Below are 54,228 nucleotides of genomic sequence, written 5' to 3'. Positions count from 1 at the left end.
GTCCTCGTCGCGGACGGCCGCAGCGTGGTCCTCGGCGCAGCCGACACCTTCCGCGCGGCCGCCGCCGACCAGCTCCAGACCTGGGGCGAGCGGGTCGGGGCGCGCACCGTGCGCGGCCCCGAGGGCGGCGACCCGGCGTCGATCGCCTACGACGCGGTCAAGGAGGGCATCGCCGAGGGCGCCGACGTGGTGCTCATCGACACCGCCGGCCGGCTCCACACCAAGACCGGCCTCATGGACGAGCTCGGCAAGGTCAAGCGCGTCGTGGAGAAGCACGGCCCGCTGGACGAGATCCTGCTCGTCCTCGACGCCACCACCGGCCAGAACGGCCTGACGCAGGCCCGCGTCTTCGCCGAGGTCGTGGACATCACCGGCATCGTCCTGACCAAGCTCGACGGCACCGCCAAGGGCGGCATCGTCATCGCCGTCCAGCGCGCGCTGGGCGTCCCGGTCAAGCTCATCGGCCTCGGTGAGGGCCCGGACGACCTGGCGCCCTTCGAGCCCGAGGCGTTCGTCGACGCCCTGATCGGCGACTGAGAGCACGTCCCCGCACGCGATGGTGCCCCCCGGTCCGCTCGGACCGGGGGGCACTTCCGCGTACGGGGACGTCAGCGCCGGAAGCGGTGGCAGATGTAGGCCAGGGTGCCCAGCAGCAGCCGGGCCTGCGGCGGGCCGCCCGCACAGTCCAGCGCGGGCCGGCGCAGCCAGTCGGCCGGACCGAGGCCCGCGTGGTCGGAGGGCGGGGCGGTCAGGAAGGCGCCCGGGCCCAGGGCGCGCAGGTCCAGATCGGCGTCGTCCCAGCCCATCCGGTACAGCAGCTGCGGCAGCTCGGCGGCGGCGCCGGGGGCCACGAAGAACTGCGCGCGACCGTTCGGGGTGGCCGTGACCGGCCCCAGCGGCAGGCCCATCCGCTCCAGCCGGACCAGGGCCCGCCGGCCCGCTTCCGCGGCGACCTCGATGACGTCGAAGGCACGGCCGACCGGGAGCATGATCGCCGCGCCGGGGTACTCGCCCCACACCTTCGTGACCTCGTCCAGGGTGGCGCCCGCGGCGACGGTGGGAGCGAAGTCCAGCGGATGCGCCCCCGGCGCACCGCAGTTCGTATGACCGCAGGAGCAGTCGCGGGAGGGACCGGCGGCCCTGGCGCCGGGCCTCACGTCCCAGCCCCACAGTCCCGTGTACTCCGCCACCGTCGTGCACTCCGAGGTCCGGCCGCGGCGCCGGGCGCCGGTACGGAACTCCTTGGTGCCGCGGCTGCCGCCGATCGTGAAGCCCATGCCCATGCCCCCTCCAACGGGTCGGACGCGCCGGTGGTTACGACATCGGCGGCACCTTGCGGCGGTCGGGTGCGTCGCGTCCTCCGGTCGGACCCGCCCGGCGCACTCCTCGCCGCGCGCGCCCCGAGCGCACTCCCGACCAACCATTCCGTTCCGCCTTCGTGTCAAGTGAATCGCGCCTGGCCGGTGGCGAGTTCATTCGAAGGGGTGGCGAATGGTGGCGTTTCTGGAATCGACCTCGCGCTGGGGGTGATCGTAGGATTACTTTCGGTGCACGAACCCGAAGGCGGACCCGACCGTGGGTATGCCGGAGGCAATCCGTGGAGGACCTGTGAAGGTCCCCGGCGGTCCGGGCCGGGACGGCCAGGGTTCGTGTGGAGAAGCGATGCGGATGGGGGCGTTCCAGTGAGCGGCAACGGCGCGAGCGGAACGGTCGACGAGTCCGCTGACCGCAATGTGCAGCTGACCTCGTGGTTCGTCCGCAGCGGCTGGTCGAAGGGCGAACTCGCCCGCCAGGTCAACCGTCGGGCCCGCCAGATGGGCGCCCACCACATCAGCACGGACACCTCACGGGTCCGCCGCTGGCTGGACGGGGAGCAGCCGCGCGAACCCGTGCCGCGCATCCTCTCCGAGCTGTTCTCCGAACGTTTCGGGTCCGTCGTCGCCATCGAACAGCTCGGTCTGCGCACCGCCCACCAGACCCCGTCCGTCTCCGGCGTCGACCTGCCCTGGGCCGGACCGCAGACCGTGGAACTGCTCAGCGAGTTCTCCCGCAGCGACCTGATGCTGGCCCGGCGCGGCTTCCTCGGTACCTCGCTCGCGCTCTCGGCCGGCCCCGCCCTGATCGAGCCCATGCAGCGCTGGCTCGTCCCCGTTCCGGCCGCCGACCCCGCATCGCGCGACCTCGCCCCGCAGCCCGGCCACCGCCCGCCCCGGCTGTCCGAACCGGAACTCGACCTCCTCGAAGCCACCACCGTCATGTTCCGCCAGTGGGACGCCCAGTGCGGTGGCGGACTGCGCCGCAAGGCCGTCGTGGGCCAGCTGCACGAGGTCACCGACCTCCTCCAGGAGAACCACCCCGCCCCGATCATGAAGCGGCTATTCAAGGTGGCCGCCGAACTCGCCGAACTGGCCGGCTGGATGAGCTACGACATCGGCCTGCACCCCACCGCCCAGAAGTACTTCGTCCTCGCGCTGCACGCCGCCAAGGAGGGCGGGGACAAGCCGCTCGGCTCGTACATCCTGTCCAGCATGAGCCGCCAGATGATCCACCTCGGCCGGCCCGAGGACGCGCTGGAACTCATCCACCTCGCGCAGTACGGCAGCCGCGACTGCGCCGGCCCCCGTACCCAGGCCATGCTGTATGCGATGGAGGCCCGCGCCTACGCCAACATGGGCCAGCCCAGCCGCTGCAAGCGTGCCGTGCGGATGGCCGAGGACACCTTCGACGACGCCCGCTCCGGCGGGGAGCCCGAGCCCGACTGGATCCGCTTCTTCTCCGAGGCCGAACTCAACGGGGAGAACTCCCACTCGTACCGCGACCTGGCCTACGTCGCCGGCCGCAGCCCCGCCTACGCCTCCCTCGCCGAACCCATCATGGAACGCGCCGTCGAGATGTTCGCCAAGGACGAGGTGCACCAGCGCTCGTACGCCCTGAACCTCATCGGCATGGCCACCGTCCACCTGCTCCAGCGCGAGCCCGAGCAGGCCACCGTCCTCGTCGACCAGGCCCTCGACGTGGCGCGAAAGGTGCGCTCCGAACGGGTGAACACCCGGCTGCGCAAGACCGTGGACACGGCCGCCCGTGAGTACGGCGACGTCGCCGAGGTGGTCCGGCTGACCGACCTCCTCGCCTCCCGCCTCCCCGAAGCGGCCGAGGCCGTCTGACGGCCCTCCCGGCCGCTCCCCAAGGCCCCGGCCGCGGCAGTCACCCCGTGAAGCCCGATCAGGCTCCCCCAGCCAGGTCTCCCGGGTCACCGCCGCGGCCGGCCCCTCCCCATGATCCGTTCATCGAGGCGTAACACTCCCGACCTCTTCGTCATCGGGGCGAAACACCCAGCGGTGCCGCCGGAAACCGGCCTGCGCGAATCTCAGGGCCATTAACCGGCCAGTCCCCCAGCGGGCCGGACCCCTTAACGCCGCTCAGGTTTTCACGTTCGCCCGCACGCGAACGTACCGACGACGAGGAGACGCCGATGGCATCAGCCATCACGACCCTCGCGGCAGACGCCCCGACGCTGTCTGCCGCGAACACCGGGTTCATGCTCATCTGCTCCGCCCTGGTCATGCTGATGACCCCGGGACTCGCCTTCTTCTACGGAGGCATGGTCCGCGTCAAGAGCAGCCTCAACATGCTGATGATGAGCTTCATCAGCCTCGGGATCGTCACGATCCTGTGGGTCCTCTACGGCTTCAGCCTCGCCTTCGGCACCGACCACGGCTCCCTCATCGGCTGGAACTCCGACTACGTCGGCCTCAGCGGCATCGGGATCACCGAACTCTGGGACGGCTACACCATCCCCGTGTACGTCTTCGCCGTCTTCCAGCTGATGTTCGCCGTCATCACCCCGGCCCTCATCAGCGGCGCCCTCGCCGACCGCGTCAAGTTCAGCGCCTGGGTCCTGTTCACCGTCCTGTGGGTCACCGTCGTCTACTTCCCCGTCGCCCACTGGGTGTGGGGCGCCGGCGGCTGGCTCTTCGAACTCGGCGTCATCGACTTCGCGGGCGGCACCGCCGTCCACATCAACGCGGGCGCCGCCGCCCTCGGCGTCATCCTCGTCATCGGCAAGCGCGTCGGCTTCAAGAAGGACCCGATGCGCCCGCACAGCCTCCCCCTGGTGATGCTCGGCGCCGGCCTGCTGTGGTTCGGCTGGTTCGGCTTCAACGCCGGATCCTGGCTCGGCAACGACGACGGCGTCGGCGCCGTCATGTTCGTCAACACCCAGGTCGCCACCGCCGCCGCGATGCTCGCCTGGCTCGCCTACGAGAAGCTGCGCCACGGCTCCTTCACCACCCTCGGCGCCGCCTCCGGCGCGGTCGCCGGTCTCGTCGCCATCACCCCGGCGGGCGGCTCCGTCAGCCCCCTCGGAGCGATCGCCGTCGGCGCCATCGCCGGTGTCCTGTGCGCCATGGCCGTCGGCCTCAAGTACAAGTTCGGCTACGACGACTCCCTCGACGTGGTCGGCGTCCACCTCGTCGGCGGCATCGCCGGCTCCCTCCTCGTCGGCTTCTTCGCCACGGGCGGCGTGCAGTCCGACGCGGCGGGCCTCTTCTACGGCGGCGGCCTCGAACAACTCGGCAAGCAGGCCATCGGCGTCTTCGCCGTCCTCGCCTACTCTCTCGTCGCATCGGCGATCCTCGCCCTGCTCCTCGACAGGACGATGGGGATGCGGGTCAGCGAGGACGTCGAGGTCTCCGGCATCGACCAGGTCGAGCACGCCGAGACCGCCTACGACTTCAGTGGAGCCGGCGGCGGCACCGCCACGCGCACCGCCCCCGCACCCACCGCCGCAGCGAGCAAGAAGGTAGACGCATGAAGCTGATCACCGCGATCGTCAAGCCGTACAAGCTGGACGAGATCAAGGAAGCCCTCCAGGCGTTCGGCGTCCAGGGGCTCACCGTCTCGGAGGCCAGCGGATACGGACGCCAGCGCGGCCACACCGAGGTCTACCGGGGCGCCGAGTACACCGTGGACCTCGTACCGAAGATCCGCGTCGAGGTGCTCGTCGAGGACACCGACGCCGAGGAACTGATCGACCTCATCGTGCGGGTCGCCAGCACCGGCAAGATCGGTGACGGCAAGGTGTGGAGCGTCCCCGTGGACTCGGTCGTCCGGGTCCGCACCGGCGAGCGCGGCGCCGACGCGCTCTAGACGGCCCAGGTGACAGGAGCTTGCGGGTGACGAGCGTCGAACCGACCACGACCGGTCCGGACAACGATCCGGGCGACGCGGGACCCAGCGGCTACGCCGCGGCCCGGCTGCGACTCCTCCAGGAGGAGTCGCGGTCCGGGCCGTCCCGGCGTTCCGCGCTGTCCGCACTCACCGACCAATGGCTGACCGCCCTGTTCGCCACCGCCGTGCGCGAGACCGGCGTGCGCGGCGCCTCCCTCGTCGCCGTCGGCGGCTACGGACGGGGGGAGCTGTCCCCGCGCAGCGACCTCGACCTGCTGCTGCTCCACGACGGCAAGGCACAGCCCCGGGCCCTGGCCGCCCTCGCCGACCGGCTCTGGTACCCCGTGTGGGACCTCGGCCTGGCCCTGGACCACTCGGTGCGCACCCCGGCCGAGGCCCGCAGGACCGCCGCCGAGGACCTCAAGGTGCACCTCGGACTGCTCGACGCCCGGCCCGTCGCCGGGGACGCCGGGCCGCTCGCCGCCCTGCGCACCTCCGTCCTCGCCGACTGGCGCAACCAGGCCGCCAAACGGCTCCCGCAGCTGCACGCCCTGTGCCGCGAGCGGGCCGACCGGTCCGGGGAGCTGCGCTTCCTGCTGGAGCCCGACCTGAAGGAGGCGCGCGGGGGACTGCGCGACGCCACGGCGCTGCGGGCCGTCGCCGCGTCCTGGCTGGCCGACGCCCCGCGCGAGGGACTGGCCGAGGCCCGGCGCCGACTGCTGGACGCGCGGGACGCGCTGCACCTGGTGACGGGCCGGGCGACGGACCGGCTCGCCCTCCAGGAACAGGAGCAGGTCGCCGCCCGACTCGGCCTGATGGACTCCGACGCCCTGCTCCGCGAGGTGTACGAGGCCGCCCGGGTCATCGCCTACGCGGGCGACGTCACCTGGCGCGAGGTCGGCCGGGTCCTGCGGGCCCGGGCCGCCCGACCGCGACTGCGCGGGCTGCTGGGGACACGGGGGGTCCCGGCAGCCGAGCGCGCGCCCCTGGCCGAAGGGGTCGTGGAGTCCGACGGAGAGGCCGTACTGGCCCTGGCCGCCCGGCCCGACCGGGACCCCGTACTGCCCCTGCGGTTCGGGGCGGCGGCCGCGCAGGCCGGCCTGCCCGTCTCCCTGCACTCCGTACGCCGCCTCGCGGCCCAGGCCAAGCCGCTGCCCGTGCCCTGGCCGGCGGAGGCACGGGAACAGCTCGTGACCCTGCTCGGCGCGGGCGAGCCGATGGTGGGGGTGTGGGAGGCGCTGGAGGCCGAGGGGCTGATCACCCGGCTGCTCCCCGACTGGGAACGGGTGCGGTGCCGGCCGCAGCGCAACCCGGTGCACACCTGGACGGTGGACCGGCACCTGATCGAGACGGCGGTCCGGGCCTCCGCCCTGACCCGCCGGGTCGGCCGCCCCGACCTGCTGCTCATGGCCGCCCTGCTGCACGACATCGGCAAGGGCTGGCCCGGCGACCACTCGGTGGCCGGCGAGACCATCGCCCGGGACATGGCCGTCCGGGTGGGCTTCGACGCCGAGGACGCCGCCGTGCTGGCCGTCCTCGTACGCCACCACCTGCTGCTCATCGACACCGCGACCCGGCGCGACCTGGACGACCCGGCCACCGTCCGTTCCGTCGCGGCGGCCCTGGGCTCGCTCGGCACCCTGGAGGTCCTGCACGCCCTGACCGAGGCCGACGCCCTCGCGACGGGCCCCGCCGCCTGGAGCACCTGGCGGGGTTCCCTGGTGGCCGACCTCGTGGAGCGGGTCGCCGCCGTCCTGCGGGGCGTGCCGCCCGCCGCCGGCGAGCCGGAGATCCCGAGCACCGAACAGGAACGGCTGGCGGTGGAGGCGCTGCGCACCGGGGAACCGGTGCTGGCCCTGCGCGCCCGGGAGGAGGAGGACGAGGCGGTCGGGGTGGAACTCGTCCTCGCCCTTCCCGACCAGCCCGGGGTGCTCCCGGCCGCCGCCGGGGTCCTCGCCCTGCACCGGCTGACCGTCCGGGCGGCGGACCTGCGCTCGCTGGAACTCCCGGACCTGCCCGGCGAGGTCCTGGTGCTGCGCTGGCGGGTGGCCGCCGAGTACGGGGCGCTGCCCCAAACGGCCCGGCTGCGGACCGACCTGATCCGGGCGCTGGACGGCTCGCTCGACGTCCCGGCGAAGCTCGCGGACCGCGAGGCGGCCTACCCGCGCCGGCGGGGCGTCGTACCGCCGCCCCCGCGCGTGACGGTCGTGCCCGACGTCTCCTCGCTGGCCACCGTCCTGGAGGTGCGGGCCCCGGACGCGGTGGGGCTGCTGCACCGCATCGGCCGGGCCCTGGACGCGGCCGGCGTCCGGGTGCGCAGCGCGCACGTCTCCACCCTGGGCGCCAACGCCGTCGACACCGTCTACGTCGTCGACGCCGACGGCAAACCCCTGACCGGGGCGGGCGCCACCGCCCTGGCCGCGTCGGTCCAGGCCGCGCTGACGTAGCCCGGGGCGTCCGGGCGCCCCTTCCCGCGCCCGGGCCGCACGGTGAACGGGGAGGGACGGGGGAGGAAAGGGGCGAGGCGGGGAACGGAAAAGGCAATGGCGCCCGCAGGGCCGGGCAGGCGGCGCGGCCCGATACCCTGGGGGACGACCACCACGCCCCCGACCCGAGGAATCGCGACCACCGTGTTCGATACGCTTTCCGACCGCCTCAGCGCGACCTTCAAGTCCCTCCGGGGCAAAGGCCGCCTCTCCGAGCAGGACATCGACGCTGCGGCGCGGGAAATCCGTATCGCCCTCCTTGAGGCCGACGTCGCGCTCCCCGTGGTCCGCTCCTTCATCGCGAACGTCAAGGAAAGGGCCCGCGGCGAGGAGGTCAGCAAGGCGCTGAACCCCGGCCAGCAGGTCCTGAAGATCGTCAACGACGAGCTGGTGAGCATCCTCGGTGGCGAGACCCGCCGGCTGCGGTTCGCCAAGACCGCGCCCACCGTGATCATGCTCGCGGGCCTCCAGGGTGCCGGTAAGACCACCCTCGCCGGAAAGCTCGGCCTCTGGCTGAAGGGGCAGGGCCACTCCCCGCTCCTCGTGGCGTGCGACCTCCAGCGCCCCAACGCCGTCAACCAGCTGTCCGTCGTCGCCGAGCGCGCGGGCGTCGCGGTCTACGCGCCCCAGCCGGGCAACGGCGTCGGCGACCCGGTCCAGGTCGCGAAGGACTCCGTCGAATACGCGCGCACCAAGCAGTTCGACATCGTGATCGTCGACACCGCCGGTCGCCTCGGCATCGACGAGGAGCTGATGCGGCAGGCCGCGGACATCCGCGACGCCGTCAGCCCCGACGAGATCCTCTTCGTCGTCGACGCCATGATCGGTCAGGACGCGGTCAACACCGCCGAAGCCTTCCGCGACGGCGTCGGCTTCGACGGCGTCGTGCTCTCCAAGCTCGACGGCGACGCCCGCGGCGGCGCCGCGCTCTCCATCGCGCACGTCACCGGCAAGCAGATCATGTTCGCCTCGAACGGCGAGAAGCTCGACGAGTTCGACGCCTTCCACCCGGACCGCATGGCGGGCCGGATCCTCGACATGGGTGACATGCTCACCCTCATCGAGCAGGCCGAGAAGACCTTCTCGCAGGCCGAGGCCGAGAAGATGGCGGCCAAGCTCGCCAAGGGCCCCAAGGAGTTCACGCTCGACGACTTCCTGGCCCAGATGGAGCAGGTCCGCAAGATGGGCTCCATCTCCAAGCTCCTCGGCATGCTGCCGGGCATGGGCCAGATCAAGGACCAGATCAACAACATCGACGAGCGCGACGTCGACCGCACGGCCGCGATCATCAAGTCGATGACCCCGGCCGAGCGCCACGACCCGCACATCATCAACGGCTCCCGCCGCGCCCGCATCGCCAAGGGTTCCGGCGTCGAGGTCAGCGCCGTCAAGAGCCTCGTCGAGCGCTTCTTCGAGGCCCGCAAGATGATGTCCCGCATGGCCCAGGGCGGCGGCATGCCCGGAATGCCGGGCATCCCGGGCATGGGCGGCGGCCCCGGCCGGCAGAAGAAGCAGATCAAGCAGGCCAAGGGCAAGCGCAAGAGCGGCAACCCGATGAAGCGCAAGGAAGAGGAGGCCGCCGCCGCGGCCCGGCGCGAGCAGGGTCCCCAGGCGGACGAGCCGGCCGCGGCCGGCAACCCGTTCGGGCTCCCCGCCGGCGGCCAGGGCGGCCAGGACTTCGACCTGCCGGACGAGTTCAAGAAGTTCATGAAGTAGGGCGCAGGGGTGCGGGCGCACGCCGCGCACCTCGGGGAGGGCCCCGGCCGGTGGTGACCGAACAGGTCACCCGGTCGGGGCCCTCCCCTTTTCCGGGGGCTCCGCGCCGGGTGACCCTGCGGGGGCGATGATCACGTTTGTCCCTTATCGTCGGCCGGGAGGACGGCATAAGGAGGCCACGTGCCCAGCCCCACCCCCGTACCGCCGCGCGACCGGGCCGACACGCCTTGGCGATCGGAGGGCGCACCGCCCTCCCCGCCGCCACGCAAGAAGATGCCCGGCGGCTGGCGCGGACTGGTCCTGGCCGCCCTGATCGTCTACCTCATCACCAACCTCGTCCTGTCGTTCTTCAACGAGGGCGACGAACCGGTCATCTCCTACACCGAGTTCAGCAAGCAGGTCACCAACGGCAACGTCTCGAAGATCTACTCCAAGGGCGACGCCATCCAGGGCGAACTCAAGGCGAAACAGCCCCTGCCCGACGGGGACGAGGGCGACTACACCAAGTTCGTCACGCAGCGCCCCGCCTTCGCCGACGACGCCCTCTGGGCCGACCTCACCCGACAGAACGTCACCGTCACCGCCTCACCCGTCGTCGTCCAGCGCAGCTTCCTCGCCAACCTGCTGATCTCCCTCGCCCCGATGCTCCTGCTGGTCCTGCTGTGGGTGCTCATCGCCCGCAGGATGGGAGCGGCCATGGGCGGGGCGGGCCGACTCGGCCGCAAGGCCCCGCCCAAACCGGTGGAACTGGAAGGCACGCAGCGCACCACCTTCGAGGACGTGGCCGGCATCGACGAGGTCGAGGGCGAACTCAACGACGTCGTCGACTTCCTCAAGAACCCCCAGCAGTACCGCCGGATGGGCGCCCGGATGCCCGGCGGCGTCCTGCTCTCCGGCCCTCCCGGCACCGGCAAGACCCTGCTGGCCCGGGCGGTCGCGGGCGAGGCCGGCGTGCCCTTCTTCTCCGCCTCCGCCTCCGAGTTCATCGAGATGATCGTCGGGGTCGGCGCCTCCCGGGTCCGTGAACTCTTCGCCGAGGCCCGCAAGGTGGCCCCCGCGATCATCTTCATCGACGAGATCGACACCATCGGTCGGGCCCGGGGCGCGGGCACGGGCGGCCACGACGAGCGCGAGCAGACCCTGAACCAGATCCTCACCGAGATGGACGGCTTCTCCGGCTCCGAGGGCGTCGTCGTCCTCGCCGCCACCAACCGCGCCGACGTCCTCGACCCCGCCCTGACCCGCCCCGGCCGCTTCGACCGGACCGTGGTCGTCTCCCCGCCCGACCGCCGGGGCCGCGAGGCCATCCTGCGCATCCACACCCGGGACATCCCGCTCGCCCCGGACGTGGACCTCGACCGGGTGGCCCGCAGCACCCCGGGCATGACGGGCGCCGAACTGGCCAACCTCGCCAACGAGGGCGCCCTGCTCGCCGTCAAACGCGGACAGGACGCGGTGACCCGCGCCGACCTGTCCGACGCCCTGGAGAAGGTCCAGCTGGGCGCCGAGCGCTCCCTGGTCATGCCGGAGGAGGAACGCCGCCGCACGGCCTACCACGAGAGCGGGCACGCCCTGTTGGGCATGCTCCAGCCGGGCGCCGACCCCGTACGCAAGATCACCATCGTTCCCCGCGGCCGTGCGCTCGGCGTCACCCTCTCCACCCCGGACGCCGACCGCTACGCGTACACCGAGAAGTACCTGCGCGGCCGGATCATCGGCGCCCTCGGCGGCATGGCGGCCGAGCACGTCGTCTACGAGGTCATCACCACGGGCTCGGAGAGCGACCTCGAACAGGTCACCAACATCGCCCGCGGCATGGCCGGCCGCTGGGGCATGAGCGAGCGCGTCGGCCGACTCACCGCCATCCCCTCCGACGGCCAGAGCCCCTACGGACTCGCCGCCGCCCCGGCCACCCTCGACGCGGTCGACCACGAGATGCGGCGGATCGTCGACGAGTGCTACGCGGACGCCTGCCGGCTGCTGCGCGAGCACCGCCCGCAGCTCGACGACCTCGCCCGGGCCCTGCTGGCCGCCGAAACCCTCGACGAGGCGGCCGCGTACGCGGCCGCCGGCATCCCCCGCCTCACCAAGGACCACGACCCGGCCGACGCGGCGGACTGACCGGATCCGTCAGTCCGCCGCGCCGCCCGCGCCCGGTCCGCCCACCCCGCCGCGGGAGGCGGAACCGGGCCGGGCGCGTTAGGCCACCCGGGCCACGACGTACCGGAAGATGTTCGGCAGCCAGACGGCGCCGTCGCCCCGCTCGAAGGGGTGAAGCGCCTCCGACAGCTCCTTCTCCGCGAGCGCCGGATCGGCCGCGCCGTCGTAGAGCCCCGTGGACAGCAGGCCGCGCACGGCGCTGTCCACGTCCGCGTACCCGAAGGGGCAGAACACCCGCCCCGAACCGTCCGGAACCAGCCCGGCCCCCGCCGTCATCGTGTCCAGGTCCCGCCCCACCGGGCCGCCGCCCAGCACCGCCGGCACCGTGCACCGCTCCGGCGGACCCCAGTCGGCCAGCACCACGGCCCCGCCCCGCCGCACCCCGGGGAGGGCCGAGGCCAGCGCCCCCGGGGACGGCGAGAAGGCCAGCAGGACGTCCCACGGCCGTTCCTCGGGCGCCGGGGGATCCGCCACCACCTCCAGCCGTCGTTCCCGGGCCAGCGCCCGGCGGGCCGGATCCGCCTCCACGCCCGTGGCCGCGGCACCCCGCCCCGCGGCCAACAGCAGGGGCAGCCCCGCCCCACAGCCGAGGCCCAGCAGCCGGTCACCCGGCCCGACCTCCAGCCGGTCGTAGACCGCCTCGTAGAGCGGTACCAGCATCCGTTCCTGGATCTCGGCCCAGTCCCGGGCGACGAGCGTCGCCGTCGGCGTCGGTGTCATCGAAAGAGCGCTCCTGATTCCGTATCGCCCCCTTGCCCCCGTTGCCAGGGAACTCCCCATTCGCCCCCGCGTCCAGAGGAGCGCGCCACCCGATTCACGCTCGGCGCGCGCGGCGCCGTACCATTCGCGCCATGGCAAAGGCACCCGTTCTCACCCCGCAGGCGGAGGATTTCCCCCGCTGGTACCAGGATCTGATCAACAAGGCCGAGCTGGCCGACAACGGTCCGGTCCGCGGCACCATGGTCATCCGACCGTACGGCTACGGCCTGTGGGAGCGGATGCAGCAGGAGATGGACGCGCGGATCAAGGACGCGGGCGCCCAGAACGCGTACTTCCCGCTCTTCATCCCCCAGTCCTACCTGACGAGGGAAGCGGAGCACGTCGAGGGCTTCGCCCCCGAGCTCGCGGTCGTCACGCACGGCGGCGGCAAGGAGCTGGACGAGCCGGTCGTCGTCCGGCCCACCTCCGAGACGATCATCAACGACTACTTCTCCAAGTGGGTCCAGAGCTACCGCGACCTGCCCCTGCTGATCAACCAGTGGGCCAACGTGGTCCGCTGGGAGATGCGCCCCCGCGTGTTCCTCCGTACGAGCGAGTTCCTCTGGCAGGAGGGCCACACGGCCCACGCCACCTACGAGGACGCCCGCGACTACGCGGCGCGGATCCACACGGACGTCTACGGCGACTTCATGAAGAACGTCCTCGGCATCGACGTCGTCCTCGGCCGCAAGACCGCCAAGGAGCGCTTCGCCGGAGCCATCAACACCCTCACCCTCGAAGGCATGATGGGTGACGGCAAGGCCCTCCAGCTGGGCACCAGCCACGAGCTGGGCACCAACTTCGCCAAGGCCTTCAACACGCAGTACCTGTCGAAGGAAGGCAAGCAGGAGCTCGTCTGGCAGACCTCCTGGGGCGTGTCGACCCGCATGGTCGGCGGCCTGATCATGTCCCACGGCGACGACAACGGCCTGCGGGTCCCGCCGCGCCTCGCGCACGTCCAGGTCGTCGTCATGGCGATCAAGGGCGACGAGGCCGTGGCCAAGGTCCGCGAGCTGGGCGCCCAGCTCAAGGCCGCCGGACTGCGGGTGTTCGTCGACGACCGCGTCGACACCCCCTTCGGCCGCCGCGCCGTGGACTGGGAGCTCAAGGGCGTACCGGTCCGCATCGAGATCGGCCCCCGCGACCTGGAGGCCGGCACCGCGATGCTGGCCCGCCGCATCCCCGGCGGCAAGACCCCGGTGCAGATCGACGCCATCGCCGACCTGCTGCCCAAGGTGCTGGACGAGGACCAGGCGCAGCTGCTGCGCGAGTCCCGCGAGCGCCGCGAGTCCCGTACGTCGGACGTCGCGACCATCGAGGAGGCCGCCGAGGCCGCCATCGCCGGTGGCTGGGCGCGCATCCCGTGGGCAGACCTGGGCCCCGAGGGCGAGGCCAAGCTGGCCGAACAGGCCGTCTCCGTACGCTGCCTGATCGCCCCGGACGGGTCGGTTCCGGCGACGGACGACGCCCCGGGGACGCTCGCCATCGTCGCGCGCTCGTACTGAGTTCCCGGGCCACGCCCCCGGTGTGCGGCTACGGCCGCGCACCGGGGGCGTGGCCGTTGTCGGTACTCCTTACGTACCGACTCCTCCTGAGATCGGCGCACCCGTCCTCCTCCGGACGCATGAGGCTGAACTGACTGGTACGTGCAAAAAATTTGGAATGGCCCGGAATCGGAACACCGGGGCCCCCCGGCTCGTTGTCACGACGTGAGCACGACACCACCTGTTCTCGCCGCAGAGCTGGCGCAGGCGTGGGCCGACATTCAGCGGTACCACCCCGAGCTGCCTGACCTTGCCGCGCCCGAGTCCCTGATCGGAGAGTCCTCGTCCGCCTGCGGCGCCGAGCTCTCCTTCGAGCGACTGCTGCACGAGGCAGTCCACGGCATCGCAGCCGCCCGCGGAGTCCGGGACACCTCCCGGGCCGGCCGCTACCACAACCGCAGATTCCTCGCGATCGCCGAGGAGATGGGGCTGGACCACTCCGAGGAGCCGCACGCCAGCAGCGGCTTCTCCCTGGTCTCGCTCAATCCCGAGGCGAAGAAGCGCTACCGCCCCACCATCGAGCGGCTCCAGCGCGCCCTCAAGGCGCACACGGTCGCCACCGCGGCCGACACCAAGCGCAGCTTCCGCGGCCCTGCCGCCCGGCACGGCTCCTCCGGCGGCGGCGTCCGGGTCAAGGCGGTCTGCGACTGCGGGCGCAACGTGCGCGTGGTCCCTTCCGTACTGGCCCAGGCGCCGATCGTGTGCGGCGGCTGCATGAAGCCCTTCCGCATCCCGGACGTGGTCGTCACCGCGGCCGCCTCGTAGCGGCCCCGGGCCGTTCCGGGTGAGGTCGGCGCGCCTCTCGCGGGCGAGCGCGCCGCAGGCGTATGGCACAATGGCTAGCTGTACTCGACAGTCGCATAGGACCCCTCTCTCCTCCGGCTGACGCGTCCATCGGGCACCCGAGTACCGCAACCCCACGTGGCATCTCATGTGCCCAACCACGTCAAGTTCAGGAGACACCACTCCAGTGGCAGTCAAGATCAAGCTCAAGCGCCTCGGCAAGATTCGCCAGCCGCACTACCGCATCGTCGTCGCCGACGCCCGTACCCGTCGGGACGGTCGCGCGATCGAAGAGATCGGTATCTACCACCCGACGTACAACCCGTCGCGCATCGAGGTCAACGCCGAGCGTGCGCAGTACTGGCTGTCGGTCGGCGCCCAGCCCACCGAGGCTGTGCTCGCCATCCTGAAGCTGACCGGTGACTGGCAGGCGCACAAGGGCCTCCCGGCCCCCGCGCCGCTGCTGCAGCCGGAGACCAAGGAAAGCAAGCGTCGCACCTTCGACGAGTTCGCCAAGGCCCTCGAGGGCATCGGCGAGACCAAGGGCGAGGCCATCACGCAGAAGGCCAAGAAGGCCGACAAGAAGGCGGACGAGGCTGAGGCCGCCGCCGAGTCGACCGAGGCCTGATCATGCTCGAGGAGGCTCTTGAGCACCTCGTGAAGGGCATTGTGGACAACCCCGACGAAGTGCAGGTCGCCTCGCGCGACCTGCGTCGCGGGCAGGTGCTCGAGGTCCGGGTCCACCCGGATGACCTCGGAAAGGTGATCGGTCGCAACGGCCGCACCGCACGTGCCCTGCGTACTGTCGTGGGCGCCATCGGCGGACGGGGCATCCGCGTCGACCTCATCGACGTGGACCAGGTCCGCTGAGCAGTTGAACCACCGGCACGGGCCGGGGAGGGCGTTCGTCGCCCACCCCGGCCCGAGTCGTTTCCGCCCCCGGGTGGAGCCACCATTGACCCGAGAAGCCACGACGGAGAGGTACACCTCCGCGGGAGCGGCGGCGGGTCGGCCGCGCAAGGGAGAAGGACACACAGTGGAGCTGGTAGTCGCGCGGATCGGCCGCGCCCACGGGATCAAGGGTGAGGTCACCGTCGAGGTACGGACCGACGAGCCCGAACTGCGGCTCGGGCCGGGCGCCGTCCTGCGCACCGATCCGGCGTCGGCGGGTCCGCTGACCATCGAGACGGGCCGGGTGCACAGCGGCCGGCTGCTCCTGCGCTTCGCCGGCGTCAAGGACCGCACCGGCGCCGAGGCGCTGCGCAACATCCTCCTCATCGCCGAGGTCGACCCGGCGGAACTGCCGGAGGAGCCCGACGAGTACTACGACCACCAGCTGATGGACCTGGACGTGGTCCTCGCCGACGGCACCCCGATCGGCCGCATCACCGAGATCTCCCACCTGCCCTCGCAGGACCTCTTCATCGTCGAGCGCCCCGACGGCACCGAGGTGATGATCCCCTTCGTCGAGGAGATCGTCGCCGAGATCGACCTGGAGGAGCAGCGCTGTGTCATCACCCCGCCGCCCGGGCTGATCGACGACCGCGCCGAGGTCGCTTCCGCGCGCGACGCCGAGACGACCGGTGCCGAAGCCACCGACGCCACCGCCACCGCCACCGGCACCGACGCTGAGGGCGCTGCCTGATGCGGCTGGACGTCGTCACGATCTTCCCCGAGTACCTCGAACCGCTGAACGTCTCCCTCGTCGGCAAGGCGCGGGCCCGCGGGCAGCTCGACGTACACGTTCACGACCTGCGGGAATGGACGTACGACCGGCACAACACGGTCGACGACACCCCGTACGGCGGCGGACCCGGCATGGTCATGAAGACCGACCCGTGGGGTGAGGCCCTCGACGCGGCCCTCGCCGACGGCTACGAGTCCGGCGCGCACGGCCCGGTGCTGGTCGTCCCCACCCCCAGCGGCCGGCCCTTCACCCAGGAACTGGCCGTCGAGCTGTCCGAGCGCCCCTGGCTGATCTTCACACCGGCCCGGTACGAGGGCATCGACCGGCGCGTCATGGACGAGTACGCGACGCGCATGCCGGTCTACGAGGTCTCCATCGGCGACTACGTCCTGGCGGGCGGCGAGGCCGCCGTCCTGGTCGTGACCGAGGCCGTGGCCCGACTGCTGCCCGGAGTGCTGGGCAACGCCGAATCGCACCGCGACGACTCCTTCGCGCCCGGCGGGATGGCCAACCTGCTGGAAGGTCCGGTCTACACCAAGCCGCCGCGGTGGCGCGGCCGCGGCATCCCCGAGGTGCTGCTCAGCGGCCACCACGGGAAGATCGCCCGCTGGCGGCGGGACGAGGCGTTCCGCCGTACCGCGCGCAACCGCCCCGACCTGATCGAGCGCTGCGAGGCCTCCGCCTTCGACAAGAAGGACCGCGAGATCCTGAGCATCCTGGGCTGGAAGCCGACCGCCGACGGCCGATTTTGGCGCAGGCCCGCCGCCGTGGAAGAATAGGCGGCTGTTGTGTGCTCACGGGCGCCCCTGCCACAGGGGGACCGTCGTCCGGGACGCGACACGACTCCCGAATTCTCTACGGAAATCCGCACCGGCGACCTGTGGCGTCGTGCGAAGAAAGCAGACGAACTCCATGTCCCACCTGCTCGATGGCGTCAACTCCGCCTCGCTGCGCACCGACGTCCCGGCCTTCCGCCCCGGTGACACGATCAACGTGCACGTCCGCGTGATCGAGGGCAACCGCTCCCGTATCCAGCAGTTCAAGGGTGTGGTCATCCGCCGCCAGGGTTCTGGCGTCTCCGAGACCTTCACCGTCCGCAAGGTCTCCTTCAGCGTCGGCGTGGAGCGCACCTTCCCGGTCCACTCCCCGATCTTCGAGAAGATCGAGCTCGTCACCCGTGGTGACGTGCGTCGCGCCAAGCTGTACTTCCTCCGTGAGCTCCGCGGCAAGGCCGCGAAGATCAAGGAGAAGCGCGACCGCTGATCTCCTCTCCGGATCCAGTGGGCGGCCGGATAGGCTCGCCTGCGATGGACACCGAAGCAGAGCTCACACAGCGCGGCCGCTCCGCCCCCGAGAAGGGGGCGGAGCGGCCGCGTTCTGCGTTTTCCGCGCGGTCGGTGGGTTCCGTGTTCTCCGGCGCCCCGGGTTGGCGGCGGGGCGGGGCGCTCGGCGCGGTCTGCGCCGTCTTCCTGCTGCTGTTCGCGAACTTCGTCGTCCAGCCCTTCCTGATCCCGAGCCACTCGATGGAACCGACCCTGCGGGTCGGCGACCGCCTGCTGGTGAACAAGTTGGCGTACCGGTTCGGCGACGAGCCGCGGCGGGGGGACGTGGTGGTCTTCGACGGCACCGGGTCCTTCGTGCGGGAACGCGCCGCGGGCAACCCGGTCGGCGAGGCCCTGCGCGGCGCCGGATCGGCGCTCGGGCTGGCCCGGCCCCGCGACACCGACTTCGTGAAGCGGGTCGTGGGCACCGGCGGGGACGACGTGGTGTGCTGCGACGCGGGGGGCCGGATCCAGGTCAACGGGGTCGCGCTGGACGAGCCGTACCTCTTTCCCGGTGACACCCCCTCGAAGGTGCCCTTCCGGATCGTCGTTCCCCTGGGCACCCTGTGGGTGATGGGTGACCACCGGTCCCAGTCCCGGGACTCGCGCGACCACCTCGGTGAGCCGGGCGGGGGGATGGTGCCGGTGGAGAAGGTGATCGGGCGGGCCGACTGGATCGGCTGGCCGGTATCGCGCTGGGGTTCCGTGACGGGTGCGGACGGTGGCCCGCGTGGGTAGTCGAGGGCGCCCGAAGGGCGGGCGCACGCCGAGATCCGGATCGCAGGGCGGCTCCGGGAGCCCCTCCGGGCGGCCGGCCCGCAAGCGGAAGCCGCCGTCCGGGCGGATGGACTTCGGGGCGTGGCCCGGCATCGGCATGGACGCGGACGCCGCGGCCCGGCCGGGCGCGGATCCGGGTCGGAGCGGGGCGAAGGACAGGGGTTCGGCGGTCGGCTCCGGTCGGGAACCGGACTCCGGGCCCGCGGCGGGTGAGGGTGGCAGCAGGGCCGAGCGGCGTCGGGTGGCGCGCCGGGTCCGGCGGCGCCGGCGTACCCGGCGGGTGGGCGAGCTGCCGCTGCTGGTGGTGGTCGCGCTGTGCATCGCCCTGGTGCTCAAGACGTTCCTGGTGCAGGCCTTCTTCATCCCCTCCGGTTCGATGGAACAGACGATCCGGATCGGCGACCGCGTCCTCGTGGACAAGCTGACGCCCTGGTTCGGCTCCCAGGTCGAGCGCGGGGACGTCGTCGTCTTCGAGGACCCGGGCGGCTGGCTCAAGGGCGAGGCGGCCCGACCGGCCGAGGACCCGGCCGGGATCAAGCAGATCAAGGAGACCCTGACCTTCATCGGCCTGCTCCCCTCCGCCGACGAGCAGGACCTGATCAAGCGGGTCATCGGAGTCGGCGGCGACACCGTGAAGTGCTGCGACGACCGGGGTCGCGTGACCGTCAACGGAGCGCCGCTCGATGAGCCGTACGTGTCACCCGGCAACGCCCCCTCGGAGATCCGCTTCGACGTGGAGGTGCCGGCCGGGCGGCTGTTCGTGATGGGCGACCACCGGGCGAACTCGGCCGACTCCCGGTTCCACCTGGACGAGGCCTTCGAAGGCACCATCGACGAGGAGAAGGTGGTCGGGGAGGCCGTGGTGATCGCCTGGCCCTTCGACCACTGGCGCAGGCTGGAGCAGCCGGCGACCTTCCTGACCGTCCCCGACCAGGCCCGGCGGGGGCGTCGGCGCGGGCCGGGCGGGCGCCGTGGGGGCACCCCGTTCGCATAGTGTGTCCTTGGTCTCCCGCGCCTTAGGGAACTCCCGCTCGTTAAGGGAGGGGAGGGCCCGTTCTCCCTTGGGAGCGGGCTGCGATTCTCGATTGAGGAGTGGATGTGGGGGATGTGGCGGTAGGCGCACGATCCGGACGCGATGAGGGCGAGGAGCGGCCGGACGACGCCGTCGAGCGCGAGGCCGAGGAGGACGCCGCCGAGGAGAGCCCGCAGCGTTCCTTCTGGAAGGAGCTGCCGCTCCTGATCGGTATCGCCCTGCTGCTGGCCCTGTTGATCAAGACCTTCCTGGTGCAGGCGTTCTCGATCCCGTCCGACTCGATGCAGAACACGCTGCAGCGGGGCGACCGGGTGCTGGTCGACAAGTTGACCCCGTGGTTCGGCTCGGAGCCCGAGCGCGGCGAGGTCGTAGTCTTCCACGACCCCGCGGACTGGCTGTCCGACCAGCCGACCCCGGAGCCGAACATCGCGCAGAAGGCCCTCAGTTGGATCGGCCTCATGCCGTCCGCCGAGGAGAAGGACCTGATCAAGCGGACCATCGCCATCGGCGGGGACACGGTCTCGTGCAAGAAGGGGGGACCGGTCGTCGTCAACGGCAAGGAGCTCGACGAGCCGTACATCTTCCCCGGCAACACCCCGTGCGACGACGCCCCGTTCGGCCCGATCACCGTGCCCAAGGGCAAGATCTGGGTCATGGGTGACCACCGGCAGAACTCCCGGGACTCCCGCTACCACATGCAGGATTCCACCCAGGGCTTCGTGCCGGTCGACAAGGTCGTCGGGCGTGCCGTGGTCGTCGCGTGGCCGGTCACCCGCTGGTCCACGCTGCCGGTCCCGAAGACCTTCGACCAGCCGGGCATCGGCAACCAGGCCGCGGCGACCGCGCTCGGCCTCGGGGCCGCCGGACTGGCGCCCGTCGGGCTCGGCCCGGCCGCCCTCGGGCTCGCCGGCGCCGTACCGCTCGTCATGTGGCGCAGGCGGAGGCTGACCGACGGTCGTACCGCCCGGTAGGGTGCCGCCCAGGTCGACGATCTCCGAGGTGTGGGGGCGCTGCAATGGGCGGAACGCAGGCGAGCGGTACACGTATACGTGGTGGCAAGGATGGCCGCGGCGGTCTCGGCAGCACATTGTCGGGACTGGCCGTGGCCATCGGTTTTGTGCTCTTCCTCGGTGGTTTCGTCTGGGGCGCGCTCGTGTACCAGCCGTACACGGTGCCGACGGACTCGATGGTCCCGACGGTCAATCCCGGGAACCGGGTCCTCGCGCAGCGGATCGACGGCGCCGAGGTGCGGCGCGGGGACGTGGTCGTCTTCCGGGACGCCATGTGGAGCGACTCGCCCATGGTCAAGAGGGTCGTCGCGGTCGGCGGCGACACCGTCTCCTGCTGCGGCAAGGGCGGCCGGCTGACCGTGAACGGCAAGGAGCTGGACGAGACCTACCTGGCTCCCGTGCGGAACGACGCGGCGGCCGCGGCCGCCGGGGCGGCCTCCGGGACGCCGTTCGAGGTGAAGGTGCCCGAGGGCAACCTCTTCCTGCTGGGCGACCGGCGGGGGGCCTCGCTGGACTCCCGGGCCCACCTGACGGAGGCCGGGCAGGGCACCGTTCCCCGGTCGACGGTGACGGCCCGGGTCGACGCGCTGGCGTGGCCGTCGATGAAGATGCTGGACCCGGCCCGGACCTACGCCGACCTGCCCGGCGGCATCTCGCGGCCGGGGCCGCTGCTGCTCCAGGTGACGGCGGTGGCGGCCGGAGCGGCGCTGGTGCTGCTGGGAGCCGCGTACGGGCCGCTCGCGCGGCTCCTGGGGCGCGGCCGGCGGGAGCGTGCCGGTGGCCGCTGACGGCGCCGGCAGCGGGACGGAGCCGGTCGCGGGGGAGGGGCGGGAGCCCCGGAAGGTGTCGCGGGTGATCCTGCTGGATCCGGCGGACCGGATCCTGCTGCTCCACGGCTTCGAACCGACGGACCCCGCCGACGACTGGTGGTTCACCCCCGGCGGTGGCCTGGAGGGCGCCGAGACCCGGGAGGAGGCCGCGCTGCGGGAGCTGGCCGAGGAGACCGGGATCACCGAGGTGGACCTGGGCCCGGTGCTGTGGCGCCGCTACTGCGCCTTCCCCTTCGACGGGCGGCGCTGGGAGCAGGACGAGTGGTACTTCCTCGCCCGCACCACCCGGACCGAGACGGTGATGGCCGGCCTCACCGAACTGGAACGGCGCAGCGTCTCCGGAGCGCGGTGGTGGACCTCCGAGGAACTGCTGGCGGCGCGTGAGACGGTGTACCCGACCAGACTCGCCGAGCTGCTCCGCACACTGCTCGACGACGGCCCTCCGGACGCTCCGGTGGTCCTGACCCCGGAAATCGTTTAGGGGCGCGGGGCGCCGGCGCACAATAGGGGGACGCACGGCTGAAGGGGAACATGCCATGAGTGCCGAGGACCTCGAGAAGTACGAGACCGAGATGGAGCTGAAGCTCTATCGGGAGTACCGCGACGTCGTCGGGCTGTTCAAGTACGTGATCGAAACCGAACGTCGGTTCTACCTCACCAACGACTACGAGATGCAGGTGCACTCGGTCCAGGGCGAGGTCTTCTTCGAGGTGTCGATGGCGGACGCCTGGGTCTGGGACATGTACCGACCGGCCCGCTTCGTCAAGCAGGTCAGGGTGCTGACCTTCAAGGACGTGAACATCGAAGAGCTGAACAAGACCGACCTGGAACTGCCGGGGGGCTGATCCGGCGGCCGGCCGATCCGGGGGCCGACCGATCCGGGGGCTCCGTTACGGGGCCCCGGTTTTTTCTTGGGGCGGGGCCGGTTCACGCGGGAGAGTGAGGGGGTTTTCCACAATCGCCCGGCTGTCCACCAAGATCCACACGGTGGGCGGGAACGCGGGATCTTCGGTGCCGGAGGTGGTGCCGGATGAACGCGAAGGGCGTGGCACAGCAGGCATTGGGGCGGTACGGGGAGGACCTCGCCGCACGGGCGCTGACCCGGGCGGGGCTGATCGTGATCGCGCGGAACTGGCGCTGCCGGGGCGGCGAGGTCGACATCGTCGCGCGGGACGGGGACGCCCTCGTCGTGTGCGAGGTCAAGACGCGGCGCGTGGGGAACTTCGAACATCCCCTGGCCGCCGTTCGGGCGGCCAAGGCCGCCCGACTGCGCCGGCTCGCCGAGCGATGGCTGGCCGACCACGGGGGGCCGCCGCCCGGCGGAGTACGGATCGACCTGGTCGCCGTCCTGCTGCCACAGCGCGGTGCGCCCGTGGTGGAGCACGTGCGGGGGGTGGCCTGATGGGGTTCGCCCGGGCCTGCTCCGTGGCGCTCGTCGGGGTCGAGGGCGTGGTCGTGGAGGTCCAGGCCGACCTGGAGCCGGGGGTGGCGGCGTTCACGCTCGTGGGCCTCCCCGACAAGACGCTGGTGGAGAGCCGGGACCGGGTGCGGGCCGCCGTGGTCAACTCCGGCGCCCAGTGGCCGCAGAAGAAGCTCACCGTCGGGCTCAGCCCGGCGTCCGTGCCGAAGGCCGGCGCCCATTTCGACCTGGCCGTCGCGGTGGCCGTCCTGGGCGCCGCCGAGGTGATCGACCCCGCCGTGATCGCCGACCTCGTCCTCATCGGCGAGCTGGGCCTCGACGGTCGGGTCCGCCCCGTCCGCGGGATCCTGCCGGCGGTGCTCGCCGCCGCCGAGGCCGGGTACCGGCAAGTGGTGGTGCCGCAACAGTGCGCCGCCGAGGCCTGTCTCGTGCCGGACGTGTCGGTGCTGGGCGTGCGCAGCCTGCGGCAACTGATCGCGGTGCTGACCGACGGGGAAGTGCCCGACGAGGAGCCGCCCGAACGGGCGGGGCGACCCGACGCCATGCTCGCGGGCCTCGTCCTCCCGGGCGCCGGGCTCGGTACGGGCCTCTCCCGCACCGGCGGCGACACCGGGGACCACCCGGACCTCGCCGACGTCGCCGGGCAGCACGGAGCCCGCCGAGCCCTGGAAGTGGCGGCCGCCGGGGGCCACCACCTGTTCCTGAGCGGGCCCCCGGGCGCCGGGAAGACGATGCTGGCCGAGCGGATCCCCTGGGTCATCCCGCCCCTCACCCGGCAGGACTCGTTGGAGGTGACCGCCGTCCACTCGGTCGCGGGCATCCTGCCGCCCGGGGAACCCCTCGTCGGCAGGGCCCCGTACTGCGCGCCGCACCACTCCGCGACCATGCAGTCCCTCGTCGGCGGCGGGGCCGGGATCCCCCGGCCCGGGGCGGTGTCCCTGGCCCACCGGGGCGTGCTGTTCCTGGACAGGCCGTGTAAAACGAGTGGCTTGAGGAGGTGATCTCTATGTGCCCCTGGTAGCAAACAAGGGATGCCCCTAACTGCTAGGCCGTTCGCGGGCCTGTGCGCCCGTATGACGGTCTCCCAGACCGACGGCGGCCCCGACCCCCATGGAGGGGAATCGGGGCCGTCAGGCGCGCTCATGATCAGTAGCGGGGCCGCGCCGCGCGGGGGAGGAACGCGCGCGGCGTGGCCGTCAGCGGCCCGCTACCGCGTTGCGGCGAAATCAACGGATCACGGGCCCCCGTTGGGCTCGCCAGTCGGTCAGACGCTTGCGGATGCTGGGAACCATGGGCAGATCGTCGACGGCGTCCGGCGCGAACCATGCCACCTCAAACGACTCGTCCGAGGTGCGGAGTGTGCCGCCCGTCGGACGGGCAAGAAGGCAAATGGAGAACTCTTGCCGGACCTCGCCATCGTCGTAGGCGAACACGTGGCCGGGGTTGGTGTACGTCCCCACAATGCCCGTGATCTCTACGTCAATGCCGGTTTCCTCCAGCGTCTCGCGGACCGCACAGTCCCCGATGGACTCGCCGAGATCCATTTTTCCGCCAGGCAACGCCCACATGCCGTTATCGGTGCGCCGCTGCAACAGCACTCGGCCGGCATCGTCCACGACGACGGCTGATGCCGCTGGTACCAAGCTGTTCGCCTTCGGGGCGCTTGGGTCGTCTTCGTAGTCACGCCTGGGCATTTTCGGCAACCTCCCGGATATCGCGTCCGCGTCCCCACAGTTCTTCGACATGCGCGGCGAAGCGATCGAACATGCCGTCCGTCTGGCAGCGCCGTAGATGCATCATCGGAGAGTCGTGGCCGACCCTGCGGGCGAGGATTGGCGTAACGATCATGTCGTCGTCGAAGCGGAACACGCTCAGATTGACATGTCCGGTCTCGAAGCGGCCTTCGATGCCTGAGACGTCCCGGAGCTTTTCCAGCTCGGCCAGGGTGACGGCGATACGGGTGGAGAGGGTGAGGGGGACGTCTTCCTCAGCTTCCCGAGCCGCGGTGACGGAGCTGTTCGGATCGCCGATCAGGAAGCGAACTCGGCACCCCGTCTGTGCCTTCCGCCGCAGCGCGCCACTCAAGTTGGCTTGCTCCAGCCACAAGAAATAGTTGGTGTACCCGGCGAACATCAGCTCGCGTTGGGCCTTCGTGACCAGGGAACGCCACAGGCTTGCCGGTGCCGCCGAGCGGTACGGGTAGACCTGGACGAGCTCGCGGTTCGGTCCCGTTGTAAGCGCACGGATCGCAGTGGGCCACAAGTTTCGTTCCTCCTCACGTAACGCCTCGCAGGCTGCCCATCGGTGCCGGGCGTGAGGGATCCGGTTCGGCTCGGTAATCCACCGCGCCACCGTTTTGGCGTCGACCCCACACAGCGCTGCGAGCTGCGTTTCGGTCATGTTCGCATCGGCCAAGGCCCGACGTAGAGCGTCGTTCATTGTTCGCCTCCCAGGGACGTGCAGCCCGAGACGAACCGTAGCGAGAGAACGTCCCAAACGTCCTGCAAACGGGGTAGGAACGCCCCCTCCGGCGTCGCAACATCGACATGCATCAGCACAGAGAGTCATCAAGTGCTTGACAACCGGAAGGGGTACGGCGATGGCGAACGAGCTGCCGCGGCGCGTACGGCGCGTCAGTGACGTGGACGCCGCCATAGCCCGGAGGGACTTTCACCGGCTCGGCCGTGACGACTCCCCGATGCCTGCATGGGTGCCGGCCGCCGCCGCGCCGATCCGAGCGACCACACGACCGACCCCCGAGATCCTGCGCGCCCTGACGGCCGGGCTGGAAAGGCGGTTGAACGATGAGTAAGGCCAGCTCGCCCCCCGCGCTGTACTCCCCGGACCTTGAGCCCGTGCCGGTGTCCAGCTGCATGATCTGCGGGGCCGCAGGGCGGCACCGCGAAGCGGTCCGCCGGCTCGGCAACACAGTGGGGGTCCACGCCATGAACGTGATCATCGGCGAGCACCCGCACCGGGTGACCGACGGCGAGGACGTGGCGACGTGAGCGCCCACGAGGAGCGCGACGGCGCCGGTTGGGTGCCGCACATCGGCGACCTGGTCAAGGTCAAGTCCACGGGAACGCTCGGCCGGCTCATGGGCCGTGACTGGGGGCTCTGTCAGGTCCGTCCCGAAGGGGGCGGGGTCGAGGTGGACGTCGAGTTCAGCGACCTGGTGAAGCCGACCAACGAGGAGCGCGTCAGCGCCGGTGTTCGGCACGCCAACGCGCGCAGCTGGGGGCACCTGTGAGACCGGAAGAGGTCTTCGCCTTCACGGCGCAGGAGCGCGCCGAGTTGGAAGCGGGATGGGTCGACATGCTCGCCGACAAGGAAGCCGCGGTGGTGTCGGCCGCCATAAGGGAAGCCGCGCCGGTGCTGGTGCAGCGCGCCGTACGAGAGGCGCGCCGACGGAGGGGGCCGGCGCGACGGGCGTACGACTTCGCGGCCCGGTTCACGGGGCCGCTCATGGTCCTCATGATCTCCGGAGGTGTGGGGCTGTTCCTCGGGGCGGCTGCGGTGATGGAGCGGTGAATCAGTTCCGACCGCCGGGGCGGGTGTGCGGGTCCATGGCCTGGCTCAAGCCGGATCAGGTCGAGTGGGCGCGCCGCTGCCACCCGGAGACAGGCCCGTACCAGGGGCTCATCCCGGCCGTGGTGCTCTGCCGGAAGCCTGTGCACGCCCGGGACGTGTTCCACGTGGGGCAGATCCGGGGCCCGGACGAGGACGGCGGGAACGTCCTGCTCGCCTGGCGTAAGCGCGACGTCCTGATCTTCCACGACTCCAGACTCGCCGCGCTGCGGGTCTAAGGCTCCGCCCCCTGCCCGCTATCCGGTCCCCACTTTCCTCATGGCCGCGAGATACGCAGGGGGCGGGTTGGAACGCTTCGGCTGCCCCCGGCCGGAGTAATCGGGGCGCCCGTGCACTGGCGCCCCGCAGCGGCCCCGCCCGTTCTTCCTCCCTCGGGCGGGGCCCTACCCCCAACACTCCGTCCCTGCCGGACGGATCCGAGATCGAGGCTTCGTGCCGCGTATCGGCATCCCGGCAGGGCGGCGCCAACCCCCACCCCGTCCGGCATGTACGGCAATGGGAGCCGGGCGGGGTGGGTCGCAAGTGCACGACGGGCCAGGGATAGTCCCCGGGCCGGGATCTTGAGGAGGCACACAGTGACGCTCAAGGAAGCACTCAGGCGGATGGCCACCGTTCGCGGTGGCGACGAGGACAACAGCGGTGGTCACGACAACACCGACATCGAGGACGGCGACCAGCAGGGCGGCAGTGGTTCGCCCGGTCACTGACCTCAACTCGTAGGCGGCGCCCCGGTTGCAGCCCGGGGCGCCGCCCTCGTTGAAAGATAGGGTCAACTCATGCCACAGCGGATCACGGATACGTCCCGGCTGACGATCGGTCGGTTCCTGTACGACTGGGACAACGGCACGTATTGCCTGCTTGCCTACGCCCGACACGGCAATAGGGGCGTCGTCGCCACCGTCCCGGACGTCAATGGGGATGCTCCCGACCTGTGGTCGATCGCGACTCGGCACTCGCCGCCCAACGCGTCGCATGAGGACATCGGCCGGTGGTGCCTGTGCTCGGGCTGGGCGCTGAGCAGCGGGCGCCCCGACCACTGGTTCGCGGCGCCAGATCAGAAATGGAAGCTGGACGTCCGTAACACGCTGCACGAGATCAAGCCGCACCAGTACGGCATCACGGCGTACGGGTGGCACGGCGCCTACGTGGGGATCCTGACGCCGCAAGATCCGGATACGCGTGAGCGTGCGCACCGCCTACTCAAGGAAGCCGAGTAAGGGCGGCGCCCGGAAACACGAATGCGCCCCCCGTACGGCCCTGAGTGGCCGTACGGGGGGCGTTGTTGTTACCGGGCGGGCCCGGCCTGCCAGAGGGCGAGTAGGACGCCCACGACGGCCACCAGGGCCGCGAGGGACGGAAGGGGCCATCGGCCGCGTTCGAGGTTGTCGAGGCGCTGCTCGTGGTCGGCGATCTGCTTGTCGGTCTGATCGCTGCGCTGTACGAGCAGGGCGAGGGAGCCGTCGATACGGGTCATGCCCACCTCGACGACGGCGCGCAGCCGTTCGAGTTCGAGGGCTACGCCAGTGTCGTCCGGGTGCGGCGGGGTCACTCAGCGACCTCGTCGACCAGGCCCAGGCCCACGCGATCGAGCAGGGCCTCGACAGTCGGCAGGGCCATGACGCGGGCGAGGCCACCAGCGGCGGCCAGGGCGGCGGCGACCCACGGCAGGGTGTCGGGGATACCGGCCGCGCCGATGATGGCGGGCAGGGCGACGGCCAGGGCGACCGTGGTCTGAATGATCGTGCGGACGGTGCGCTTCGCGGCGTTGGTCATGTGGGGCTCCTTCGGGGTGGGGGTGGGGTTGGGGCGGGGTCAGACCTTGGGGACCTTGAGGGCCGCCCAGGTCTTCGGGCCCGGCCACCCGTCGGCGCCGATACCGGTGTGGCCCTGCTTGCGCTGGTAGGCGGCGTAGCTCTGGCGGTCGGCGTCGGTCCACTGCGGGCCGGGGCCGCTGCGGTACCGGCCGCAGCCTTCTGCGACCAAGCGCCGGCCCATGGCGGTCACGATCGGCGAGCGGGGCGCGCTCTTGAACCACGCGGCCCCGGGGAACGGCTCGAACTTCGGGCCCGGGGTCGGGACGGGCCCGGGGCCGGGGGTGCCGCCGGGGCGCGGTGCGCCGCGCTGGACCCACGCGTACAGCGGACCGCCGGGGCAGGCGGTCGGGTGCCCGTCCTTGTGGCCCTTGATCTCGTCTCCGGCGTCGCCGTCGGCGCGAAGCCATGCGACGGCGTCGAGGATGCCGTCGAGCTGGGCGGGGGTCGGCTCGGTCAGGCCGGAGTTTCCGACCATGGCGCACACGGCGTAGTGCTGCCGGTTCAGCGCGGACGTGCCGTTGGCGCCGGTCTGGTGGTGCGCTCCGCGGCCTTCGTAGACGTAGCCGTGCGGGCACACCATCGCCGAGTAAGCGATATCCGAATAGTCCTCGTCGTCGTCGGCGAGGTGCTGCGCCTGGATGGCGCGGACGCGTTCGGCGCACTGGGCGTGCGCGTCGGGGTTGGCGAGGCTCGGGGGGACGTACGAGCCTTCGTAGTGGACCTTCACGCCCCGGGTGTCGGGGATGCGGGTGAGCTTGTAGCGGGAGGCGCGGGCGCCCCACTGGGCGCGGCTGATGAACTTCACGCGGGGCCCTTTCTGGGCATGGCTGTGGCCCCCGGCGCGGTGCGCGGCGGGGGTGCGGCGGGGAGAGTGGGTTACGCGGGCAGCAGTTCGCGCAGGGCGGCGACGATGCGGCGCGAGAGGTAGAAGTGCCCGGCGTCCGTGGGGTGGACCAGGTCGGTGCCCACGTAGGTCGCGGCGTTGCCGGTGGTGATCCACGGGCCGTGCGTGGCGACGGCCTGCCCGGTCGCGGCGTAGATCGTGCCGGTGACCGGTGATACGAACGGGAGACCTGCGAGGGCGGCGGCGGCTCTCAGGGTCTCGTCGGTGGCGATCAGGCTGGGGGCGGGTGTCCCGGTGGGGGCCCAGCAGCCGAGCACGTACGTCTCACACGCGGGTAGGCCCTGTTTGATCTGGGCGTACAGGGCGTCGGCGGCGGCCCGGATGACGGCCTGGTCGTTGCCCGCGACGTCGTTGTACCCCCCGAAGATGATCAGCCGGTCGGGGGTCCATCCGATGATGTCAAGCGGGGCGCGGGTGCCGAAGGTGGCGAACGTTCCCGGGTTGACGTACCCGGTACCGCCGCGCCCCGACTCCCACACGTCGGTGGAACCGAGCAGGCGGGCGGCGCGCGCCACCCATGTGCCCTGTCCGCCTCCCGTGTTGTGGGCGCTTCCGTCGCTGATGCTGTCGCCCAGGACGGCCAGGCGCCCGCCCTGCAACGGGACGCGCCACATGCCGGCCGACGGGGGGAGGTAGACCCCTCCGAACGGCATCGTGGTGCAGTCGAGCCGGACCGTCCGGGGGACGGCGCTGCCAAGGTCGATGGTGATCAGGTGTCCGGATCCGGCGTTGGTGCCGCCCGCCGGTTGGGTGGTGTCGCTGACCTTGCGCCCGTCGATGGTCAGGCGGAACTGTGACGCGGTGCTGATGTGCTTGTACCGGACCTGTATGTACCGGCTGTCGGTGCCGAACTCGACGGACCACACGGCCTGACCGGACGTGTAGAGGTTGGGGTACCTCGACGTCGGTAGTACGTACTGGTTGTCGGGGGTGCCGGTGCCGGCCAGGAACCCGCCCGCCCCCGCGAACGTGAAGACGCCCCGGACCTCGCTGCCGGTGAGGGCGACGGGGGCGGGCACGTGCCGGATGTATCCGGCGGTCGGGGTGGTGCCGAGCGTGGTCGTGATGACGGGGGCCGGTCCCGCGTACGGGGAATCCGCGGTGAGGGGGTCGGGCAGGTCCCGGCGGCGCCACTTCGTATTCGACGGTCCGGGCGGGCCCTGGATGCCCTGGGGGCCGGTGGAGCCCTTCGGGCCGGTCGGACCGGGTACGGCTAGGTAGTTGGGCTTGGTGGGGTCCGTGGGCGCGATGTCGGCGAGGTCGACATCGTCTTTCGCGGCGGGGATCAGGATGTTGTACGAGCGGTTCGTACCGACCCCGGCAAGCTGCTCGGTGACGACGTACGACCAGCCGGTAGGCGTCATCCCGGCCGCGTCCGTCGCGGGCAGGGTGACCGATATTCGGCCCTGCGGGTCGAGCTGGGCGGTGACCGGGCCGCCGAGAATGACGTCGGCGGCGCCGAAGGTCAACATCGCCGGGGCCCGGAAGGACACGGACCCGGTGAGGGGCTGGCCGTTGGGGAACAGGAAGCGTCCCCGAACGGTGACGACGGGGATGGTTACGGGCAGAGTTATGGCGGGGCTCCTTCCTAAGGGGTGCGAATCGGGTCGCTGGGCTTCTCGGCCTCCGAGTAGGTGTTCCGGCCGGTAGCGCAATAGAGGCGGGTCTCGATGTTGGACCCGGAGGTTTTACAGCGGTGCTCGACTTTCCACGACACGTATTCCATGTATTCGACGCCGTGCATGGGGACGGTGATTACGCGGGTGGTCCAGTCGGTTGCCGGGCAGTCGTATTCGGCGACGACCTGGGACCCGGTGGCGGACTCCTTGGTGACCTTGACCTGTCCCCCACCTGCGGCGGCGTAGGTTACGAGCGTGATCTCGGCGACGGCGTTGATGGCCGGGCCCCCGCCCCACCACGCGATTTCGTAACCGGTCTGTCCGGTGTCCTGTCGCTCGGTGGGGTGGAGCTGTAGCGGAATCCACGGACGGCCCAAAAATCGGTCCGAGTAGAAGTCGTCCATAACGAGCTGACGGTTTTTCGCGCCCTCGTCCCGCGACTGAATGCGGATCATCTGACTCGTGGTGGACACGTCGTGTCCGACGGTCAGGGCCGGGGTGCCGTCCTCGCGGGCGAGCTTGATACCCCAGTCCCCTTGCGGAGTCTGTCCGGACTCGAACACGACCTTTCCGGTCGGGGCCTGGGCGATCAGCCGGCCACCCTCGCCGATCCGGATATCGCCGTGCATGATCTCGGTCAGGGCCGGACGCATCTGGGCGCGCCCGGCGAGTTCGCGCACGCGCCGTTCGAGGTCGCGGACGCGGTCGAGCAGGTCTTGCGGAACAGCGGCCATCAGGGCAACTCCAGAAAGAGACGGGCGACTTCGGGGCGTCCGCGCTCCGGCGCGGTGATGGCGACTCCGACGACCCGGTACCGGGCGTCGAGGCCGTCGGGCCACATCAGGTCGTTGATCCGCAGGCGGACGGTCGCGCCGAGCAGGGCGGGGGTAAGGGGGGTGCGGGCGAGGGCGACCGTGACCTCGGGGATCGTGCGCGGGGTGCGCGCGGCGGCCCAGTCGCCTGCGGCGTGCCGGTTGAGGGTGGCGAGCTGTTCCACGGTGGTGTGGTCGCTGGTGCCGTCCAGGCGCGGCCACCCGGCGGCGTGCGCGGCGGTGTCGACCAGCTCGGCCGACATGAGCGGCACGGAATCCGCGGCGGCGTTCGTGTTGATGGCGGCGCCCCGGGACTGCCACACGGTGGCCTGCTTAGTCGCGTCGACGGGCCACGTGTACGAGAGGACCGGGCCCGGCCGGGTGAGGACGATGTCGCTCCGGCCGGTGCGGATGACCGGGTGTCCCAGCTGCAACCGCTTGATCCGGCGCCCGCTTACGGGGTCGCGGTGCGCGGCGATCCGCCACTCGAACCCGTTCTCGACCCCGGCGAGGCCGTCGAGCATTTCGCGGATGGTCTTGAGGTCGTAGCGCGAGTAGGTGCGGTCCCTCAGCACCCCGGAGGTGCGGGCGTCGTACTCGATGCCGATGTCGCCGCCGGTGGTGTCCTGGGCGTACTCGACCATGTACCGGGCCAGGTCGAATTGGTCCATGCCCTCGGCGACGCCGGACGTCATCAAGAGCCGGTGGTCGAGGTAGCTCTCGAACGATCCGGCCTGGACGCCCATGGACAGCCGGCCGCGCTCGTCGCTTCGTATCTCGGTCGTCCATATCAGACCGCCCCACCAGATGTCGCCGCCGCGCTCCAGCCACAGGGCCGTGCGGCCGGGGACGACGGACTCACGGACGCGGGCAGCGATCCGGGCGTTCGGGATGGGGATGGTGCCGGTACAGCTGCCGATCTTGCCTATGAAGGTGTCGAGGGAGACGCCGTGCAGCGGCAGTACGTCGAGCAGTTGATCGGAGCGGAGATCACAGATCAGGGCGCGGTACGCGCTGGTTATGGGCGCGGCCATGAGATCCCGTTGAGGTAGATCGACCAGCACGAGGCGCTGGCAAGGTTGAGGGTGAACGTGGTCCGGCCGACCAGGGCGCCCGTCGGGGCGGTGCTTCCCGCGACGCCGCACGGCAGGTGCAGCCAGAACGGCGCGGGGATGGTGCCGGGCAGGAACAGCACGTTGGTGCCGTTGGCGATGTTGCCCCCGCCCGACTTGGCGATCTCCCCACGCAGCCATACGCGGTCGTTGTGGATGGCGTACTGCGTGGGCGAGTGCGCGGGCGCGACCAGGCCGGCGGGAAGGGAAAGGGCCTGCCACTGAATGGGCTTGATCACGGGCTCCCACGCGGTCCCGCTCCAGCGCTCCAGCTCGGCCCCGTTGTCGCGGTACTGCCCGGGATACCCGCCGTTGAAGGAGAGGGAGTAGCCGCGCGGCACGATCCCGCCGTACGCGGACGTGTACCGCCTGCGGTCCGTGAGCGCGGACGCCCAGCTGATCCCGCCCGTACCGGCGGACGTCCCGGCGGGTACAGCGATCTCCCACAGCCGCAGCGACGAGTTGGGCAGGCCCGGCGCGCTCGGCGTTGCGCTCGGCGTGCCGGTGACGATCTCCAGCTGTACGGCCGTCTGCTGGCTGGTGTCGTACAGCGCGTCGTACAGCCGGATCGCGACGGCGTCGATGCGGGGGTGCTGGGCGTGCCCGTCCGGCACGGTCAGGGTGACCGGCGCGGTCACGGCGACCGGGTAGGCGCCCTGGGCGGTGGTGCCCTGGATGATGGCGCGGCCGGTGTTGATCTGCACCTGCATGGCGCCTACGCCGGTGGCGGCCAGTCCGCTGCCTCCGGCGATCAGTCCGTCGCGGGTGGTCAGGGTGCCTTCGGGCGCCATGGTGCCCAGGGGGGCGAGGCGGGTGTCTTCGCGGGTCTGTCCGTTGGGCAGCAGCCATCCGGCGCGCACGGTCATAAGGGGGTCCTCCTACCAGTAGGCGGCGCGGTAGCGCACGGTGACGGAAGCGGCGGGGTCGTCGCTGCCGGGGGCGGCCCGGAAGATCAGCGCGGTGGGGCCGGGCGGCAGGGTGTACGCCTCTTCGGCGGCGCTGCGCGAGGTGGCGGTATAGAGGCGGCTGGCCGTGCCGTTCAGGACGACCGTGCCGTCTGCGGTGTCGATGGTGAGCCGGTCCTCGGCGGCGAGGTCGAGGTCGTATTCGAGGACGGCGCCGGTGGTGATGTTGGTCAGGGACGGCATGGACACGGGGCCCTGGAAGGTGACGACGGGGTGCGTGTCCGCGTCCCCGTCGTTCACGGCGATCAGGGTTCCGGTGGCCCCGGGCGTACCGAAGTCCAGCGGCTCGGCCAGGTGCTCCGGGCCGGGGTCGGTGTGCCAGTCGAGACCTTCCTCGGCCTGCGGCAGTCGGGCGGCGGCCTCCTGTTCGTGGATGCCGTAGCGGCGGGAGTCGGTCGCCTCCCACTGGAGTGCGGCCCCGGTGATGACGCCCTGCCGGTATCCGGTCGTGACGGGGATGTGCCGCCGCAGGATCCGCGCGTGGACGAGCAGGGGCCCGCGCTCGTCGAGCCACACGGCGAGGGGCTGCTCGTCGACGACGACGCCAGTAGCGGCGTTCAGCGCGCCTACGGCCTCACCGATCCGGTGGGACGGCGTCCGTATGAACAGCGGGTCAAGCGTGATGGTGCGGGCCTGGGCGAACAGACTGCCCGGGTAGGCGCCGTGCCCGCCGGCCCGCAGGACGGTGCCGGAGTCGAGCGGGGGAAGGGACTCCCACCCGGCGAGGGTCTTCCACCGGTACGGCGTCCCCGCGCCGAGCAGCAGGTCGCCGAACTGGACCTGCCCGGGGGAGGTGAGCTGATCACCAGCGGACATCAGCTCACCCCCGTGCCTTCGCGGCCCACGCGAGCGCGCGGGCGTTGTCGTCGGGTGTGCCGTTCTCGGCCGCGTGCCAGTGCTCGACGTGCACCATCGCGCCGCTTGCGCCCCCGGCCGTGCCGAACGGCGACGTCTGCCCGAACGGGCCCGCGCCCACGCTGGCGCCCGCGAACGCGAGGGCCGGCGCAGCGGGCGGGGTGACGAGCTGGCGCATGGTGCGGTCGACCGCGCCCTGTCCGGACTCGATGCCCTTGACCAGACCGGCCGGGATCCACCGGCCGACGTCCCGCGCCATGACGCGCGACGGGGAGTGGATCCCCAGAGCCTTGGCGATCGGCCCGGGGATCAGATCCTTTGCCCAACCCATCAGGGTGGAGCGGAGCCACGAGCCCATTGACTGAATGCCGTTCCACAGGCCGCGCACGACGTCGCGGCCCTTGTCGACCAGGAGCGAGCCCAGGTTCCCCAGGGCGGACGACAACATGCCGGGCAGGCCGCGCATCCACGCGACGGCCTCGTTCGCCTTGTTGACCACGCCGTTCTTGAAGTCCGACATGGCTTGCACCGCGCGGTCCCGCAGCTGGCCGACCATGGGAGCCACCGCGGAAGACGCGCGGCCGGGCAGGCCGCGCAGGAACTCAACCGCCTTGTCGAAGCCCGCGCTGATCCACTCGCCCAACTTCCCGGCGATCTGTCCGATCAGCTGACCCGCGTTGGACACGGCCTGCTTGGCGAGGTCCCACGCCTTCCCGAAATCGCCGTTCAGCAACGCCACGACGGCGCTGATGACGGGTACGACGACCTGCGAAATGACGGCGGCCAGGCCGTTCGCGAAGATGCCCGCGAGCTGTCCGATCAGCCCGATCAGTGGGGTGATCAGCGGCATCAGCGCATTCAGTGCGCCGATGAGCAGCTGACCGATGGCGGGCAGCAGCGGGGCCAGGGCGACGAGGACCTGACCGAAGGCCGCGCCGATCGTCGCGAGCGACGGAGCGAGGGCAGTGATCAGGTTCGCGAGGATCGGCAGGATCGTTTCTGCCAGTTCCCCGATGACGGCCGCGAACGGGGTGATCAGGCCCGGGAGTTGGGCCAGGATCGGGGACAGCGCACCGGCCAGTGCCTCGACCAGGATCCCGACGGTGGGACCGAGCTGTACGAGGATGTCGCCGAGCGCGTTGAGCAGGGGCGTTACGGCGGGCAGGACGGAGGCGACCAGCGCGCCGATGACCGGCAGGAGCGGCGAGACGGCGTCGATCAGCGTGCCGAAGGCGCCCGCGACCGCGCCGAGCACGGGCCCGAGCGCGTTGACGATCGGCGCGAGGCCGTCGCCCAGGGCCGTCATCAGCCGCGCGAGCGGCGGGCCCAGGGAAGCCAGTGCGGGGGCGAGCGCGTCGAGCAGGGTCTCGACGAGCGGCGCGAGCGCCCCCATGAGGGCCGACAGCACCGGTCCGCCGGCCTCGGCCAGCGTCCCGATGAACCCACCCAATGCGGGCAGGATGACGGACAGTCCCTCGAAAAAACCGGTCAGCCCCTCAGCCGCTCCGGCCGCGCCGGAACTGACCCCGTCGAAGAAGCCAGACAGACCGTCGCCGAGCAGGCCGAAGCCCCCGGACAGGGCCTCGACGACCGGCTGTGCCGCCTGGACGACGTTGACCAGGCCGGGCATGACGTTCTTGACCAGATCGCCGATGCCCGCGACGAGCGGCTGAACCATCGGGGCGACCCCGGCGAACAGCTCGCCCAGTCGGGGCGCGATGTCCTTGACGGTCTGGCCGATCTGCCCGGCCGCCTCGACGAACGGCTTGACCAGCGGCTGAGCGGCCTTCTGGACGGTGGCCTTGGCCGACTCGGCCATGTCCGAGAACGCGGTCTTAACCTGCTCGTTCTCAGCCAGGACTTTCGCGCCCAGCCCGATGATGGCGAGCGGGACGGCAGCGACCGCGCCGCCCGCCACCAGGGCGCTACCGGCGAGAAGCTTGGTCGAGGTGGCGGCGGCGCCCAGCAACGGGCCGATGCCGGCCAGGCTGCGCCCGGCCCGATCCGCGCCCGCCTCGAACCCTCCGGCGAGGCCCCCGCCCATCTCGGAACCGGCGGCGATGAACCGCCCGCGCATGTCCCTGAGACGGCCGTCAGCGTCGCGCTGGAGCCCTTCGAGAGCCGCCTCGGTGCGCTCGACACCGGCCTGTGCGCCGGAGTCGTCGAGGTCGATATATCCGGTCAGCTCACCGATGGTGAGTGCCAAGGGGAGATCACCCCCTTGGCCACCGGTCAGGCGGCTAACTCGCTATTTACATAGGCATGCCGGTAAGAGCTGCGATCTCGACCGGGTCGTTCACGGTGCGCGGTGTGCGCTGCCAGCGCTGCGCGAAACGGGACTCGGACGGCAGTCCGCCGAGCAGGACCAGGAAGCGGCGCACGGGCATCTGCGCGACCTGGTCCTCATCGAGGTGGTACTCGCGGGCGAGGTCCGCCTCGACGGACGCCCAGTTGGTCAGGACCGCTTGCCAGAACTCCGCGGCTTGCCCTTCTTCCCCTTCGGGCGGGGGCGCGGCCGGGCTTTTCCCGCCGAGTCCTTGGCGGCCTCGCGGGCGTCGTGCGCCTCGGCGGCCTCGGCCATGGTCATGGAGCCGGGCGAGGTCATGTTCGACGTCGACCACAGCAGGACGATGCCGAAGGAGCGGTCATCCATCCCGTTCTCGGCCCAGTGGTCGACGGCGTCCGGCCCGAACAGCGCGGCCAGAAGCCGGCGGATGTCGTCGGGGTGGGCGCTGTTGTGCACGCGGTGAAGCTGTAGCGCGAAGATCGTGGACAGCTTCGGCGGCAGCACGTAGTCACGGCCGTACAGGCGCAGCGGAACGCCCTGGGGCGCGGTCCGGGTCTGCTCGGCGAAGAACGCGTCGAAGTCGGCGACCTCGGCGGTCTGGTCGGTGTCGTCGTGGTTCTCGATCACGGGGCGACCGCCATGGTCGTGGCCGCGCCGCACCGGGTGAAGGTGGCCGACCAACTCGTCTTGTCGTTGTTGCCGCCGCCCTGCTCGCCGGGGGAAACCGTGGCCTCCCACACGCGCCACACGGTCTGTGTCTCGTGCCGGTACCGCAGGCGGTTGCGGGACTCGTAGCCGAGCCGTTCGGCCCAGTCGTTGTCGATGTACGCCTGCCCGACGTCGCGGGCCTTGGTGGCCTTGTTGATGCGGTACTTGCCCTCAAGGGACAGGGACGCGCCGCGCTGCATGACGTCCTGCTCGTACTGCCCGTCGGAGTCGAACGCGACCGTTTCGGTCGTCTCCTCGTTCTCGCTGGGGTTGTAGTTCCACGTGTCGATACCGGCGATCGGAAGCCAGACGTCCGGGTCCGAGTCGGTGTCCTCGACCTCGAAACGCCAGCCTCGGGCGTCGATGGGGCGGGTGTCCGCCATAGGGGGTGCTCCTTACAAGGTGGTGGGGGCGGCGAGGGCGAGGTCGAGGTTCACGACGTGCTCGTGCCTGCCGGATGAGTCGGGCCCCATGGGGGCGGGGAGGCCGCGCGCGGTCACGAGGGTGAGCCAGATACCGCCGGGCAGCTCGACCCCTGCGAGGCCGTGCAGCGCGTCGTGCAGGGCCTCGCACCGGTCGCGGGAGACGCGCGGGTCGGCGGTGCCGCGCACCCGGATCTGTAGGCGCCGGTCCTGGTCGTCGTCGCGGGAGGCGTGCGCGCCCGCGTCGTACAGGGCGAGGGACACGGCCCGGTCGGGGGCCGGCGGCATGGCCTCTACGAAGCAGTCGCCGGACACGCCCGCCGGGTCGTAGACGACCAGGGCCCGCGCGGCGAGGTACCGGGCGAGGGAGTCGAGCGGGCTAGCCACGTAGGGACCGGCGCAGCTGCGCGGCGATGATGGCGGCGGCCTGGTCGGCCTGCTCGGTCATCGGCCCCTCCAAATACTTGGCCGTTCGCCCGGCGTCGTGCCGGTAGTTCAGCTCCTCGTGCTGCCGGACCGCGTACGGGGTGTCGTACGAGATCGCGGCGGTGAGCGAGGACTCGTCGACGGTGGCCGTGCCGGACCGTTCGAGGGTGGCCTCCTCGATCGGGACGCGCTTACGGGATTCGGTGAGGACGTGCTCGGCGGCCAGGCGCAGGCCCCGCAGCGCCCCCGCGCGGGTGCCGCGTAGGACGGCGTCACCGTTGAGCCGTAGACGGCTGCGCTGCGGGCTCACTCGCACATCACCTCCATGCAGTCGGGGACGGGCAGGCCGGGGGCGCTGTGGTCGGCGACGGACAGGGCGGTCGTGATCCGGCCGGACGGGAGGGTGATGCGGGATCCGGGCGGGCAGTCGAGGCCCGGGGCGGTGATGACCTGGGCGGTCGACACGGTTTCGCGGCCGTCGCTGGCCCGTCGGACCTGCCGGACGGTCGGGGCGACCATGGCCCGGACGTCGGGGACGGGCGGCCCGTAGGCGGGCCCGTAAGCGGTATCCCCGAGGTACGGCTCGACCGTGACGCGCTGTGTCAGGAACGCGGCGGGGATGATCACCAGATCACCCCCGGCAGCAGACCGACCGAGCGCAGCGCCCGGTACGCACGCGGTGCGAGGTCGAGCCCGGACGCGTCCCCCGGGCCGTCCCGGCGCCCGGAGAGGGCAACCGGGCCGATGCTGACGGAGTCCCACCGGGCCCCGGCGCCGGTCCCGTCGTCACCCGACGCGAGCCAGAACTCGGCCTGCGCACACGCGGCGTTCGCCAGGGCGGCGACGATCTGCGGGTCGGTCGGGTCTCCGTCGTCGTCGACGTCGTACACGGCGGTGAGTAGCGCGTCGTCGACGTCCTCGGACGCGCGGGCGAGCAGGCGGGCCGCGTCGCCGTCCGGCGCGGGACGGCCCATCCACATCGCGAGCTGTTCGGGCGTGGCGTAGACGCGACCCACCGGCTACTCCTCCTTGCCCTTGGACGCAGAACGCCCCGCCGGCTTCTTCGCGGGCGGGGCGTCCGGGGAGTCATCCGACGGGCTGTCGGGCGGTGCGGGATGGTGACGGCGTAGCAGCATGGGGAATCGTTTCTCCGGGGTCAGGACGCGGCGAGGGTGCCGACGCACACGCCCCGGTCGGCGAGACGCTTCACGGCGTAGTGCATGGTCGTGGTCACGACGGTGGAGCGTCCGAGGATGTCGCGGTCCGACTCGACCAGGGGCCTGCGCTTGTAGAGCAGGCCCAGCGACCCGGTCTTGATGAGCAGGAACTTTCCGGCGCTGACGCGGTTGGTCACGAACACGGACACCCCGCCGATTCGGCCGATGCTGCCTGAGGCCGCCGCGGATTCGCCGCTGCCCAGCTTGGCCGCGTCGATGAACTGCGGGTCGGCCATGGCCTCGCCCAGCTGCACGGAGTTGAGGTAGATCCCCGAGAAGTCGGACGGCTCCCACTCGTCGCCGAACTGGCCGATCGCGGGCACCATGGCGTCCAGCCACGTGAACTTGGTCTTTCCGGCCGCCGTGGTGATCTTGAGCGGCTGGCCTCCGCCCTGCGCGGTCTCGTCGGCCTGAGCCTGGGCGATCAGCGCGGCGTCGATCTTCCGCGCGGCCAGGATGCCGAACTGTCGGCGGGCCTCCGCCTCCGGGTCGCCGAGCGACACGAGGCGCGCCCGGTCGGTGATCTCGACGGCCTTGCCGACTTCCTTGATCGTGGCCTCGGCGGAACTGGTGGACATCGGGGTCGGCGTCATGGGCGTGCCCTCGGACAGGTCGTCCAGCTCGCCGAGCGCGCCCCACTTCGGGAACTCGATCGTCTGGCCCGGTGCGCCCTCAAGGGTGTTGTCCTCGACAACGGCCGTGGATCCGGCGACGCGCACCTTTCCGAGGAACTGCGCCTGCGCCATGTCGCCCCAGACCTCGGGGACGATCATCTGTGCGCTGGTGGTCTGCGGCATTGCTGCTCACTTTCTCCGGCGCACGGGGGCGCCGGGCGGGGGCCCGGCGCGGTGCCGGGAGGTATCAACCGGCGAGGCGCCGGTACGTGGTGGGGTCGGTCTGGAACAGCTCGGCGCGCGCCGTGTAGTCCATGGCTGCGAACTGGTCGGCGGTGACGCCCTGCGGGGGCGCGCCGCCGAACTCGCGCCCTCCGACGGGCGGGCCGGTGATCTTGGCGCCGAGTCGGGGGTTCGCGAGGACGGCGGCCTTGATCGCGGCGGTGACGGCGTCGGTGTCGGCCGGGTCGACGTCGGCGAGGGCGGCGGCGAACTGGCGGGAGTCGAGCAGGGCGTCAGGGTCGGCCCCGGCCGCCGCTGCGGTGCGGTACACGGCGAGCTGTACGGCGGTCTGCCGGGCCTGGTCCTGCGCGCTGGTGAGCTGCTGGGCAAGCTCCTCCGGCGTCGCCTCCTGGCCCGCCTTGGACGGGTCGAGGATGCCGAGCAGCTGCGCGGTCAGCTCGGCGCGGGCGGTGTCGGCCGCTGCCTGCTTGGCGTTCACCCGGCCCTTGCCGGCCTCGGCGCGGGCGGCGGCGAGGTCGGCCTCAAGCCGGGCGATCGTCGCGGCCGGGTCCTGCTCGCCGGGGGCCGGCGCGGCCGGGGGTGCGGCGGGCGTGGGCGCGGTGTTCGGGTCCTGCCCGGGGGCCGGGCTCGGGGTGCCCTGCTCGCCGGTCGGGCCGGGGGTGGGGGTGCTCATGGTGGGTGCCCTCCTGGGGCTGGTGGGCCCGCTCCTGGCGGGCGTGTGGGCATGCAAAAAGGGCCCGCACCTGGCGGGCCCTTCGGGTGGTGCTCGGCACACTGGGTGCCCTGCCTCTTCGCCGGGCCCGCAATGGGGCAGGCTTGGGGCATGACTCATGGGGAGGAACCGTTCCGCGTGTCCGTCACGGAATCGGGCGGACGTGTGGCGGTAACCGTGGCCGGGGAACTGGACTACGACACCCGGCCGCCGCTGCGCGCGGCGCTACGGGCGGCGATCACGGGCGGCGCGCACCGCGTCGACGTCGACATGCGGGGCGTGACGTTCTGCGACTGCTCGGGGCTGAGCGTCCTTCTGGCGGCCCGTACGGACGCGCGGCGGGTTGGCTGCGCGTTCGGACTGCTGGGGCCGCTGACGTCCATCGTGGGGCACCTGTTCCGCCTGGTGGGCGCGGCCGGGACGCTGCCGGTCGGGCCGGCTACTCCGGGCGCGGCTGCCCCGACTGTCGGCGCCCCGCCGCGTAGCCCTTGATCCACGCGGTCCGCAGGATGTCGTCACGGCCGTACGGGCACACGGTCGGCGGTTCGCCTGCGCGCCCGGCCTCGGTGCCCTTCTGGTGCGCCTCGACGATCTGCGCGCGTGCCCCCACGGTTCACCTCTTGTTCTGCTGGTCGGCTTCGTTCTTCTCGGCGCTCTCGGCCCAGCGCTGGCGCTGCCCGGTCGCCTTCGTGATGAACTCGGCCTGCGTGAGCCTGCCGTGCTCCTTCCACCACTCTTTCAGCTCGTCGCTGGCGCGGCTGTAGGCGATCCGGGCCGGGCCTGAGAACAAGCCCCCCGGGTCGTGTCCGGCGGCGGCGGCCTTCCTGTTGAGCAGGTACCCATTGCAGTCCTGTTCGGCGGCGAGGTACTGCCGATAGACGTACTCGTCGTACATCTCGCGGGCCTGGCGGCGGGTAATCCGCGGGCCCTCCTCGTGCTCCCCTTCCTCGGGGGCGGCCGGTGCGGGTGCTCCGTCCCCGGCGGCGACGGCGGCCCACACGGCGTCGTCTGCCAGGGCGCCCCACCCGTCGGGGTCGGGCGCGGGCGCGAGGGCTTCGGCGAGGGCCTGGCGGTCGGCGAGCAGGTCGTCGACGGCGTCGCCGGTGCTGGCCGGATGCGGCATGTCGACGGCGTCGCGGCGGTCCATCTCCTCGGCGATCCGCAGTAGCTCGGAGGGGTCGGCGTAGGACATGGCCCACGCGAGGGTGTCGTCGTCGGCCTGGTCGAGGTCGGCGCGCAGCGTTCCGCCGGGGAAGGTGCGGGCGAGCAGGTCGCGGCGGGCGGCCTCGGCGGCGGTGGCCTCCTGATCGTGGGGCGCGTCGCGGTAGCGGGCGGCGAGCTGGTCATCGGAGAGGTGCACCAGGTCCGCGCGCACGCCCAGCAGAGTCCCGGCGCGGTTGCGGCGGTGGACCTCGGCCATGACGCGCACGGTGTCGGCGTCGTCGAGGTGCGGGAGGATCCGCGCGAGCTCGTCATCGGACAACGCGAGCAGGTCGTCGACCAGCCGGCCCCCGGGGCGCGCCTGGTCGAGCAGGGCGGCCAGGTCACGGCGGTCCGCCTCGACCTCGACCCGCGCGCGGGCGTGGTCGTCGAGCAGGGTGGAGCGCATCGCGGCGGCGAGCTGGTCGTCGCTCATCTCACGCGGGGTGCTCTCGTCGCCGGAGAACAGCCGGGCGGCCTCGACCTGCTCGGGCGTCGGCGCGGTGCGCGGCTCGGGCAGGTTCGACGCTCCGGGCTGCTCCCGCTGACGCAACCGGCGTAGGTCGGGGTGCGCGGCGAGGTGGGTGCGCATGGCGCCCTGCCACTGCCGGAGCCGGATCCCGGCGGCGCGCTTCGCCTCGGGGGTGACGGCGGCGGCCTGGCGGCGTTTGTACTGGCGGATCTTCCGCTCGATGGCGCGCTGTCTCTGCCCGGCCTCGTACCCGTCGGGGTCGCTGGTGGCCTTCTCGACGACCGTGAGACCCGGGGTGTACGTGCTCACACTGTGGCGACAGTTCGGGTGTTGCAGCCCTGCGAGGCGGGCCTCGTCCAGCGATCCGGCCACGCGGACGGGGATCATGACGTCGTCCTCGGTGGCGTGCTCGACCTCGACCGTACGGGCGCCGGCCGGGCCGCTGATCGACAACACCTTGCCTTCCCACGGGCGACAGAGCGGGCACTCGCGCGGGGAGTCGGAGACAACGACCAGGTCGACGCCGTGCTCGGCGAGCGTGCGCATGTGGGCTTCGGTCGCGGCGCGCCCGGTCGCGGTCCGTACAGCCATCTCCGCGTAACTCGTGAGCTGCCAGCGGCGGCCGGACTTGTCGCGGAAGGACGTCACTCCCTCGTCTGCCCATCGCCGCATGGCGTCCTGCGTGGCCTGGCGGCGGGTGCCGGTGCCGAGTGCCACGGTGGCCGTGACCTCCGAGACGACGGCCCGGAAGCGGTCGACGACGGCCCGCAGGATTCCGCGGTGGGTCGAGGTGACCACGTCGACGGTTTCCTGTGCGAGGCGGTCGACGGCCTGCGCCTGGGGTAGCCGGTCGTCGACCAGCCGGCGCCCGTCGTCGGACAGTGCGCCCAGCTCGGCGACGGCGGCGCGGTGGCCCCGGTTGTAGGACTCGGCGACCGCGTCGAACACGTCGAGGGTGACGGCCTGGTGCAGCTCGTTGACCACGGCCTGTGAGGCGCGGCGCATGGCCTGGACGGCGCCGAGCTTCTGCTCGGCCCAGCTGGGCGCGTCCAGACCTGCGGCGAGTTGGCGGGCGATGATGCCGAGTAGCCGGTCCTCGGCGGCGGCGTACAGGTCGCGGGTGCGCTCGGCCAGGGGCTCGACCATGCCCGGGTGAATCGGCACGCTCTCACCTCCTGCCGGTCACGCTGCGAGCGGGAAGTTCCCCACGGGGTCCGGCGCGGTGGCGCCGGTCTCGGCGAGGATCGCCTCGACCTCGGCCCGTACGGCCGTGTCGTCCCACTCGGGGTGCAGGATCCGGACCTTTGTACCGGTGGACACGGCCCCGGCGCGGGCGAGCAGGTCGAGGGTCGTAGCGGTCTGCTGCTCCGACTCCGCGACCCCGTCGCCGAACTCGACGCTCGGGCGCTCGGGCGCGAGGGAGCTGCCGAACTGGACGGCGTCGAGCCACAACATGACGTGCAGCATGTCGGCGAGGGCGTGCCGCCAGTACCCGGATTTCTTCTTCCGGGTCACCATCGACCGTTGGTCGCGGCTCTCGGACTCGGTCGCGGTGATCGCCTCGCCCTGGCCGTGCAGGCCGAACGACTGGGCGGAGTAGCCGGCCGACTGGGCGGCCTGCCTCATGATCGCCTCGGCGGTCTGCTGATGCTCCGCGACGCGTATGTCGAACTGGTTCAGCGTGATGCCGGTCCCCTCGTTGGGCGGCATGTTCAGCTGCTCGTACACCTCGCGGTCGGCGTCGAAGGCTGCTCCCCTGCCCGGTCCCTCGCTGCGGAGATACCCGGTCGGGACGATCAGGCGCGCACGGGCGAGGCGGATGTCGCGCATCCAACTCGTCCACACCTCGTCAAGGTTTTCGAACAGGTCATAGAGCGGGGCGGCGTAGTCGCTGCGGCCGATCGGGGATCCGCGGTGGCTTCTGTTGGGCCCGATGTTCGGCACGTAGGTGCAGGTGAGCAGGGGGATACCGGTGCTGATCGTCTGCCCGTCCCCGCCGGGGTCGAGGGAGTCGACCAGGTCGGCGGTCGCGGGGTGCTCGGCGAGCGGGACCGGGCGGCCCACGTTGTTGGACGTCCCCCGGTACAGCGCGTGGATGACACGGCCGGGCTCGTGCCGCTCGAAGTGCCGCCACACGGTGACGGTGTCCCCGCTGGGCAGCTCCTCCCAGAACGTGCAGGCGCGCAGCATGCCGAACCGGTGCTCGGGGATCGCGGCGTCGGGCTGCACCACGGTGAGCAGGGGACGGGCCGCAAGGGTCTTGTCCCACGTGACCCGGAGGTACACGCCGCTGAGAGCGGCGGCCTGCTCGGCCGCGCCCAACAGGGTCTGCTGTACGCGGCCCTCGTCGAGCAGCTGCTCGATACGGGCCTGAGTCAGCTTGTCCGGGGTCCGTACGGCGGGCATGTCCGCGAACAGCAAGTCGGCGGACACCGTCGCGATGTCGCCCGGCAGGGGGATGTGCAGGCGGTTGTCACGGCCCGCCGTCGGTTGGGAGCGGCGGCCCCACAACCGGCGGCGTCCGGGCTGCTCCTGGACGTCGCCGTGCAGGCGGGCCAGACGCTTCGAGTCGCCGGAGTACCACGCATCATCGATGCGGATCCGGTCGTAGATCGGGGCCCACTGCGGGGGTGGCCATGCGGCGCCGGTGTCAGGGAGTGCCACGGGTGGTCACCTCCTCGGACAGGGGTATGTGCACGGTGGCGGTGAGCGGCTGCTCGCCGTGGTGGATCCGCCGGCCCTCGCGGTCGAGGACGTACAGGCAGGCGTCGACCCCGTCGCGGGCGTGCATGCGGACGTCGTAGACCAGGGCCGGGGGCAGGCCCAGAGCGCGGCAGGCGGCGCGGCGCTGGTCGAGGGTGATCGTGGTGGGGATGGCGGTGGGGGCGCTCATGTGGGGGATTCCTAGGGCGGTGCGGTGAGTAGGTGCCGCCACTCATGGGCGGTCGAGTGGACGACGTAGCGCAGGGCGTCACAGGAGTGGTCGGCCTTCTTCACGGGCTTGTCCTCGCCCCGGGCGGCGGCGGCCTCGTCCCACACGTAGCCGGGCAGCTCGTCGAGCAGGCCGGCGCACGATCGGTGCACGCGCAGTAGGCCGGCGCCGAGCAGGGATGCCACGGACCGAATGCCGTCGGTGACCTCGTTCGAGGCGCGGGCGACACCCTCGTACGAGTCGGCCCACAGCTGCGTGATGAACGATGCGGCGGAGGGGTCGCAGAACGTCCATTCGGGCCGTACGCCCAGGTCCGCGATCCACTTACGCAGGGCGGCGGAGTATTGGGCGTCGGTCATCTGGCGGCGCGCCGTGCGGGAGTCGTAGCGCCACTCGGCGCACACGTACAGGACCCCGTCGACGCCTTCGCCCAGCAGGATCGCGCTGGTGGCGTTCACGGTGCCGTAGTCGATGCCTATCCAGTGGCGGCGCATCTGCGGCAGGGTGTCGACGACGTGCTCGTCTTCGTCCCACATGTCGTAGATGGCGCCCTCGGCCTGGACCCACAACCCGAGGACGTTGCGCTTGTAGAACAGGCCGCGGTGGGTCGACTTGATGCGCGCTTTGTACTCGTCGTCCAACCCGGGGTTGTCGTCAAGCTGGAAGTGCCACGACTTGAGGCGGGCCTCGCGCGGCCGGAGGAGGTACTCCTTCCTGAGCCAGTGCGCGGGGTTGTCGGGGTTGGTCGTCCCGAAGATCTTGGATCCGGGGACGGAGCACCGGGCGGTGAGCTGGTCGAAGAACGTCTTAGGGAGGGTGGTGGCCTCGTCGACGTACGCACCCGCGCACGTCAAGCCTCTGACCTTGGGTTCCGCCTGGGCGTCGTTGGCGCCCAAGGCGTGCACGGTGCGGCCCATGACGGTCGCGGTGGGGGCGCCGCTGGTGTAGTGAATGTCCTGCGCGACCTCGCCGAACACGTCGGGGTTCGTGAGCGGTCCGAAGATGTTCCGGGCGAGGCTGTCGCGGGTGCGGCCCACCATGATCAGTTCCCCGCCCGTGGGCGGGTCGGCGATGTACCCGAGCCATCGGAGAAGACTGGCGATCGTCTTGCCCGACCTGACCGACCCTTCCCACAGGTTCAGGAACGCCTCGGCCTCGACTATTGAGTCGATTTGCTTGGTGGACAGGGCGAGGTCAGTCGGCATCGGCGGCCTCGCTGGCGTGGCGCTCGGCGTAGTTCCGGGCGAGGCCTTCCATGAGCCGGCCGATGACCGAACGGGACTCCTCGCCGGCCTCTTCGCGCGGCGGCGCCAACTTGAGGGAGCGGTCAAGGGCTGTACCGGCGGTCGCCATCATCGTGCGGCGGTCGGCGGGGGTCGGCTCGGGCTGCACCCGCTCGGCGTAGGTGTGGTCCTTGCCGCCCCACTCGAAGTACAGCTGCGGTTGCGTCATCCGGCCGACCTCGCGTTCGGCGACGTCGTGCAGCGTGATGGCGAGGTCGGCGCGGCGCGCGGCGAGGTCGGCGCGGCGGACGCGGGTGGCGGTCTCGACCTCGGCGGCGCGGTCGAAGCTGAGCGGCGGGTCGAGGTTCGCGGCGATCTTCGACACGGTCGAGGGTGAGCGGCTGATCTTGCGGGCGATGTCGTTGCGGCTCATGCCCTGGGCGTGCAGGCGGCGAACTGCGGTGCGGTCCTTGTCGGTGATGGGGCGCGCCATGGGTTCACCTCCTGCCCGGCCAGGGGCCCGCAGGGGGGCATACAAAAGCGCCCCGCCGGGGAGGTGGCGGGGCGCTGGTGTGGAGCGACTGTTTCCGGGCATGCCGGGGTCGCCTCGAACTTTAGGTCACGGAAAGGTAACGGCGCAAGTCCTTGTCGGACGGGCGCGCGTACAAGGCCGCGACCGGTCGGACGGCGCGCCCCGCCTCTCGGACGACGGGGCGCACAAGTCAGGAGGCGACGTGCGCCCCGTAGGGCGGCGCGGGCAGATGCGGGCTCACCCCGGGGGCGGGCTGTCGGACGTCATACGCGCTGCTCACGGGCGCCGTGGCGGCCTGCCCGTACAGCTGGTAGGCGAGGATCCGCGGTGCCGTGTCCGACGGGCAGACGCCGTGATGCCACGCGGTCCGGTAGACGTTGGCGAGCTGTCCGACGGCGGCCCGGATCGCGTCGGACGCGTTGACGCCGGGACGCATAAGTACGGCGAGGTCGTCGGACAGAGCTTGGTCAACGCGCACAGACGTGCGGGTGCCGATGGCCGGCGCGGCCGTTCGCGGGGCGCCGGTAGGGTTGGGCGTAGCCATGGGGTGTCTCCCTTGGTGAGTCGGGCCCGGGACGGTTGTGGAAGATCCCCCGGGCCCGCATTGCTGTTCGGGCGGGTTGGTCAGTGGTCGGTCTGCGTGCTGCCCTCAATCTGGCACTCGCCGCGTGCCTCGTCCGGGTCGTTCCCGTCTCCGGTGCGCCACACGAGCACGCGGGCCCCGCTGCGGGCGAGTTCATCCGTAAGCCGCTGCCCCATGACCTGGTTGGCGAGGTCTTCGGCGGTCTCGGTCGTCTCGACCACCTCGGTCGCAACTTCTTCCCACTGGTCGTTACCGGTGGCGCGGTGCAGGGTCCAGACCGCTTCCCAGGGGTAGTCCTTGATCACCTGGTACGCGTGGCGGGCGCTGCACGAGATCTCCCGGGCGATGGCCGGGGCGCTCATCCCGTCTACGTGCGCGTCGACGATCACGCCCGGCAACGCCTGTTCAAGGGCTTTGGACAAGCGGCGGATGAGTCCGGCCTGAGCCAAGGTGAGCGATCCGCCGGCCTGCTCGGCGACGTCGTCGCGCTCCCGGTCGGACTTGGCGGAGCTGTACCGCTCGGCAAGCGCAGTAAGGCCGTGGGCGGCCTCCTGCTGGGCGCGGTGGCGTTCCTGGTCCGCCTCGTGGGCCACGATCAGCTCCAACATCTTCGCGCGGATCTGGTCGGCCGCCTGCGGCTCCGGTGTCACGCGCTTGTGTCGGCTGGCCCGAACCGCCTTGATGATGTCCTCGCTGCACCAGATGGTGACCTCCTCGGCTGCGGCCAGTCCCTCGGAGCCTGCGCGCTGCCCGGCCTCGTCCGTCGGGCGCTTCTCCGGGTGGGTCCACTCGCTGAGGTCGGGGCCCTGCTGGTCTTCGCTCATGGCTGCTGCTCCTGGTGGTGGTCGGGCCCGCCCCACGGGTGTGGGGCGGGCGGTGGGGGCCTACTCGGGGGGGAAGGCGAACACGCATTGCGAGGACGGATACATGTCCTCGACGGTCCACCCGCGCGTGGTCAGGCGGTACGAGAGGCAGTCCAGCGACGCCCCGTGCCACGGGTCGTCATGCCGGACCGTCCGGCCGCCTTCGAGCCAGTACACGGCCACGCGCCGGCCCCCGCGCGGCTCGACCATGTACCCGCGTACGGCCTGCTCCTCCTCGGCCGGCGCGCTCACGTCGTGCCGGTCGGTGAGGCGGGCGACGGCCAGACCGGACAGGGCCTCGCAAGCGGCGCGCACGTTCGGGTGCGCGGCGTGGCTGGGGGTACTGCCCTCGGTGGTGCCCATGTGCTCGACGATCACGCCCTCGACGACGCGGCGGGCGGGTGCCTGCTCGGGCGTCCCGTAGCGGGCGGTCGCGGCGGCCTTGCGGGCGTCCATCTCGCTGCGCCACGCGGCGCGGTCGGCGGCGGCCTTGGCCTTGACGCGCTCGACGGCGGCGGGTGCGAACCGTGCACGGACGACCAGCTTCTCGGGCTGCTCGGCGAGCGCGGCGTCGCCGAACAGTGCGCCTTGCTCGACGGGCCCCTCGACGGCGAACAGGGTGTCGGTCGCCTGCTGCTCGCCGATCCACTCGCCCCGCCACGTGCCCGTGTCGGCGTCCGCCTCGGTGGCCAGGGCGGCGGCGTAGAGGGCTTCGGCGTCCTCGACGGTGGAGACAGCGGCGCCGATCTCCTCGGCGTGCTCGACGGCGTCGGCGGCGCGGGTGACGGTGGCGAACGCGGCGGCCTCCTCGTCGGCGGCCTGGGAAACCGCGGTGGTGTTCAGCGGCCGGGACTGAATGCAGAACGTCGGCGTGCGGCCGGTGTCGCGGGCGGTCTCGTCGGCGGCGGCGTCGGCGGCGGCCTTCGTCGAGTAGGTGCCGATCAGCGTCCGCTTACCGATCTTGCACGCGCAGTTGGTGTGAACGGTGGTGATCATCTCCGTGATGGTGCTGCCACCCCGGCGGAAGGCGCGCGCGGCCACGCGGACGACGTCGGCCGGCGCGGCCTCGACGGGTGCTTCGGGCTCGGCGGCCGGGATGGCGGTAAAGGTGCCGCGCTGGTCGCACGGGGCGAGCAGGCCCTCGGCCTCGCAGAGGATCAGCAGGAAGCCCCAACGGGTGTTCCGGTCGACGTCGAGTCCCGCAGCCTCGTACAGGGCGGTGACGCGCTCGACGTTCCATTCGCCCCCCTCGTTCAGGACGGCGGCGCGCAGGAAGGCGCGCGGGTCGACGGCCTCGACGATCTCGGCAACCTCGACGGCGGCGGCGGCCAGGGGCGATGCGGCGGCGAGCGACCGGGCGTAGGCGCGGGCCTCGGCGGCCTTGATGCAGCGGGCGCAAAGCTGCTGGCCACCCGTGGGCCCGTCGTTGTACTCGCTGACCTCGCGCCCACAGAGCGTGTCGTCGTTGTTCGAGTAGTGGACGCGGCGGCCGGTGCCGACCTCGCAGTACCGGACCCCGGCGCGCTCGGCGAGGGTGGGCCCCTCGATGGCGCGGTCGGCGGCGACTTCCTCGGCGGCGACGCGGTCGGCCTGCTCGGCCTTGGCGCAGGACTTGCAGATGCGGGCCGCGATCGGGGTGTTCGGCTCGTGCATGAGTTCGCGGCCGCAGTAGCTGGTGTGGGTGCCGGGGCGGGCGTAGTGGCCGGTGTTGCCGTAGCCGTGTGCGTAGGTGTCCATGGGGTGTCTCCCGTGGTGGTGGTGGTCCGGGGTGGAAGGCCCGGGGTGTCGGGGTGGAAGGCCCAACAAGATCGACCGTAACAGCAGTGAAGTCACTTCACAAGACATGTGAAGTGACTTCAGTAGCTGGGTTAGGTGGTCGCCGGTCTGCGCCGCGCATCGTGCAGCGCGACGGCCAACCCGGCCAACTCGGGCCCCCGCCACACCCGCCGGCCCCGGTCGACGGCGGCGGGTGCCGGGCATCCCTCGTCACCGGTCGAGCAGGTCACCGACGGCTCGCCCCCAGCCCGCGTACGCGCTGCGAGGTCGCCCCCGCACCAGGGACACGGCTCGGGCAGATCCGTGGTTCGCCCGTCCCTGCCGAGTGCCCGCTCGACCTTCCGGCGGGCGTGGGAGGCGACGGCGGCGGCCTCGTCGATGACGCGCGCTGGCACGGCCCGGAACAGCCCGGTGCCGATGTCCTCGCCGAGTAGCCGGCCCTCGACCCACACGGCGGCCCAGTGCAGCCCATGGGCGCGGCTGCCGGGGGCGACGGCTGCGGCCGGTCCGGCGTCGCGGTGGTACGTGCACGTCCAGCGGGCGGGGTCGGCTGCGTCGGCCTCGTCGCGGACGAACCTGCCGTACGCGTCGCGGCCGGTGCGCACCGGGCGCTGCGCCTGGGCGGCGAGCTGGTCGGCGAGGTCGAACAGCTCGGCTTCGACGTCGAGGGCGGCGTCGAGGGCGTCGAGGTTCACGGGCGCGGGGTGCTGGCGCAACGTCAACGGGGTGCGCCCGATGGTGGGCTCATCGTCCTGGTGCTCGTCCTCGTCGCCCTGGTCGGCGAGGTGCCCGTCGATGTACGCGCGGGAGTCGCGGGGCGGCCACTCGGCGGCCGGGCGGCGGGCGATGGCGGCGAGCAGGTCGCCCCACTGCTCTCGGATGGCGAGCAGGTCATCGGCGGCGCGGTGGGCGGTGGGGGACGGGGCGCGCTCGTCGAGGGTGGCGTAAGCGGGCGTGGTCACGGTGCGGTGCTCTCCTACTTGCGGCGGCTGCGGGCGGGCCCGTACGGGGAGCGCCACGCCGGACGGGCGCGCGGTGCGGGCGGGGCCTGGTGGGCGTGGTCGAGGGCGGTGGCGAGCTGCTGCGCGGCGTCCCGTACGAGGGGTGCGACGGCTGCGGCCCATGCGTCGAGGGCGGCCCGGAGTTCCGCGACGGCGGCGCGTACGCGGTCGGGGTCGACGGGTGCCGGCTGCTCGGTCACGGAACCCGTACTTCACCGGGTTCATGAACCCGATCAGCGGCGAGGCGGGCGGCTTCCTGCTCGGCCTCGACGATGGCGGCCTCGGCGGCGCGGGTCCGTTCCTGGGCGCGCTGTACGGCGTTCTGCGCGCCTGCGACGGTGCGGCGTAGCTCGTCGGACTCGGACCATTCCGCGGTGACGTGTTCGCGCAAGAGGGTGGCCTCGTCGGGGGTCAGGGGGGTGCCTCGCTGCGCCCGGTCGAGCAGTACGAGCAGGGACTCGCGGCGGGCGTCGCGGTGGGCGGCGGCTCGGCGGCGGTCGGCCATGGTGCGGCGGCTCACTGGGCGGTCCCTTCGGCGCGGTGGGCGTGGGCGGTGCAGGTGGGGCACTGTCCGGGGTTGGTGCACTTGGTGCGGATGAGGCGCCACAGTTCGCGGTCGGCGCGGGCGCGGGCGGCGCGCTCCTGGCGGGCAAAGCGGGCGCGGCGGCGGGGGGCGAGGCGCGCGGCCCAGACGACCAGCGGGGCCGCGGCGACGGCGGCGGCCAGGGCGAGGGCGGTGTCGTTGCTCATCGCTTCGTCCGGCGGCGGGTGAGGCGTCCCTCGATGCGGTCGAGCAGGTCGTCGACGCCCGTACGCGGGACGCTGTCGAGGCGGACGGCGTGGCTGCGGAGCATCGACACGAGGTGCCGGCCGACGGTGGGTTCGACGACGGGCGCGGCCTGGTCGAGGGCGGTGGCGAGCATGTTGGACAGCTCGCGGGTGTGGTGGGCGAGGACGTCGGCGGCGTGCCGGGCGGCCTCGGTGGGGTGGTGGCGGGTGGTGAGTCGTTGGGTGAGGATCGCGAGGGCTTCGCCGGGGTGGGCGGCGAGGGGCTGCTCGTCGGCGAGTTCGTCGGCGAGCTGGCGGAGGATGGCGGCGACGGTGGGGCGGGCGAGGTTCGAGCGGACGTCGGCCGGGCCGGTGTTGGGAAGGGTGAGGATCAGGCGGTGGGTGTCGAGCGAGGCGACGGCGACGGCGTCGGGTATGCGGGTCACGGGTTGGGTCTCCTGGTCCGGGGTGGTCTGCGGCACGTCGGTGAACACGGACACGATGAACACCACGCTCGTGCGCGCGGGAGGGGCCGCGACCGGTCGCGCGGACCGGTCGCGGCGAGGGCCTAGAACGGGGGCTGGGCGCCTGTCTGTGTGGCCCATGGGTTGTGGGCGGGCTGCTGGCTGTATCCGCCGTTCTGGGGTTGCTGGCGGGCTTGGGCGGCGTTGCCGGTGGCGCCGCCCTTGGTGACGGTGGCGGTGGCGGTTTTGAGGCTGGGGCCGACCTCTTCGACGTCCAGCTCGAACACGGTCCGCTTGCTGCCGTCCGTGGTCTCGTACGTGCGCTGGCGGAGTCGGCCGTACACGATGACGCGCATTCCTCGGGTGAGGCTCTCGGCGACGTTCTCGGCGGCCTGGCGCCATACGGAGCAGGTCAGGAACAGGCTCTCGCCGTCCTTCCACTCGTTCGCCTGGCGGTCGAAGGTGCGCGGGGTGGACGCGATGCGGAACTTGGCGACGGCGGCGCCGCCCTGGGTGAAATTGAGTTCGGGCTCGTCGACGAGGTTGCCGATGACGGTCACGAGGGTTTCGCCTGACACGGATGAGTCTTCTTTCGTGCATGGATCAGAAACACTGGTTCTGAATCGTACGTGGAACGTAGTCGATATGGGGATGCGCTGTCCTGCGAGTTGACCCTGGGGGTCATCGGATCCCACGACCATTCACGACGTGGCGGCCACGTAGACGGCCGCGGTGGTCCGATGCGGTCGGGCCCTGGGTCATGAGCCGTGCGTACGGGCTCGGCTCGTCCTCGTCGGGGTCTTCGGCGGGCGCCGGCTGGTCGCGCGGGGCCCGGTTCACGCTGCGGCCTGCTGGGCGTTCTGCTGCGCGGTCGCGGCGTCCACACGGGACGGGTGGGGGGTTTCCCGCTCGTGCCGCTTCTTCCCGCCTCCCCGGCAGGGGTGACCGGCGCGCGCCCGGCACGTCTCGTACGGGCACGGCACGCCGAGCGGGTCGGGCAGTCCGTCCGTGGCGAGGCGCTCCCGCTCGGCGCGGCGACGGCGGAGCGGGGCAAGCTGGGCTTTCACCGTGCGGGGCATGTACTCGCCGAGTGCGGCGAGGCGGGCGGCGGCGAACTCGTTGCGCTCCTCGCGGGTGCTGCCTCCGGTCAACTCACGGTAGACGGCGGGCGCGGCCTGCCCGATGGCGACGGCTCGGCGAGTGCCGGCCAGAGCGGCCCGGTAGGCCGGAGCGTCGTCGGGGTCGACCGCCGGGACGGGGTCGGTGTGCCGTCCGAGGGTGTCGCGGCGGAACGCGGCCCACTTGCTCCCGATGTCGCTCGGCTGGATGCGGTAGGGGTTGGTGGCTATGTACTGCTTGACGACGTGTCCGGCATGCCAGTGGCGGCCATCGGGGTGCGGGGCGGTCGGCGGGACGTCGG

Annotated in this window: 66 protein-coding genes and 1 pseudogene (2 of these 67 only partly in view); 29 read left to right on the top strand and 38 right to left on the bottom strand. The window is 71.8% G+C overall.

Features of this window, described 5'->3' with window-relative positions; translation table 11 throughout:
* Positions 1–537: the final stretch of a signal recognition particle-docking protein FtsY gene (gene ftsY, locus ACZ4XJ_RS19445; RefSeq protein ID WP_362875882.1), read on the top strand. The gene continues 687 nt to the left of window position 1, outside the view; only the last 537 of its 1,224 coding nucleotides appear in the window; its start codon lies beyond the left edge, outside the window; it ends in the stop codon at positions 535–537.
* 71 nt (positions 538–608) lie between these two features.
* Here ftsY and ACZ4XJ_RS19440 read toward each other — a convergent pair whose 3' ends face one another.
* Positions 609–1,277 (bottom strand): bifunctional DNA primase/polymerase, encoded by a 669-nt coding sequence (locus ACZ4XJ_RS19440; protein ID WP_468496862.1) that lies wholly within the window; start codon positions 1,275–1,277, stop codon positions 609–611.
* Positions 1,278–1,682: 405 nt separating this feature from the next.
* Between ACZ4XJ_RS19440 and nsdA the strand changes: the two genes are divergently transcribed.
* The 6 genes from nsdA to ftsH all read left to right on the top strand — a co-directional run bounded on the left by nsdA (position 1,683) and on the right by ftsH (position 11,492).
* Positions 1,683–3,164, top strand: a complete 1,482-nt coding sequence (gene nsdA / locus ACZ4XJ_RS19435) for a transcriptional repressor NsdA (RefSeq protein ID WP_362875884.1) — start codon at positions 1,683–1,685, stop codon at positions 3,162–3,164.
* A gap of 308 nt (positions 3,165–3,472) precedes the next feature.
* Positions 3,473–4,813, top strand: coding sequence for an ammonium transporter (locus tag ACZ4XJ_RS19430; RefSeq protein ID WP_468496861.1), 1,341 nt, complete (start codon positions 3,473–3,475; stop codon positions 4,811–4,813).
* On the top strand, positions 4,810–5,148 hold the full coding sequence (locus ACZ4XJ_RS19425) for a P-II family nitrogen regulator (RefSeq protein ID WP_362875886.1): 339 nt from the start codon (positions 4,810–4,812) through the stop codon (positions 5,146–5,148). Before ACZ4XJ_RS19430 ends, ACZ4XJ_RS19425 begins: the two co-directional genes overlap by 4 nt.
* Positions 5,149–5,174: 26 nt before the next feature.
* Positions 5,175–7,616 (top strand): [protein-PII] uridylyltransferase, encoded by a 2,442-nt coding sequence (locus ACZ4XJ_RS19420; protein ID WP_468496860.1) that lies wholly within the window; start codon positions 5,175–5,177, stop codon positions 7,614–7,616.
* 183 nt (positions 7,617–7,799) lie between these two features.
* Entirely contained in the window at positions 7,800–9,371 is a 1,572-nt protein-coding gene (gene ffh / locus ACZ4XJ_RS19415; RefSeq protein ID WP_362875888.1) for a signal recognition particle protein, read from the top strand.
* A 273-nt stretch (positions 9,372–9,644) separates the two neighbouring features.
* On the top strand, positions 9,645–11,492 hold the full coding sequence (gene ftsH, locus ACZ4XJ_RS19410; protein ID WP_468496970.1) for an ATP-dependent zinc metalloprotease FtsH: 1,848 nt from the start codon (positions 9,645–9,647) through the stop codon (positions 11,490–11,492).
* 78 nt (positions 11,493–11,570) lie between these two features.
* On the opposite strand, the gene ACZ4XJ_RS19405 is transcribed toward ftsH, so the two are convergent.
* Positions 11,571–12,251: a methyltransferase type 11 gene (locus ACZ4XJ_RS19405; RefSeq protein WP_468496859.1), complete on the bottom strand. Its 681-nt coding sequence runs from the start codon at positions 12,249–12,251 to the stop codon at positions 11,571–11,573.
* A 131-nt stretch (positions 12,252–12,382) separates the two neighbouring features.
* Between ACZ4XJ_RS19405 and proS the strand changes: the two genes are divergently transcribed.
* The 15 genes and pseudogenes from proS to ACZ4XJ_RS19330 form a co-directional block, all read left to right on the top strand.
* Positions 12,383–13,795, top strand: coding sequence for a proline--tRNA ligase (proS, locus tag ACZ4XJ_RS19400; RefSeq protein ID WP_362875890.1), 1,413 nt, complete (start codon positions 12,383–12,385; stop codon positions 13,793–13,795).
* Positions 13,796–13,999: 204 nt separating this feature from the next.
* On the top strand, positions 14,000–14,599 hold the full coding sequence (locus ACZ4XJ_RS19395) for a hypothetical protein (RefSeq protein WP_281206313.1): 600 nt from the start codon (positions 14,000–14,002) through the stop codon (positions 14,597–14,599).
* A gap of 205 nt (positions 14,600–14,804) precedes the next feature.
* The gene (rpsP, locus tag ACZ4XJ_RS19390) at positions 14,805–15,245 is read left to right on the top strand and encodes a 30S ribosomal protein S16 (protein WP_281206312.1); all 441 of its coding nucleotides are present in this window, start codon (positions 14,805–14,807) and stop codon (positions 15,243–15,245) included.
* A gap of 2 nt (positions 15,246–15,247) precedes the next feature.
* On the top strand, positions 15,248–15,487 hold the full coding sequence (locus ACZ4XJ_RS19385; protein WP_362875892.1) for an RNA-binding protein: 240 nt from the start codon (positions 15,248–15,250) through the stop codon (positions 15,485–15,487).
* A gap of 166 nt (positions 15,488–15,653) precedes the next feature.
* Complete coding sequence (gene rimM, locus ACZ4XJ_RS19380) at positions 15,654–16,262, top strand: ribosome maturation factor RimM (protein WP_362875893.1); 609 nt, start codon at positions 15,654–15,656, stop codon at positions 16,260–16,262.
* Positions 16,262–17,083: a tRNA (guanosine(37)-N1)-methyltransferase TrmD gene (trmD, locus tag ACZ4XJ_RS19375; protein ID WP_362875894.1), complete on the top strand. Its 822-nt coding sequence runs from the start codon at positions 16,262–16,264 to the stop codon at positions 17,081–17,083. The genes rimM and trmD overlap by 1 nt, the downstream gene beginning before the upstream one ends.
* A gap of 133 nt (positions 17,084–17,216) precedes the next feature.
* The gene (rplS, locus tag ACZ4XJ_RS19370; RefSeq protein ID WP_079429989.1) at positions 17,217–17,567 is read left to right on the top strand and encodes a 50S ribosomal protein L19; all 351 of its coding nucleotides are present in this window, start codon (positions 17,217–17,219) and stop codon (positions 17,565–17,567) included.
* A gap of 44 nt (positions 17,568–17,611) precedes the next feature.
* Positions 17,612–18,364, top strand: coding sequence for a signal peptidase I (gene lepB / locus ACZ4XJ_RS19365; RefSeq protein WP_468496858.1), 753 nt, complete (start codon positions 17,612–17,614; stop codon positions 18,362–18,364).
* A 106-nt stretch (positions 18,365–18,470) separates the two neighbouring features.
* A complete protein-coding gene (gene lepB, locus ACZ4XJ_RS19360) occupies positions 18,471–19,397 on the top strand; it encodes a signal peptidase I (protein ID WP_468496857.1) in 927 nt (308 codons plus the stop codon).
* A gap of 113 nt (positions 19,398–19,510) precedes the next feature.
* Complete coding sequence (gene lepB / locus ACZ4XJ_RS19355; RefSeq protein WP_362875896.1) at positions 19,511–20,407, top strand: signal peptidase I; 897 nt, start codon at positions 19,511–19,513, stop codon at positions 20,405–20,407.
* Positions 20,408–20,451: 44 nt separating this feature from the next.
* Positions 20,452–21,234, top strand: coding sequence for a signal peptidase I (gene lepB / locus ACZ4XJ_RS19350; protein WP_468496856.1), 783 nt, complete (start codon positions 20,452–20,454; stop codon positions 21,232–21,234).
* The gene (locus ACZ4XJ_RS19345) at positions 21,224–21,757 is read left to right on the top strand and encodes an NUDIX hydrolase (protein WP_362875898.1); all 534 of its coding nucleotides are present in this window, start codon (positions 21,224–21,226) and stop codon (positions 21,755–21,757) included. The genes lepB (ACZ4XJ_RS19350) and ACZ4XJ_RS19345 overlap by 11 nt, the downstream gene beginning before the upstream one ends.
* A gap of 55 nt (positions 21,758–21,812) precedes the next feature.
* Positions 21,813–22,121 carry a DUF2469 domain-containing protein gene (locus tag ACZ4XJ_RS19340; RefSeq protein ID WP_008745401.1) on the top strand — a complete coding sequence of 103 codons (309 nt, stop codon included), beginning with the start codon at positions 21,813–21,815 and terminating at the stop codon, positions 22,119–22,121.
* A 185-nt stretch (positions 22,122–22,306) separates the two neighbouring features.
* Positions 22,307–22,678, top strand: coding sequence for a YraN family protein (locus tag ACZ4XJ_RS19335; protein ID WP_362875899.1), 372 nt, complete (start codon positions 22,307–22,309; stop codon positions 22,676–22,678).
* Positions 22,678–23,685: pseudogene (locus tag ACZ4XJ_RS19330) on the top strand (ATP-binding protein); the annotation flags it as partial. The gene ACZ4XJ_RS19335 and the pseudogene ACZ4XJ_RS19330, both read left to right, overlap by 1 nt.
* A 237-nt stretch (positions 23,686–23,922) precedes the next feature.
* Here ACZ4XJ_RS19330 and ACZ4XJ_RS19325 read toward each other — a convergent pair.
* Positions 23,923–24,390: an NUDIX hydrolase gene (locus ACZ4XJ_RS19325; RefSeq protein WP_468496855.1), complete on the bottom strand. Its 468-nt coding sequence runs from the start codon at positions 24,388–24,390 to the stop codon at positions 23,923–23,925.
* Positions 24,377–25,096, bottom strand: coding sequence for an XRE family transcriptional regulator (locus tag ACZ4XJ_RS19320; RefSeq protein WP_468496854.1), 720 nt, complete (start codon positions 25,094–25,096; stop codon positions 24,377–24,379). Before ACZ4XJ_RS19320 ends, ACZ4XJ_RS19325 begins: the two co-directional genes overlap by 14 nt.
* A 404-nt stretch (positions 25,097–25,500) precedes the next feature.
* Between ACZ4XJ_RS19320 and ACZ4XJ_RS19315 the strand changes: the two genes are divergently transcribed.
* The 6 genes from ACZ4XJ_RS19315 to ACZ4XJ_RS19290 all read left to right on the top strand — a co-directional run bounded on the left by ACZ4XJ_RS19315 (position 25,501) and on the right by ACZ4XJ_RS19290 (position 27,501).
* Positions 25,501–25,704: a hypothetical protein gene (locus ACZ4XJ_RS19315; protein ID WP_468496853.1), complete on the top strand. Its 204-nt coding sequence runs from the start codon at positions 25,501–25,503 to the stop codon at positions 25,702–25,704.
* Positions 25,701–25,946 (top strand): hypothetical protein, encoded by a 246-nt coding sequence (locus tag ACZ4XJ_RS19310; RefSeq protein WP_468496852.1) that lies wholly within the window; start codon positions 25,701–25,703, stop codon positions 25,944–25,946. The genes ACZ4XJ_RS19315 and ACZ4XJ_RS19310 overlap by 4 nt, the downstream gene beginning before the upstream one ends.
* The gene (locus ACZ4XJ_RS19305; RefSeq protein ID WP_468496851.1) at positions 25,943–26,227 is read left to right on the top strand and encodes a hypothetical protein; all 285 of its coding nucleotides are present in this window, start codon (positions 25,943–25,945) and stop codon (positions 26,225–26,227) included. Before ACZ4XJ_RS19310 ends, ACZ4XJ_RS19305 begins: the two co-directional genes overlap by 4 nt.
* Before the next feature lie 35 nt (positions 26,228–26,262).
* Complete coding sequence (locus ACZ4XJ_RS19300) at positions 26,263–26,502, top strand: hypothetical protein (protein ID WP_468496850.1); 240 nt, start codon at positions 26,263–26,265, stop codon at positions 26,500–26,502.
* 357 nt (positions 26,503–26,859) lie between these two features.
* Positions 26,860–26,991 carry a hypothetical protein gene (locus ACZ4XJ_RS19295; RefSeq protein WP_468496849.1) on the top strand — a complete coding sequence of 44 codons (132 nt, stop codon included), beginning with the start codon at positions 26,860–26,862 and terminating at the stop codon, positions 26,989–26,991.
* Between the two features lie 69 nt (positions 26,992–27,060).
* Complete coding sequence (locus ACZ4XJ_RS19290; protein WP_468496848.1) at positions 27,061–27,501, top strand: hypothetical protein; 441 nt, start codon at positions 27,061–27,063, stop codon at positions 27,499–27,501.
* 68 nt (positions 27,502–27,569) lie between these two features.
* Here the strand turns inward: ACZ4XJ_RS19290 and ACZ4XJ_RS19285 are convergent, their stop codons facing one another.
* The 18 genes from ACZ4XJ_RS19285 to ACZ4XJ_RS19200 all read right to left on the bottom strand — a co-directional run bounded on the left by ACZ4XJ_RS19285 (position 27,570) and on the right by ACZ4XJ_RS19200 (position 40,955).
* The gene (locus ACZ4XJ_RS19285) at positions 27,570–27,833 is read right to left on the bottom strand and encodes a hypothetical protein (protein ID WP_468496847.1); all 264 of its coding nucleotides are present in this window, start codon (positions 27,831–27,833) and stop codon (positions 27,570–27,572) included.
* Positions 27,830–28,057, bottom strand: coding sequence for a hypothetical protein (locus ACZ4XJ_RS19280; protein ID WP_468496846.1), 228 nt, complete (start codon positions 28,055–28,057; stop codon positions 27,830–27,832). The genes ACZ4XJ_RS19285 and ACZ4XJ_RS19280 overlap by 4 nt, the downstream gene beginning before the upstream one ends.
* Before the next feature lie 39 nt (positions 28,058–28,096).
* Complete coding sequence (locus tag ACZ4XJ_RS19275) at positions 28,097–28,903, bottom strand: peptidoglycan-binding protein (protein ID WP_468496845.1); 807 nt, start codon at positions 28,901–28,903, stop codon at positions 28,097–28,099.
* A gap of 71 nt (positions 28,904–28,974) precedes the next feature.
* Positions 28,975–30,495 carry an SGNH/GDSL hydrolase family protein gene (locus ACZ4XJ_RS19270; protein WP_468496844.1) on the bottom strand — a complete coding sequence of 507 codons (1,521 nt, stop codon included), beginning with the start codon at positions 30,493–30,495 and terminating at the stop codon, positions 28,975–28,977.
* 95 nt (positions 30,496–30,590) lie between these two features.
* Positions 30,591–31,355, bottom strand: a complete 765-nt coding sequence (locus ACZ4XJ_RS19265) for a hypothetical protein (protein ID WP_468496843.1) — start codon at positions 31,353–31,355, stop codon at positions 30,591–30,593.
* Positions 31,355–32,467 (bottom strand): hypothetical protein, encoded by a 1,113-nt coding sequence (locus ACZ4XJ_RS19260; protein ID WP_468496842.1) that lies wholly within the window; start codon positions 32,465–32,467, stop codon positions 31,355–31,357. The genes ACZ4XJ_RS19265 and ACZ4XJ_RS19260 overlap by 1 nt, the downstream gene beginning before the upstream one ends.
* The gene (locus ACZ4XJ_RS19255; protein ID WP_468496841.1) at positions 32,452–33,411 is read right to left on the bottom strand and encodes a hypothetical protein; all 960 of its coding nucleotides are present in this window, start codon (positions 33,409–33,411) and stop codon (positions 32,452–32,454) included. Before ACZ4XJ_RS19255 ends, ACZ4XJ_RS19260 begins: the two co-directional genes overlap by 16 nt.
* 12 nt (positions 33,412–33,423) lie before the next feature.
* A complete protein-coding gene (locus ACZ4XJ_RS19250; RefSeq protein WP_468496840.1) occupies positions 33,424–34,326 on the bottom strand; it encodes a phage distal tail protein in 903 nt (300 codons plus the stop codon).
* 4 nt (positions 34,327–34,330) lie between these two features.
* On the bottom strand, positions 34,331–36,571 hold the full coding sequence (locus tag ACZ4XJ_RS19245) for a phage tail protein (RefSeq protein WP_468496839.1): 2,241 nt from the start codon (positions 36,569–36,571) through the stop codon (positions 34,331–34,333).
* Positions 36,572–36,617: 46 nt separating this feature from the next.
* Positions 36,618–36,752, bottom strand: coding sequence for a hypothetical protein (locus ACZ4XJ_RS19240; RefSeq protein WP_468496838.1), 135 nt, complete (start codon positions 36,750–36,752; stop codon positions 36,618–36,620).
* Positions 36,753–36,820: 68 nt separating this feature from the next.
* Positions 36,821–37,279 carry a hypothetical protein gene (locus tag ACZ4XJ_RS19235; protein ID WP_468496837.1) on the bottom strand — a complete coding sequence of 153 codons (459 nt, stop codon included), beginning with the start codon at positions 37,277–37,279 and terminating at the stop codon, positions 36,821–36,823.
* On the bottom strand, positions 37,276–37,743 hold the full coding sequence (locus tag ACZ4XJ_RS19230; RefSeq protein ID WP_468496836.1) for a phage tail tube protein: 468 nt from the start codon (positions 37,741–37,743) through the stop codon (positions 37,276–37,278). The genes ACZ4XJ_RS19235 and ACZ4XJ_RS19230 overlap by 4 nt, the downstream gene beginning before the upstream one ends.
* Before the next feature lie 12 nt (positions 37,744–37,755).
* Positions 37,756–38,169: a minor capsid protein gene (locus ACZ4XJ_RS19225; RefSeq protein ID WP_468496835.1), complete on the bottom strand. Its 414-nt coding sequence runs from the start codon at positions 38,167–38,169 to the stop codon at positions 37,756–37,758.
* A complete protein-coding gene (locus ACZ4XJ_RS19220; RefSeq protein ID WP_468496834.1) occupies positions 38,162–38,524 on the bottom strand; it encodes a hypothetical protein in 363 nt (120 codons plus the stop codon). Before ACZ4XJ_RS19220 ends, ACZ4XJ_RS19225 begins: the two co-directional genes overlap by 8 nt.
* Positions 38,515–38,835: a hypothetical protein gene (locus ACZ4XJ_RS19215; RefSeq protein ID WP_468496833.1), complete on the bottom strand. Its 321-nt coding sequence runs from the start codon at positions 38,833–38,835 to the stop codon at positions 38,515–38,517. The genes ACZ4XJ_RS19220 and ACZ4XJ_RS19215 overlap by 10 nt, the downstream gene beginning before the upstream one ends.
* A complete protein-coding gene (locus ACZ4XJ_RS19210) occupies positions 38,832–39,224 on the bottom strand; it encodes a hypothetical protein (RefSeq protein WP_468496832.1) in 393 nt (130 codons plus the stop codon). The genes ACZ4XJ_RS19215 and ACZ4XJ_RS19210 overlap by 4 nt, the downstream gene beginning before the upstream one ends.
* Positions 39,225–39,364: 140 nt before the next feature.
* Positions 39,365–40,222, bottom strand: coding sequence for a phage major capsid protein (locus ACZ4XJ_RS19205; RefSeq protein WP_468496831.1), 858 nt, complete (start codon positions 40,220–40,222; stop codon positions 39,365–39,367).
* A gap of 64 nt (positions 40,223–40,286) precedes the next feature.
* A complete protein-coding gene (locus ACZ4XJ_RS19200; protein ID WP_468496830.1) occupies positions 40,287–40,955 on the bottom strand; it encodes a hypothetical protein in 669 nt (222 codons plus the stop codon).
* A 150-nt stretch (positions 40,956–41,105) separates the two neighbouring features.
* Here ACZ4XJ_RS19200 and ACZ4XJ_RS19195 point away from each other — a divergent pair, with 150 nt between their 5' ends.
* On the top strand, positions 41,106–41,486 hold the full coding sequence (locus ACZ4XJ_RS19195; RefSeq protein ID WP_468496829.1) for an STAS domain-containing protein: 381 nt from the start codon (positions 41,106–41,108) through the stop codon (positions 41,484–41,486).
* Here the strand turns inward: ACZ4XJ_RS19195 and ACZ4XJ_RS19190 are convergent.
* The 16 genes from ACZ4XJ_RS19190 to ACZ4XJ_RS19115 all read right to left on the bottom strand — a co-directional run.
* On the bottom strand, positions 41,434–41,604 hold the full coding sequence (locus ACZ4XJ_RS19190) for an Rmf/CrpP fold protein (RefSeq protein WP_468496828.1): 171 nt from the start codon (positions 41,602–41,604) through the stop codon (positions 41,434–41,436). The two genes, ACZ4XJ_RS19195 and ACZ4XJ_RS19190, sit on opposite strands and share 53 nt — an antisense overlap.
* Positions 41,605–41,607: 3 nt before the next feature.
* Positions 41,608–43,830 carry a phage minor capsid protein gene (locus tag ACZ4XJ_RS19185; protein WP_468496827.1) on the bottom strand — a complete coding sequence of 741 codons (2,223 nt, stop codon included), beginning with the start codon at positions 43,828–43,830 and terminating at the stop codon, positions 41,608–41,610.
* Between the two features lie 18 nt (positions 43,831–43,848).
* Complete coding sequence (locus ACZ4XJ_RS19180; RefSeq protein ID WP_468496826.1) at positions 43,849–45,330, bottom strand: phage portal protein; 1,482 nt, start codon at positions 45,328–45,330, stop codon at positions 43,849–43,851.
* On the bottom strand, positions 45,317–45,559 hold the full coding sequence (locus ACZ4XJ_RS19175) for a hypothetical protein (RefSeq protein WP_468496825.1): 243 nt from the start codon (positions 45,557–45,559) through the stop codon (positions 45,317–45,319). The genes ACZ4XJ_RS19180 and ACZ4XJ_RS19175 overlap by 14 nt, the downstream gene beginning before the upstream one ends.
* Positions 45,560–45,570: 11 nt before the next feature.
* The gene (locus ACZ4XJ_RS19170; protein WP_468496824.1) at positions 45,571–46,803 is read right to left on the bottom strand and encodes a PBSX family phage terminase large subunit; all 1,233 of its coding nucleotides are present in this window, start codon (positions 46,801–46,803) and stop codon (positions 45,571–45,573) included.
* Positions 46,793–47,314: a helix-turn-helix domain-containing protein gene (locus ACZ4XJ_RS19165; protein WP_468496823.1), complete on the bottom strand. Its 522-nt coding sequence runs from the start codon at positions 47,312–47,314 to the stop codon at positions 46,793–46,795. Before ACZ4XJ_RS19165 ends, ACZ4XJ_RS19170 begins: the two co-directional genes overlap by 11 nt.
* 229 nt (positions 47,315–47,543) lie before the next feature.
* Positions 47,544–47,897 (bottom strand): hypothetical protein, encoded by a 354-nt coding sequence (locus ACZ4XJ_RS19160; protein ID WP_468496822.1) that lies wholly within the window; start codon positions 47,895–47,897, stop codon positions 47,544–47,546.
* Positions 47,898–47,977: 80 nt separating this feature from the next.
* The gene (locus ACZ4XJ_RS19155) at positions 47,978–48,760 is read right to left on the bottom strand and encodes a hypothetical protein (protein ID WP_468496821.1); all 783 of its coding nucleotides are present in this window, start codon (positions 48,758–48,760) and stop codon (positions 47,978–47,980) included.
* 60 nt (positions 48,761–48,820) lie between these two features.
* Positions 48,821–50,536, bottom strand: coding sequence for a hypothetical protein (locus tag ACZ4XJ_RS19150; RefSeq protein WP_468496820.1), 1,716 nt, complete (start codon positions 50,534–50,536; stop codon positions 48,821–48,823).
* A gap of 131 nt (positions 50,537–50,667) precedes the next feature.
* Positions 50,668–51,537: a hypothetical protein gene (locus tag ACZ4XJ_RS19145; RefSeq protein WP_468496819.1), complete on the bottom strand. Its 870-nt coding sequence runs from the start codon at positions 51,535–51,537 to the stop codon at positions 50,668–50,670.
* Between the two features lie 14 nt (positions 51,538–51,551).
* Positions 51,552–51,776 (bottom strand): hypothetical protein, encoded by a 225-nt coding sequence (locus ACZ4XJ_RS19140; RefSeq protein ID WP_468496818.1) that lies wholly within the window; start codon positions 51,774–51,776, stop codon positions 51,552–51,554.
* Positions 51,773–52,096: a hypothetical protein gene (locus ACZ4XJ_RS19135; RefSeq protein ID WP_468496817.1), complete on the bottom strand. Its 324-nt coding sequence runs from the start codon at positions 52,094–52,096 to the stop codon at positions 51,773–51,775. The genes ACZ4XJ_RS19140 and ACZ4XJ_RS19135 overlap by 4 nt, the downstream gene beginning before the upstream one ends.
* Entirely contained in the window at positions 52,093–52,326 is a 234-nt protein-coding gene (locus tag ACZ4XJ_RS19130) for a hypothetical protein (protein ID WP_468496816.1), read from the bottom strand. The genes ACZ4XJ_RS19135 and ACZ4XJ_RS19130 overlap by 4 nt, the downstream gene beginning before the upstream one ends.
* The gene (locus ACZ4XJ_RS19125; protein WP_468496815.1) at positions 52,323–52,844 is read right to left on the bottom strand and encodes a hypothetical protein; all 522 of its coding nucleotides are present in this window, start codon (positions 52,842–52,844) and stop codon (positions 52,323–52,325) included. Before ACZ4XJ_RS19125 ends, ACZ4XJ_RS19130 begins: the two co-directional genes overlap by 4 nt.
* Positions 52,845–52,912: 68 nt before the next feature.
* Complete coding sequence (locus ACZ4XJ_RS19120; RefSeq protein ID WP_468496814.1) at positions 52,913–53,386, bottom strand: single-stranded DNA-binding protein; 474 nt, start codon at positions 53,384–53,386, stop codon at positions 52,913–52,915.
* A 258-nt stretch (positions 53,387–53,644) separates the two neighbouring features.
* Positions 53,645–54,228 carry the 3' portion of a zinc finger domain-containing protein gene (locus ACZ4XJ_RS19115; protein WP_468496813.1) on the bottom strand. 118 nt of this gene lie beyond the right edge of the window, so 584 of the gene's 702 nt are visible here — the last part of the coding sequence; its start codon lies beyond the right edge, outside the window; it ends in the stop codon at positions 53,645–53,647.

Source organism: Streptomyces sp. NPDC029836 (assembly GCF_055574495.1).
This window is presented reverse-complemented; position numbering and strand designations above follow the sequence as displayed.

Excerpts from the sequence above, each read along its gene's own strand:
- ACZ4XJ_RS19440 (WP_468496862.1), bottom strand. The coding sequence starts at position 1,277 with ATGGGCTTCACGATCGGCGGCAGCCGCGGCACCAAGGAGTTCCGTACC.
- ACZ4XJ_RS19430 (WP_468496861.1), top strand. The coding sequence starts at position 3,473 with ATGGCATCAGCCATCACGACCCTCGCGGCAGACGCCCCGACGCTGTCT.
- ACZ4XJ_RS19425 (WP_362875886.1), top strand. The coding sequence starts at position 4,810 with ATGAAGCTGATCACCGCGATCGTCAAGCCGTACAAGCTGGACGAGATC.
- ftsH (WP_468496970.1), top strand. The coding sequence starts at position 9,645 with ATGCCCGGCGGCTGGCGCGGACTGGTCCTGGCCGCCCTGATCGTCTAC.
- ACZ4XJ_RS19405 (WP_468496859.1), bottom strand. The coding sequence starts at position 12,251 with ATGACACCGACGCCGACGGCGACGCTCGTCGCCCGGGACTGGGCCGAG.
- proS (WP_362875890.1), top strand. The coding sequence starts at position 12,383 with ATGGCAAAGGCACCCGTTCTCACCCCGCAGGCGGAGGATTTCCCCCGC.
- ACZ4XJ_RS19385 (WP_362875892.1), top strand. The coding sequence starts at position 15,248 with ATGCTCGAGGAGGCTCTTGAGCACCTCGTGAAGGGCATTGTGGACAAC.
- trmD (WP_362875894.1), top strand. The coding sequence starts at position 16,262 with ATGCGGCTGGACGTCGTCACGATCTTCCCCGAGTACCTCGAACCGCTG.
- rplS (WP_079429989.1), top strand. The coding sequence starts at position 17,217 with ATGTCCCACCTGCTCGATGGCGTCAACTCCGCCTCGCTGCGCACCGAC.
- lepB (WP_468496858.1), top strand. The coding sequence starts at position 17,612 with ATGGACACCGAAGCAGAGCTCACACAGCGCGGCCGCTCCGCCCCCGAG.
- lepB (WP_468496857.1), top strand. The coding sequence starts at position 18,471 with ATGGACTTCGGGGCGTGGCCCGGCATCGGCATGGACGCGGACGCCGCG.
- lepB (WP_468496856.1), top strand. The coding sequence starts at position 20,452 with ATGGGCGGAACGCAGGCGAGCGGTACACGTATACGTGGTGGCAAGGAT.
- ACZ4XJ_RS19340 (WP_008745401.1), top strand. The coding sequence starts at position 21,813 with ATGAGTGCCGAGGACCTCGAGAAGTACGAGACCGAGATGGAGCTGAAG.
- ACZ4XJ_RS19335 (WP_362875899.1), top strand. The coding sequence starts at position 22,307 with ATGAACGCGAAGGGCGTGGCACAGCAGGCATTGGGGCGGTACGGGGAG.
- ACZ4XJ_RS19325 (WP_468496855.1), bottom strand. The coding sequence starts at position 24,390 with ATGCCCAGGCGTGACTACGAAGACGACCCAAGCGCCCCGAAGGCGAAC.
- ACZ4XJ_RS19320 (WP_468496854.1), bottom strand. The coding sequence starts at position 25,096 with ATGACCGAAACGCAGCTCGCAGCGCTGTGTGGGGTCGACGCCAAAACG.
- ACZ4XJ_RS19315 (WP_468496853.1), top strand. The coding sequence starts at position 25,501 with ATGAGTAAGGCCAGCTCGCCCCCCGCGCTGTACTCCCCGGACCTTGAG.
- ACZ4XJ_RS19300 (WP_468496850.1), top strand. The coding sequence starts at position 26,263 with ATGGCCTGGCTCAAGCCGGATCAGGTCGAGTGGGCGCGCCGCTGCCAC.
- ACZ4XJ_RS19290 (WP_468496848.1), top strand. The coding sequence starts at position 27,061 with ATGCCACAGCGGATCACGGATACGTCCCGGCTGACGATCGGTCGGTTC.
- ACZ4XJ_RS19280 (WP_468496846.1), bottom strand. The coding sequence starts at position 28,057 with ATGACCAACGCCGCGAAGCGCACCGTCCGCACGATCATTCAGACCACG.
- ACZ4XJ_RS19265 (WP_468496843.1), bottom strand. The coding sequence starts at position 31,355 with ATGGCCGCTGTTCCGCAAGACCTGCTCGACCGCGTCCGCGACCTCGAA.
- ACZ4XJ_RS19260 (WP_468496842.1), bottom strand. The coding sequence starts at position 32,467 with ATGGCCGCGCCCATAACCAGCGCGTACCGCGCCCTGATCTGTGATCTC.
- ACZ4XJ_RS19255 (WP_468496841.1), bottom strand. The coding sequence starts at position 33,411 with ATGACCGTGCGCGCCGGATGGCTGCTGCCCAACGGACAGACCCGCGAA.
- ACZ4XJ_RS19250 (WP_468496840.1), bottom strand. The coding sequence starts at position 34,326 with ATGTCCGCTGGTGATCAGCTCACCTCCCCCGGGCAGGTCCAGTTCGGC.
- ACZ4XJ_RS19240 (WP_468496838.1), bottom strand. The coding sequence starts at position 36,752 with ATGCCCGTGCGCCGCTTCCTGGTCCTGCTCGGCGGACTGCCGTCCGAG.
- ACZ4XJ_RS19230 (WP_468496836.1), bottom strand. The coding sequence starts at position 37,743 with ATGGCGGACACCCGCCCCATCGACGCCCGAGGCTGGCGTTTCGAGGTC.
- ACZ4XJ_RS19205 (WP_468496831.1), bottom strand. The coding sequence starts at position 40,222 with ATGCCGCAGACCACCAGCGCACAGATGATCGTCCCCGAGGTCTGGGGC.
- ACZ4XJ_RS19200 (WP_468496830.1), bottom strand. The coding sequence starts at position 40,955 with ATGAGCACCCCCACCCCCGGCCCGACCGGCGAGCAGGGCACCCCGAGC.
- ACZ4XJ_RS19195 (WP_468496829.1), top strand. The coding sequence starts at position 41,106 with ATGACTCATGGGGAGGAACCGTTCCGCGTGTCCGTCACGGAATCGGGC.
- ACZ4XJ_RS19175 (WP_468496825.1), bottom strand. The coding sequence starts at position 45,559 with ATGAGCGCCCCCACCGCCATCCCCACCACGATCACCCTCGACCAGCGC.
- ACZ4XJ_RS19170 (WP_468496824.1), bottom strand. The coding sequence starts at position 46,803 with ATGCCGACTGACCTCGCCCTGTCCACCAAGCAAATCGACTCAATAGTC.
- ACZ4XJ_RS19165 (WP_468496823.1), bottom strand. The coding sequence starts at position 47,314 with ATGGCGCGCCCCATCACCGACAAGGACCGCACCGCAGTTCGCCGCCTG.
- ACZ4XJ_RS19160 (WP_468496822.1), bottom strand. The coding sequence starts at position 47,897 with ATGGCTACGCCCAACCCTACCGGCGCCCCGCGAACGGCCGCGCCGGCC.
- ACZ4XJ_RS19155 (WP_468496821.1), bottom strand. The coding sequence starts at position 48,760 with ATGAGCGAAGACCAGCAGGGCCCCGACCTCAGCGAGTGGACCCACCCG.
- ACZ4XJ_RS19150 (WP_468496820.1), bottom strand. The coding sequence starts at position 50,536 with ATGGACACCTACGCACACGGCTACGGCAACACCGGCCACTACGCCCGC.
- ACZ4XJ_RS19130 (WP_468496816.1), bottom strand. The coding sequence starts at position 52,326 with ATGAGCAACGACACCGCCCTCGCCCTGGCCGCCGCCGTCGCCGCGGCC.